Raw genomic sequence first — 55,900 nt, forward strand, 5'->3', positions numbered from 1 at the left:
TGGCCCGAGGGCTCGCCTGGGTTCTTCTCGTCGATCATGGTCATGATTCTTACCGTTCCTCTCGGTACGGCTTACACAGACCATCTGACACGCCCGCCTAGTCATCGCCTCGGACGCTGTAAGCCCCACCCCGTACACTCGCGTCGTGATCACCGGAACTCTCAAAAACCAGGTTGACCGCGTCTGGGACGCCTTCGCCACGGGTGGCATCAGCAACCCTCTTGAGGTGATCGAGCAGATCACCTACCTGCTGTTCCTGCGTCGCCTGGATGAGGCACAGACGCAAGCCGAGGCCAAGGCGCGCCGCACGAACCAACCGGTGGAGACGACGATCTTCGACGCCGACCACCAGCACCTCCGCTGGCACCAGCTGAAGAACGTCGCCTCGGACGAACTCTTCGCCCGCATGGACCGCGAGGTCTTCCCGTTCCTGCGCCGTCTCGGCCAGCAGATTGGAGGGGAGGACTCCACTTACGCGCACCACATGCGAGACGCCCGCTTCACCATCCCCAACGCGCGCATGCTCGCCACCGCCGTGGATCTGATCGACAAGCTTCCCCTCACAAACCGGGACACCACCGGTGACCTGTACGAATACCTCCTCTCCAAGCTCTCCACCGCGGGACGGAACGGCCAGTTCCGCACGCCGCGGCACATCATCGACCTCATGGTGCGGATGACGGCGCCCACCCCGGAGGACGTGATCGTGGACCCGGCATGTGGCACGGCAGGGTTCCTCGTCGGCGCGTCGGAGTATCTGCGGGAGGAACACCCGGAACTTTTCTTTGACATGAACCAGCGGCTGCACTTCAACCGGCGCATGTTCCACGGATATGACTTCGACAGCACCATGCTGCGCATCGCCAGCATGAACATGCTCATGCACGGGGTGGAGTCCCCGGACATCGCGTACCGGGACTCCCTGGCCCAGGGTGCTAGCGACGGCGACGCTGGCAAATACAGCTTGATCCTCGCCAATCCGCCGTTCGCCGGGTCCCTCGACGCCGAGGGCGTCAGCTCTGACCTGCAGCGCGTGGTGAAGACGAAGAAGACGGAGTTGCTCTTCCTGGCCCTGTTCCTGCGGCTGTTGCAGCCGGGCGGTCGTGCGGCGGTGATCGTCCCGGAGGGGGTGCTGTTCGGCTCGTCTAAGGCCCACAAGGACTTGCGCCGGATGCTGGTGGAGGACCATCACCTGCAGGCGGTGGTGAAGTTGCCTGCGGGTGTGTTCAAGCCCTACGCAGGGGTCTCGACGGCGATCCTCTTCTTCCGCAACGACGGTCCCGGCAGCACGGACGACGTCTGGTTCTACGACGTCCGCGCCGATGGGTTCTCGCTGGACGACAAGCGCACGCCGGTGGAGGCCAACGACCTGCCGGACCTCGTTCAGCGGTGGCAGAACCCGGCAGGAGAGAAGGACCGGCCGCGGACCGCGCAGTCCTTCCTGGTGCCCAAGGCGGACATCGTGGAGCAGGGGTACGACCTCTCCCTGAACCGGTACAAGGAGTTGGAGATCGAGGAGGTCGAGCACCGGGACCCGCTGGAGATCCTCGTCGACCTCGAACAGCTCGACGCCGAGATTGCCGCTGGGACTGCGGAGCTCAAGGGGATGCTGCGGTGAAGACGGTGAAGCTGGGTGACATTGTTTCCCTTAAGTACGGGAAAGCGCTGAAACAGGGTGATCGCCGAGGGGGGCCTGTTGCCGTCGTGGGCTCCAGTGGCGTCGTGGGGTTCCATGATCAAGCCCTCAGTTCGGGCCCCGCGATTGTCGTAGGAAGGAAGGGGTCAATCGGGTCGGTCACCTGGGTGCCCGGTGATGTTTGGCCTATAGATACTGCCTACGAGGCGGTGCCTCTCGGGGAGGGCGTCGATCTTCGGTGGCTGTATTGGATCCTTAGCGCTCTCGGTCTCAAGGGAATGAATAAATCAGCGGCAGTGCCAGGATTGAATCGGGATGATGTGTATCGTCTCTCGATTAGGCTTCCTGATCTCAAGGAGCAAAGGCGCATTTCGGCGATTCTGGACCAGGCTGACGAGCAGCGGTCGCGCCGGCGGGCGCAACTCGAGCGACTGGCTGCTCTTGTCCAGGTGGCGTTCGCTGATCGCGTCCGGGAGGCCGGTCCCGGGCAGCCCCTATCGGAGCTTGCGTCTTTCGTACGAGGCGTCACCTTCAAGCCCGAAGATGTGGCTGAGTCAGGTGTCCCCGTGATGCGTACGAAGAATGTGCAGAAGCGCCTGGACAGTTCGGATCTTATTCGCATCCCGGCAGAGCTCATCAAGAACGAGGCAAAGTATCTGCAAGAGGGGGACACCTTAGTGTCCAGTGCGAACAGCTACAACCTCGTAGGAAAATGCTGTTTCGTTGACTCCCTGCCGGAGCCGTCGGCTATCGGCGGATTCGTTTCAGCGCTTCGTCCCGGCCCCGACGTCGACCCGACTTTCCTCTACGCCTGGTTCAACAGTGACAGAGTCCAAGCGACCGTGCGAAGCTTTGGCAATAAGACGACGAATATCAGCAACCTCAACATCAAACGGACGTTGCAGTTGCGTATCCCGGACGTGTCTCTCGATATGCAGAGAGAATTCGCCGCCGTCGTCGAGAAGATCGACGTGCAGCGAGCGCGTGTCGAGCGGGCACTGGCGTTGGAGGACGAGCTGTTCGCGTCGCTCCAACACAGGGCATTCCGCGGGGAGCTGTGAATCCGGCAGGATGACAGTGGGCGGCTCGGTGGTGAGCTGCCGGAGAGGGTGTTGATGGCAGGCAACATGGACTGGGTGGAGCGGGCGCTCCCCGTTGCTCACGAGGACGCTGCGCAGGCCGAGGGCTACATGAGCACCGACCCGCGCGCGGCCGCGTTCTATGCCCGGCGCTGCGTCGAACGGGTCGTCGAGTTCGTCTACGCCACCCATCGCCTCGAGGACCCGTACAAGACCGACCTCTCCGGCCTCATCAACGGGGTAGCCTTCACCGGCCTGGCCGGACGCCCGGTGGTGGACAAGCTCAACTTCCTCCGTAAGGCCGGCAACAACGCCGTTCACAAGGATTCCGTGCTGGATGCCCGCGCCGCCCTCACCATCCTGCGCGAGCTGTTCCACGTGCTCGTCTGGGCCGCGTTCCACCACGGCCCGCACCCGGAGGCCGTGCCCACCGGTGCGCAGTTCGACCACGCACTTGCCCCGCAGAAGGCCGCCATGAGCGTGGAGCAGCTCGACGCCGTGATTGCCCGGCTCAAGAAGCAGGACGAGGACAACGCCCGTCTCCGCGAGCAGAACGAGCAGCAGGCCGCCGCGTACGAGGCCGAGATCCAGGCCCTGCGGGAGCAGATCGCCGCCGCCCAGGCCGCCGCCACCACCAGCGAACTCCCCGACCTTCACGACTACGACTACGCAGAGGCGGAGACCCGCTCTCTCTTCATCGACCTCCTCCTCGCCGAGTCCGGGTGGCCCCTCGACCAGGCTCGCGACCGCGAGTACCCCGTCACCGGGTTGCCCACCCCCGGCGGCACCGGGCGTGTGGACTACGTTCTCTGGGGAGCCGATGGTCTGCCCCTGGCCGTGGTGGAGGCCAAGCGCACCACCAAGAGCGCGCTCGAAGGCCAGGAACAGGCCCGCCGATACGCTGACGCCCTTGAAGCGCAGTTCGCTCGCCGCCCGCTGATCTTCTACACCAACGGCTATGACCACTGGTTCTGGGACGATGCGGCCTTCGGCGAGGCCGGCGGCTACCCGCCCCGTGAGATTGAAGGGTTCTTCACCGCCGACGAGCTCGAGCGCCTCATCCAGCGGCGTACCGTCCGCCAGGACCTTACGGACGTGCCGGTCAACGTGGACATCGCGGGACGGCCATACCAGCTGGAGGCGATCTCCGCCGTCGGGCAGGCCCTCGCCGCCCGCCAGCGCGATGCCCTGCTGGTCATGGCCACCGGCACCGGCAAGACCCGGACCGCCATCGCCCTCGTGGACCAGCTGATTCGGGGGAACTGGGTCAAGCGGGTCCTGTTCCTCGCGGACCGGACGGCCCTGGTACGGCAGGCCAAACGGGCGTTTGCCGCGAACCTGCCGGACACCGCCGTCGTGAACCTGCAGGACGAGAAGCGCGGGGAGGGGCGGGTCTACACCGCGACCTACCCGACCATGCTCAATCTGCTGGAGCACGACGGGCAGGACGGTGGGACGCGGAGGTTCGGCGCCGGGTACTTCGACCTCGTGATCATCGACGAGGCCCACCGCTCCGTCTATCAGAAGTACGGCGCGATCTTCGACTGGTTCGACTCCCTGCTGGTGGGCCTCACCGCTACACCCAAGGACGAGGTGGACCACAACACCTACCGGCTGTTCCACCTCGAGGACGGGGTGCCCACCTTCGCCTTCGACCTTGAGGAGGCCGTGGAGCAGGGGTACCTGGTGCCGCCGCTGGGGGTGTCCGCGGGGACGGAGTTCCTGCGCCAGGGGATCCGTTACGCCGACCTCTCCGACGAGGAGAAGGCCGAGTGGGACGCGCTGGATTGGGGCGAGGACGGCCCCCCGGACAGCGTGGACTCCGAGCAGGTCAACAGGTTCCTCTTCAACGAAGACACCGTGGACAAGGTCCTGGAGCTGCTCATGGAGCGCGGTCAGAAGGTGGCCGGCGGTGACCGGCTCGGCAAGACCATCGTGTTCGCGAAGAACCAGAATCATGCCGACTTCATCGAGCGTCGATTCAACGCGCGGTTCCCCGAGCTGGGCGGGACGTTCGCACGGGTGATCACCAGCAAGACCGCGTTCAACGACGCACTGCTGGATGACTTCTCCGACTCGGACAAGGCCCCACATATCGCCATCAGCGTGGATATGCTGGACACCGGGGTGGACATCCCTGAGGTGGTGAACCTGGTGCTGTTCAAGGTGGTCCACTCCAAGACCAAGTTCTGGCAGATGATCGGCCGCGGCACCCGCCTGTGTCCCGATCTGTTCGGGCCCGGGCAGGACAAGAAGAACTTCACCGTCTTCGACTTCGGAGAGAACCTGCCTTACTTCAACCAGGATCTCCCCGAGCCGGGGTCCTCCGTGCAGAAGTCCCTTACCCAGCGGTTGTTCGAGGCACGGGCCGGGATTGTGGCGGCCCTGGATGCGCGCGAGGGCGATGGGGAGGCGGGCTCGGCCAGCGTCGTACGCCAGGCCCACGCCACCTGGCTGCACTCCTACGTGGAGGGCATGCCGATGCAGAACCTGCTGGTGCGCAAGCACCGGCGCCACGTGGAGCGCTGGTCCGAGCCCGATGCGTGGGCCGCGGTGACCGCCGAGGATGTCGACGAACTCGCCGACCATGTGGCCGGACTGCCCTCCACGCTGCGTGACCCGGACGAAGCAGCGAAGCGCTTCGACCTCGTGACCCTGCGCTGGCAGTTGGCCACCCTGGACGGTGATGCCGCCCTGGCGGAGCGTTGCCGCAGATCCGTCCAGGAGGTCGCGGGTGCGTTGCTGAGTCAGCTGGCTATCCCAGCCGTCAAGGTGGAAGAGTCCCTGCTGCGCTCCGTTGCGGAAGACCTGTGGTGGGAAGGCGCTGGCGTCGTTGACGTGGAGGCGCTGCGGGAGAGCCTGCGCGGACTGGTGGTGTTCCTGCCGAGGCTGAGCTCCTCACCGGTGTACACGGACTTCGTGGACACCCTGGGGGAGATCGACGAGGTGGTCGTGGTGCCGGCACGGCCGGGCATGAATTGGGAGCGCTACCGCGAGAAGGCCATGGCCTTCCTGCGCGCCGAGGAGGACACCCTGGCGTTGCGGAAGCTCCGCGGCAACCAGCCGCTGACGGCCACGGATCTCGAGGAGCTCGGTCGCATGCTGGTGGCGGCGGGCGGATCTGACCGGCCGGAGCTGGATTGGGTGCGTGAGCACGCCGGCGCCGAGCTGGGCGTCTTCGTGCGCAGTCTTGTGGGGTTGGAGCGGCGGGCCGCGGAAGAGGCGCTGGCCGCGTTCCTGGACGAGGGCAGGTGGACCACGCGCCAGATCCGCTTCACCCGCATGCTCGTGGACGACCTGGTGCGCAACGGCGTGGTGGACCCGGGTCGGCTCTACGAGGACCCGTATCTCGCACTGGGTGGCGTCGATGCCGTGTATCCGCAGGATGCTGCGGACGCCGTGGTGGCCGTACTGGCCGAGGTGCGGGCGCGGGCCGAGGTGGAAGCGGGGAAGGTGGCCTGAGGACGGACTACTTGCGGACGGCGCGCTGAGCGACCTGGGGCAACATCTGACCAATCTGTCTGAGCCCATCCGGACCAGTGATGGCGGCGACTGCGATGATGCCTGCTGTGCCAATGGGCTAGGCCCGTGGTGCTCAGGACCGCACGCATTTGCTCGTGGGCCAGACCGGCGAGGAAACGTTGGTTCTCGAGGTCTTTTTTTCGTTGGCCCGGTCAATGAGTTCATCCACCATCCTGGCCATCCGCCACACCTACAAGGAGTCGGGGCTGCCATCGCGGGCGGCGGCCACGCCGGAGCGGGTGCTCGCCTACACACGGGAGCAGCACCACGTGGGGAAGTTCCCGAAGGAGCCCGCCCGCCACTGGCTGATCTTCATGGGGGAGGGAGGACGTCGTTCTCGCCTCACCGCCGTGTACGAGAACCGCGGGGAGGTCGTGGCTGAGCGCACGGAGCGGTACCGGTACTACGACGTTGCGCCGGTGCCGCTGCTGGCCTCCCTCGAGGAGCGCCTGGTGGTGGAGTGGTCCGCAGACCCCGTGAACTGGGCCAAGCGCGGCCCCCTGGCGGCGCGCTTCCCCGTCCTCGAGATCGCCGACCCCACCACCGAGGCGTTCCCCGGCTTCGACCATGTGCTGCTCAGCTACGGGGACCTGCAGTCAATGGTGACCGAGACTCGCTACGCAGGCTGGCGCACCGCCCTGGAGGCCGTACGCGGGATCTACCTGATCGCCGACGAGACCGCGGGCCGGTGCCACGTCGGCAAGGCCGACGGTGAGCGTGGTGTGCTCGGACGGTGGGAGGCCTACGCCCGTGACGGGCATGGTGGGAACGTCGCCCTCCGGGATGCCCTGGAGCTCGACCCCGACCAGCCGGAGCCGTACACGTTCAGCCTGTTGCGCGTGTTCGGCTCCAATACCCCGCAGGCCCAGATCGACGCCGCGGAGAAGCACTACAAGGACGCTCTGATGACGCGCCGGTTCGGGCTGAACCGGAACTGAACGGACGTCGTTGTCCGGGGGGAGAGAGCGAAGGGCAGACGGGAGGGGGGATGGATTGCCCCCGCCGAGCCTCGGGGAGGAGGGCAAGTGCGCCATCCAGGCACAGCAGTCACCGCTGAATTCCTCGAATATGACTGCCCGCGAGCACACGGGGCATCTGCAAGCCGCCCGCATTGATGTCATCGCGCGGGCCGAGGTCGTCGAGGCGGGCGGGCCAGGTCTGATGGGTGTGAACGGCCCACCCGGGACCGGCAAGACGACGATGCTCAGGGACATCCTGGCGTCCAACGTCGTCGAACGAGCACGCCGATTGTCGGCGTGTGAGAACCCATTCGACGCCCTCACCGAACGCACCCATGAGTGGACCGGCCAGGGCAGGATGCGACGACGGGCGCGCGAACTCCGGCCCGAGGTGGCCGGCCTCGAAAAGGTGGTGGCTTCGGCAAACAACGCGGACGAGGAGAACCTCTCCGAGGAGATTCCACATCGGAGCGCCATCAAGGACAGCCGGAACGTGGATGCGGACTACTTCGCCTGCCTGTCCACCGCCGCCTTGGGCGGAAGCGGCGGGGGAAGAGGACGCCCTGGGTGAGGACAGCTTGACGTCGGAGCAGCCGGGCGCCTCGGGCCTGGCCACTGCGCCGATGGCAGCGGCACCGACTCCGCCCCGCTCCGCGCGCAGGCGGCCGACGAGGGGGTAGTGCTGCACGGGGTCCTTCCGGAGGGGCCGGACCGGCCCGGACCGGCCCGGGGCGCACGGAGCCGGCCGGACCGGCCTACGGACCGGACGGTCAGCCCTGGGCCGACTCGACGTCCTCGTCGACCCAGTCGCGGGAGCGTTCCACGGCCTTCTTCCACAGCCGCAGGGCGCGCTCAACCTCCTCCTCGTCCGTGGTGGGCTCCCAGCGCTTGTCCTCTTCCCAGTTGGCCACGAGCTCGTCCTGGGACGCCCAGAACCCCACCGCCAGGCCTGCGGCGTAGGCGGCGCCGAGAGCGGTGGTCTCGATGACCTTGGGGCGCACGACGGGCACGCGCAGCAGGTCCGCCTGGAACTGCATGAGCAGCTCGTTGGCGACCATGCCACCGTCGACCTTCAGTTCGGTCAGGTCCACGCCGGAGTCCGCGTTCATGGCGTCCAGGACCTCGCGGCTCTGGAAGGCGGTGGCCTCGAGCGCCGCGCGGGCGATGTGCCCCTTGTTGACGTAACGGGTCATGCCCACCATGACGCCGCGGGCCGCGGCGTCCCAGTGCGGGGCGAAGAGGCCGGAGAACGCGGGGACGAAGTACACGCCGCCGTTGTCCTCCACGCCGGCGGCCAGGGTCTCGACCTCCGGGGCGCTGCCGATCATCCCGAGGTTGTCCCGCAGCCACTGGATCAGCGAGCCGGTGACGGCGATCGAGCCCTCCAGCGCGTACACCGGCTTCTGGTCGCCAATGCGGTACGCCACCGTGGTGAGCAGGCCGTTGTCCGAGTGCACCGGCTCCTCGCCGGTGTTGATCAGCATGAAGTTGCCGGTGCCGTACGTGTTCTTGGCCTGGCCGACCTCGAAGCACGCCTGGCCGAAGGTCGCCGCGTGCTGGTCGCCCAGGATGCCGGTGATCGGCGTCTCGCGCAGCAGCTGCTGGCCGGATACGGTGCCCACCTCGGCGGAGGAGCTGACGATCTCCGGAAGCATGGACATCGGGATGCCCATGTCCGCGCAGATCTCCTCGTTCCAGTCGAGGGTGTCCAGGTTCATCAGCATGGTGCGGGAGGCGTTGGTGACGTCGGTGACGTGCCGGCCGCCCTCGCCGCCGCCGGTGAGATTCCACACGAGCCACGAGTCCGTGGTGCCGAAGATGAGGTCGCCGTTCTCGGCGGCCTCCCGGGCACCGTCCACGTTCTCCAGAATCCAGGCCACCTTGGGGCCGGAGAAGTACGTGGCCAGGGGCAGCCCGACGCGCTCCTTGTAGCGGTCCGCGCCGACGTCGCCGGCCAGGCGCTCGCAGAGGTGGTCGGTGCGGGTGTCCTGCCACACGATGGCGTTGTACACCGGCTTGCCGGTGTTGCGGTCCCACACCACGGTGGTCTCACGCTGGTTCGTGATGCCCACGGCGGCGACGTCGTGTCGGGTCACCTCGGCGCGGGCCAGGGCCTCGCCGATGACCTCGCGGGTGTTCGTCCAGATCTCCACCGGGTCGTGCTCCACCCAGCCGGCGCGCGGGAAGATCTGCTCGTGTTCGCGCTGACCAGTGGACACGATGGCCCCACTGTGGTCGAAGAGGATCGCGCGCGTGGACGTGGTGCCCTGGTCGATGGCCATCACGTAGCGGGGGGTGGTCATGTCCTACTCCTTCGGAGGTGGTCACGGGGGTGTGGGGGTGGCGGGCACGTTCCCGACGGGGAACGTGCCCGCCGGGGTTGGACGGGCAGACCGCTCAGACGAACAGAGGCGCGGCGAGGCCGGCCAGGACGGCGCCGACGAGCGGGCCGACGATCGGCACCCAGGCGTAACCCCAGTCCGAGCCGCCCTTGTGCCGGATCGGCGCGACAGCGTGGAACAGGCGGGGGCCCAGGTCGCGCGCCGGGTTGATGGCGTACCCCGTGGGGCCGCCCAGGCTCGCGCCGATCGCGACGACGAGCAGGGCCACCGCGAGCGGGCCGAGCCCGGAGGGGGTGGAGCCGAAGAGCAGGATCACGAACACCAGGACGAACGTGGCGATCACCTCGGTGACCATGTTCCACAGCGGGTTGCGGATCTCGGGACCTGTGGCGAACGTGCCCAGGATCGCGCCCTGGTCCGTCTCCGCCTGGTAGTGGTCGCGGTAGGCCAGCCAGGCCAGGGCCGCGCCGAGGAAGGCGCCGATCAGCTGCGCCGCGAAGTACGCGAGCGTGGTGCCGAGGGTCACGGCGATGCCGGGGGCGTACTCCTCGGCGCCGCTGACGAGCAGGCCGACGGTCACGGCGGGGTTCAGGTGCGCACCGGTCGCGGCAGCGACGTAGACGCCCGCGAAGACGCCCAGCCCCCAGCCGAAGCTGATGAGCAGCCAGCCTCCGCCGTTGCCCTTGGTCTTCGTCAGGACGACGTTGGCGACGACGCCGACGCCGAGCAGGAGGAGGATGGCCGTGCCGGCGATCTCATGCAGGAAGATCGTGCCCATGGACGGGCTCCTTTCCGTGGACGGGGGCGGCGTCGGCAGCTGCGAGCGCGGCGGCGGCGGTGACGTCGTCGTGGGCGGTCTCGCCGCGGAGGCGGGCGGCGACGAGGTCCTTGTACGCCCGGATCTCACCGGCGATGCGCTCTTCATCCCAGCCCAGCTCGGGGGCCACGAGGGACGCGATCTCCGCGGCCGCCGCGACGCCGCGGTCACGGACCTCGGTGGACAGGCGCGTGCGGCGCTCGATGACGTCGTCCAGGTGGACGACGCCCTCGGCCCGGGCGGCGTGGACGATCTCGGCGCGCAGGTAGCGCGGCGCCTCGGCGAGAGGGACGCTCAGGGACGGGTCGGCGTCGATCAGGTCGAGCACGTGGCGCAGCACGGTGCCGTAGCGGAACAGGAGCCGGTCCACGCGGGCCTCGTCCAGGCCGTAGTCGGCGGCGATGCGGTCCGCCTCCGCCTCGATCTCCGAGTAGCCGAGGCCGCCGAGCACGGGGATGTGCTCGGTGAGGCTGGGACGGGTCGGGTGGGTCTCGCGCACCACGAAGTCCACGACGTCCTCGGCCATGGCCCGGTACGTGGTCCACTTGCCGCCGGCCACGGCGGTGAGGCCGGGGGCCACCTCGGTGACGGTGTGCTCACGGGAGATCTTGGTGGAGCCGCCGTCGGATCCGGTGACCGGCTGCAGGAGCGGGCGCAGGCCGGCGTACGTGGCGATCACGTCGTCTCGCGTGAGGTCCTCCTTCAGCACCGCGTTGGCGTGCTCGAGGATGTAGTCGATGTCGTCCGCGGTGGTGGCCGGATGGGCCACGTCCTCCGCCCACGGGGTGTCCGTGGTGCCGATCACCCAGTACTCGTCCCACGGGATGAGGAACAGCACGGACTTCTCCGTCTTGGTGATCACGCCGGTGGCGGCGTCGGCGCGGATGCGGTCGCGCGGGACGGTGATGTGGGCGCCCTTGGAGGCGAGCACCTCGAGGCCGCCGTCGGCCCCGGCCAGCTCCTGCTGCTCCTGGGTCCACACGCCCCCGGCCAGGATGACGGCGCGCGCGTGCACGTCGAACTCCTCGCCGGAGGTCTCCTCGCGGACACGCACGCCCTGCACACGGCCGTCGTCGCCGCGCAGGTAGCCGGTGACGGCGGTGTAGTTGGCGGCCACGGCGCCGTGGTCCACGGCGGATCGCACGAGCATCATGGCCAGGCGGGCGTCGTCGAACTGGGCGTCGGCGTACTCCACCGCGCCGACGATCTTCTCGTCGTCGAGGGAGGGGAAGGTCGCGGCCATGGAGCGGCGGCTGAGATGGCGGTGCGCGCCCATCGCGCGGCGGCGGCCGAGCGACTGCATGGCGTCGTACATGGTGACGCCGGCGCCGATGAAGCCGCGGTCGATCACCTTGTGGAAGAACGGGAAGACGAAGCGCAGGGGGCGCACCAGGTGGGGCGCGGTCTGGGTGAGCAGCAGGTCGCGCTCCCGCAGCGCCTCATACACCAGCTTGACGTCCAGCATCTCGAGGTAGCGCAGGCCACCGTGCATGAGGCGGGAGGAGCGGGACGACGTCCCGGAGGCCCAGTCGCGGGCCTCGACGATGCCCACGTCGAGGCCGCGGGTGGCCGCGTCGAACGCGGCGCCCACGCCGGTGGAGCCGCCGCCCACGATCAGGATGTCGAGGGGGGCCTCCGGGCTGGTGGCCCGGAGGCGGGCGAGGTGATCCTCCCGCGTGGCGGCGGAGAGGGAGACGGTTCGCAGGGTCGGCATGGGGGGTTGCTCCTTTATCAGTGGAGACACAGTGTAGTGGCGTGGCTCACGATACCCGGTGTCACGTCACGAGATCCGGTATCAGCACGAGCCGAGGTCCATGATGTCACTCCCGGGCCGCGGGTATGCACGCGTCGGGTACGGTCTCGCGGAACCCGAGCGGCTCGTACAGGGCCACGTCGGTGCGCGTGGAGGTGGCCCGTCTCGCACGGTCCCCGGGCTGTGGCACCTCACCCTGTTCCGCTGGAACGAGGGCGGAGCGCCCCGGGTGACGCGTGCCCACGGGTGAGGCCCCGCCCCTACACTCCGACCATGGACATCACCGTCGGCGCCGTCGGCCGCGCCTCGCTCTCGGACTGGGAGCAGGAATGCTGCGGTGACTCGATCGCCGTGGGGGAAGTCCACGAGCTGATCCTGCTGCCCTCCCGGGGAGTGAGTCAGGCTGGGCCCCTGGCCTCTGCAGGCTGGGTCGTCACCCATCACGACGACGGCAGCCCCGCCGGGTCGATCCCGTTGCGTCGTGTGCGGGCCGTGGTGAGGGCGGTACACGAGGTGTGGCCCTCGGGGCGGCTCGCCGAGATCGACCGCGTCCCCGGCCACGCTGACCTGACGATCCTGGAGCCGGAGGAGGCCACCGGCCTCGGCTTGGGGGAGGTCGTCTACGTCGGCGCCTACGAGCCGGTGCTCCCCGAGACTCCCCGCCCTGACGAGTGGCTTCTCGACCTGGAGATCCTCGAGGATCTCGGTCCGCGCACCTGGTGAGCCTCACGAGTCCATCCCCTCACGGTCTCGAGCTGCATGGGGTGAGCGTAGAAGTCCGTTCGGCGGCACGGATTGCCCCCGACACGCCGACCTCGGTGCGCATGGATGCGAACGGTCACATCACCGCATCCCCCACGCCTCTCCACGATGCGCACGTGGGGGATTTCTCTTTCGCCACGGGGTCCTAGGTGTAGGAGGGCATGACGTTGTTGACTCGGGTCGGTGCCAGTGAGGCCGGAGGAGCGTCTCCGCAGGAGGTATGAGGCCGATGATAGTTGTAGTGGTTCACCCACACCGCCAGGGCCTCACGCCGAGCTTGCTCTGAGGAGTACGGGCGGGCGTAGAGGACCTCGTCCACCATCAGCCGGTTGTAGCGTTCGACCTTCCCGTTGTGACGCGGGGTGTAGGGGCGGATCCGGTGATGCCGGCCCCCGAGCGAGACCACCTTCCGGGTGAAGTCCACGGCCCGGTAGTTGTTGCCGTTGTCCGTGACCACCCGGTCCACGGTGATGCCGTGAGCGGCGAAGAACGCCCTCGCCCGGCAGAAGAACCCGATCGTGGTCACCGCCCGCTCATCCTCCAACGCCTCCGTGTACGCCAGGCGGGTGAACCCGTCGATCGCCGAGTGCAGGTAGGTGTAGCCGACCCGTCGGCCAGGCCCGCGTTTGGCCGCTCGCGCGTTCTCGGAGTCCCGGCCGTGAGCACGCCAGCCGCCCCCCTCGGGGATGCGCCCGATTTTCTTCACGTCCAGGTGCACCATGTGCCCCGGGCCGCGGGCGGTGATCTTCTGTGGTCGTTGGCGCAGGTCCTCACCCGTGGGCGCGAGGTCTGGCAACCGGGAGATGCCCAGCCGGTGCATCCACCTGCCCACGGTGCGCAGGCACAGCTGGTGGCCTTCGGAGGCGAGGTGGTGATGGATGCGCCGTGCGGACCACTTGCGCTCCCGCCGCAGGGCGTGGATCTGGGCGACCAGGACCGGATCGAGCTGGGCAGGTGAACGGTGCGGCCGGCTGGGCAGGTCCTGAAGGCCGGCTTCTCCCTGGGCGCGGTAGCGGGCGACCCAGGTGGCCACCGTGGGCCGGCTCACCCGGAACTCGGCGGCCACGTGTGCCTGCGGGATCCCGTCGTGCAGGTGGCGGTGGACCATCCTGAGTCGGCCGGTGGGGGTCAGGGGTGCGTTAGCGTGAGTCATGAGCGGGTCTTTTCGGGCAGGTCGGTGGTGTAGGAACTTCCATCCTGCGGGAGAGGCCCGCTCGTCTCATCTCAGCCCGTACCCCGTGGCAAGAACCTCATGACCCACAACACCTAGGCGGTTCTTCCGGAGCTGACGTTGTCTTCGCCGTCATAGATGGCCCCCCACCTCCCCGGTCGCTCGCGAGCATCGCGTAGACGAGGGTGTCCGTCCACTCGCCCTTGCTCCACAGGTCCTGCCGGTGGTGTGCCTCTCGACGCATCCCGAGCGTCTCGGCCAGTCGGGCGGACGCCGTGTTGCGGGCATCCATCTGTGCCACCACCCGGTGCAGGCCAGACGTCTCGAACCCCAGGTCCAGCAGCGCAGCCGCGGCCTCCCGGGCGAAGCCTTGACCGGCATGCCGCGGATCCAGTGCCCAGCCGATCTCCGCGACACCGCGCTCGCGGTCCGTCAGCCACAGGATCACGTCACCCACGGGGACGCCCGCGTGCTCCACCACCAGGGACACCGCCCCGGATGGGCCGCCGAGGTCGTCCCACGTGATCCGCTTGGCCAGCTTCGCTCGCGCGGTCGCCTCGTCCCAGGGCTCGTCCAGCAGGTGGCGCACCACCTCGGGCTGCATGTACATCTCCTGCAACCAGCCGAGGTCGTCCTCCCGGTGCGGCCGCAGCGTCAGCCGCGCGGTGGGCAACGGCCAGTCAGGGGCGCGGCCGCCCGCAGCCGCGCCCTCCTTGCGCCCCGCCGGAGGCGGGGCGTCGACGTCGGCGGGGACCGGCGTCGTCGTGCCGGACGCCCAGTCCTGGCGCAACATTGCGTAGGCCACGGACGCGAGCGGCTCGCCGCCGTCCACGGGCCAGCCGCGCCGGTAGTGCGCCTCCTTGACCCAGCCGGCCCGGCGGAAGGCGCGCAGCATGGGGACGTTGTCCTCGCGGGTCTGGCCCTCGAAGCGGTCCACCGCAGGCATCGTCTCGAAGACGTGCCGGGTGATCGCGGTGAGGATCTGCGCGCCGAGCCCGCGCCCGCGGAACCGCTCCGCCACGCGCAGGTCGAACAAGGGGGTGGGGTCCGTGAGGTCCTCCAGGCGCACCACGCCGACGCGGCCGTGCTCGGCGTGGTCGATCCAGAAGGTGCGGTGGTCCTCATCCTCCCAGGCGCCGCCATCGACGGCCTTCTCCGCCTCCGGCCGGGTGACGCGCGGGCGCGTGTGGAACGGCCACGGGTTCTCGGTGAGCAGGGCGACGAGCGCGTCCCGGTCGGCGCTTGCCGGGTCGAGCGGAGTGAAGGTGACGTCCATGGGGCCGAGAGTAGGGGAGGGGACGTCACCGCCGCCCGCTGCCGTGACCCCATGGCCACGCCCCTCCTCGACCTCGCGGCGCGCCGCGGCGTCATCTTCCCGCTGCGCACCGAGCGCCTGACGCTCACCCCGTTCGCCGCCGACGACGCCCCTGCCGTCTTCGACTTCTGCTGCCTCCAGGAGGTCTGGACGTGGACGTCGGGGCGGGCTGGGTCCGCCGCCGAGCTTCGGGAGAGCTACCTCGCCGCCGGCGGCCGACTGACGGTCCGCGCGGGCGAGGCGATCATGGGCGTGGGGAAGCTGGCCGTGCAGGACGCGTGGAGCCAGGGCGGCCCTCGCGAGGAGGCCCGCGACGCACAGGCGGAGATCGGCTGGACCATCCACCCGGCCCATGCCGGCCAGGGCTACGCCACCGAGCTCGCCGGCGCCCTGCTGAAGCTGGCCTTCACAGGCCTGGGCGTGCACCGCGTGGAGGCGGAGGCCTTCGCGGACAATGCGCCCAGCCTGCGCGTCATGGAGAAGGTCGGCCTGCGACACGAGGGCACCTTCCGGGAGGAGTCGCTGCACCTCACGCGCGGCTGGGTCGACGGCGTCACCTACGCGATGCTCGCCTCCGAGTTCCTCGCGCGAGTCTGAGCTGCCTTACCCGCCCCACCCCATAAACGCCCATGTCAGAGCGGGGGCAACGCAGCGTAGCCGGTGTGCGCCGGCAGGTAGCGCCCCCTTCCGTCCCGCCGCATACCCCTGGGTGGACAACCCGATGCAGACTGTGACCGTCTCCTCCAGGAAAGGACAGGGCCATGGCACTCACCCAGCGCATCAAGGAGCTCCGCACCCGCAACGGGCTCTCCCAGGCCGCGCTTGCGGACCGGCTGCACGTCTCCCGGCAGGCAGTGACGAAGTGGGAGGCGGGACGCGGCATCCCCGACGTGGACAACCTGCGGGCGATGGCAGCCCTGTTCGGCGTCAGCGTGGACCATCTGCTGGACGGCACCGGGGACGGCGCGGCGCCCGCCGTGCTTCGGCATCCCGTGGACGTCGCCTCCCTTGAGCCGTACAAGCCGGCCGGTCGACCCCTGGGCGCGAAGAGTCACCGGGCCGTGCGCGAGGCCTTCCCTGACGCGGCCATCTACCCCCTCGCGCGGATGCGGTCCAATAACCGGGTGCAGGAGTTCCTCGAGTGGGGGCTGATGCTCGCCTTCGACACCCCCTACGGACTCTTCGGTCTCAGCGACAGCCTCAGCAACCGGGACGCCTACTACCTGGTGGAGGAGAAGAACCGCCATGTGCTCGCTCGCGTCACGCCCCAGGCCGTCGAGGGCAAGGAGCTGCCGGAACCCGTCGAGGGTCGCACGTTCACCGTCGGGGCGGACCGGTTCCGTCGAACGAGCCGCCCCCTCTGACCAGACCGCGGCCGGCCAACTGCTCCTCCGGTCGCTGCCTCGGTCCTGGGTGAGGAGGTCGTTGTGCCCTCGGCCCCGGGCGCTCACCTCCGTGCCGCGGGGCAGGGCGCCGACGTCTAGCGAGTTCCTCGCGCATGCAGCCCGCGTGCAGTCTGGTCCCGTTGACCTGACCGGGGGGGCGTACCACTGCATCTGCCAGCCCGATGTCGCAGCCCGTGGCGACCGTTCAACCTCACGCCGGAGGCCGCTGCCCGCAGGAGCCGGGCCACGTCGTCGCGGCCGCGCCCGACACGGACGGGTCTCGGCCTCGGCGGAGTCGCTGTGAGGCGCGGCCTGCTCTCACTGGTGCGGCAGCAGCGGTCTGCGAAGATCGACGCGCTGAGTATGCAAGGTGAGAGCGAGGAAGGAGTGGCGATGAGCGCATGGGTGGTCCGCGCGGGACAGCGGGGGGAGAACGAGCACTGGAACATCGAGCACGGGCGCATGAGCGTGGGCTGGCCCGAGATCGGTGACCTCTCACCCGCCACATCCCGGGAGGACGTCCGCCGTCGCGTGGAGGAGGCCTACCCCGGCGACGGCGCCGCCCGCTGGGCCAACTACACCGGCCAGCTCTGGGCGTTCCGGGACTCCATCCGCCCGGGTGACCTCGTCATCCTGCCGCTGAAGACCAAGCCCGGCTACGTGCAGTTCGGACGCGTCACCGGCGCATACGCCCACGACGCGGCCGAGGCTGGCTTGCACCGCAGCCACTCCCTGCCGGTGGACTGGCTGGGGGAGCCGGTCTCCAAGACCGTGGTGGGCCAGGACCTCGTCCACACCCTCAATGGCAGCCTCACCGTGTTCCAGCCGAGCCGGAACGACGCCGAACGCCGACTCGAGGCCATCGCTCGAGGAAAGCCCGACCCCGGGTTCACAGAGGGGCTGCCCCGTCCGGTGGCGACCCCCGCCGACCACACCACCACCGAGGTGACGGACCCCGAGACGGCACCGACCGTCGTCGCCATCCGAGACCGTATCCGCGCCCATGTGGCCGGGGAGTTCCGCGAGCACGAGCTGACCCACCTGGTCGCGGAGATCCTCACGGTGCTCGGCTTTAGGTGTGAAGTCTCGCCACCCGGGCCCGACGGCGGCGTGGACATCATCGCGGGCACCGGACCCTTGGGGCTGGACGCGCCGACGCTGATCGTGGAGGTGAAGTCCGAGCCGACCCCGATCGGTTCCCGGGTGCTGCGGGGGCTGCACTCTGCGATGACACAGCACCGGGCGGATCAGGCGCTCCTCGTGGCCTGGGGTGGGGTGACTCGACCCGCAGAGCTGGAGTTCAAACGCGACCGTACGACTATGCGCATCTGGGACGCCGACGCGCTGCTCGATCAGCTCTTCCTCACCTACGACCGGCTGCCGGCCTCCACGCGGGCGCGGATCCCGCTGCAGCAGGTGTGGGTGCTGGAGGACGAGGGGTGACGGCGCCCGAGGTGCTGGTGGCCGAGGCGCGGGAGGCGCTGCTGAACGGGCCGGTGTTCCGAGTGGAGCGGGCTGAGACCGCGCCTGGTGGCGTCAAGGCCGTCACAGCGGACGGTGTGGAGTTTCCGAAGGGGCGCGGTCTGTACGCGATCTCCGAGGTGACACCGTCGTGTGTGGAGGCCGGGACGCTGGACGCGCCGGTCGGCCCCGGCGGCCTGCTCTACGTCGGCAAGGCGGAGAAGAGCCTGGCCCAGCGGGACGTGCGGCAGCACTTCGGGACCGGGAAGACCGGGTGGTCCACGGTGCGGAGATCGTTCGCCGCGCTGCTGCGGGACGAGTTGGGACTGGTGCCCGTCCCACGGGCGACGGCATCGGCGACCTCGACGGCGCCGGCCACGTTCGCATTGACGGGGGAGTCGGACCTGCGGCTGACCACGTGGATGACCGAGCACCTGGCACTGCGCGTCTGGAGGCCGCCGTCGAACGTGGTGCTGGCCGTCGTAGAACGAGAGGTGATCGCGGAGCTGAACCCGCCGCTGAACCTGACCCACGCCGGCCCGCGGCCGCTGCTGAAGGCGGCGCGGAAAGTAATGGTGGGCTTGGCCATGACCCATACTGGCTGACAGAGTGGACCCCTGACAGATTCAGATCCCACGTCTAGCCTGACGAAATGGACACCCATCAGGTTGATGCCCTCGAGGCAGCGGTACGCAGTGAGATCGGCGAGGATGCCACCGACTGGTACGAGCCGGACGGGTACGAGAGTGTCGCGTTGGCTGTGCTCGATTCCATTTATTCGACCGGGAATCACTACACCGGTGTCATCAACCTGGTGAACAAGTACCGGGCGGCCCGGACCGCAGAAGGCGGCTCCCCAGACACCGATACCGCCACGGACCTCGTCGAGGCTGTCGGACGGTGGGGTGGTATCGACGGACTCGTCGACAACACCAATCAGTGGAAGACGTCGTCGGCTGACGGTGCTCCGCCTAAGGCGGTTGCCGCATATGGCGCCGCCCAGATCCTCCAGCGGCATGGTCTTGAGACTGTCGTCCAGGTGCGAGATCAGTTGATGGATCGGGAGGACCGGCTGTCGTCGCCCGCGTGCACTGAATGGCTAGCCCTGCCAGGACAGAGTTCTGGCCTCACCTGGGGCTACTTCCTCATGCTCTGCGGTGTACCGGGAGTCAAGGCCGACCGCATGATTCTGCGGTATGTGCGGCGCGTCGTCGGTGACCATGTCAATGCCGAACAGGCTTCGGAGCTGGTGGAGAACGTCGCGGGTCGACTGGGCACCGGCTTCACCGCCCTGGACCACGCGATTTGGCGCATGGAGTCCGGTCGTCCTGTGCGTCGCAAGGACGAGACCGACGATTGAGAAGCACAGAACCCGGCCTACAGCCGGTCCGTCTCCCCGGCAGGGTGACCTCATGACCCCCTCGCCCTTCACCGCGGTCGCTGGCACGTTCTACCGCGCCGTGGAGGCCCGGTTCGTCGATAGCGCCCTTCGCGGCTCCCGCTCCGCCGGTCGGTACTCGCCGCCGGACGCACCCACGCTCTACCTCAGCTCCTCACCGGAGGGAGTGGACGCGGCCATGGTTGCTCACACGGACGCGACCACCCCGCCGCGCGAGCTGCTGACCTTCGACGTCCACGCCGAACGGATCGTGGATCTGCGCGACGCCGAGGCGCTCGCGGCTCTCGGCGTCGACCTCGCCGCCGCCATGGCCCCGTGGAAGCCGGCCGTGGAAGTGGGGGAGGAGCCGTCGTCGTGGGCGGTCCGCCGCCGCCTGGAGGAGGCCGGTGCGCACGGGCTGATCGACCCGTCCCGCACGGCCCCCGGGCTGTGGCACCTGACCCTGTTCCGGTGGAACGAGGATGGCACACCCCGGGTGACGCGCACGTTGTGACGCGAACGGCTCCCCTCGGACGTTCAATCCCCGCGGCTACTCTGGCCCCATGTCCGCCATCTTCGACCACCTGCGTTCCGACGACGGCGAGCACGTCGGCTACATCGAGATGGTCGGTGACCTCTTCGTGCCGCACGACCTCCTCCACCGACGCCGAAGCGAGCCCATGGAACTGCACGAGGCTGAGGCTGTCCTCGACACGATCGGCTTGCGTGCGCTCGCTGAGGACTGGCTGCTCGACCCGGCCGACGGCATCGGCGAACCCGTGCGGGTGCGCATCCAGGAGGTCACGCGCACGCAGGTGACCATCGCACCCACGGTGGACGGCGCCGTCGGGGAGGTCGCCAAGAGCATCGACCCCGCCGCGAGCATCACTCTGACCCTGCCCGCGGAGCGGCTGCGCCCGGCGGGGTGAAAGGGGGCGCGAGAGGAGCTACGGGGCGTTTCGCGCACCAAAGATGCTCAAAGTTATGGCAAGCATGAGCGAACGATGGTCCATCACTTCATAACTATGGATACTTATGGCATGGATCTTGGACCTCTCCTCGCCGCGGGCGAGACCCTGGACGTCGAGTTCAAGCGACGGCTGGGGAAGGACGACCTCTACCAGGCCGTCGTCTGCATGGCGAACGGAACCGGGGGCCTGATCCTCGTCGGTGTTGATGACGACGGCACCGTCGTCGGGGCGACGGGGGACCACGGCGGCCCTGTGGACGCAGACCTCTTGGCTGGACGCATCCAGAACGGCATCGAGCCACCGTTGAGCGTGGACGTCGAGGTGGTCCCCTGGGAGGGCAAAGACGTGGCGGTCATCACCGTCCCCCAGGCGAAGTCCTCGTTCGTCGGTACGCGCAAGGGGCTGTTCGTCAAGCGCCTCGTGGGGCCGGACGGTCGCCCCGCGTGCATGCCGATGACACCGATGGACGTCCTGCGGGCCGGGTTCGACGGGATCGGGCTGGACTATGCCCGGGCGGAAGCGCGCGGAGCAGAGTGGGCACACCTCGATCCAGGCGAGTTCGATCGGTTCCGGCGGCTCGCCGCCCAGTCCGCCGGCGACAAAGGGCTGGCGGAGCTCGCCGATGCGGAGCTGCTGCGGGCGTTGGACCTCCTCACCCCCGACGGCGGCATCAGCCTCGGCGCGATTCTTGTCTTCGGCATGTCAGAGGCCCTGCGCCGGTGGGCGCCCACCGCAGAAGTCCTCTTCCAGGACTCCCGGCCCCATGGTCTAGAGGCAAACGAAGACCTGCTGCTTCCCCTGTTGAGTGCATTCGAGGAGATCGAGGCGCGCTTGGCACTGCGGAACTCCGTCACACCCGTAGAGGTGGGTCTCGTCCGTGTGGATGTCCCCCTGTTGTCAGAGAGTGTGCGACGCGAGTCGATCGCCAATGCACTGGTACACCGCGACTACGCCGAAGTGGGGCCGATTCAGGTGACCCTCACCGGGTCCACGTTCTCCGTCGCAAGCCCTGGCGGGTTCCCCCGTGACGTCTCACCGGCCAACATCCTGAACCGCTCGGCTCCCCGCAGCCCTGCCCTGGCGAATGTGTTCAAGCGCGCCGGGCTCGTCGAGCGCAGGGGAAAGGGCGTGCAGGACATGTTCGCCTCGCAGCTCCGAGCCGGCCGTGGCGCACCGGACTACGGCCGCTCCACGCAGCGGTCCGTGATCGTCGACGTCCCCTTGGGTGACGAGGACAGGGAGTTGCTGATCTTCCTTGCCCGCAGGCAGAACGAGGGCCAGCGCGCACTGACACTGACAGAGCTGCGAATGGTCCACGGGATCAAGCACGGAGGGCCTGCCAGCTCGGCGGATGTGGCGGAGTGGCTTCGACTGCCCGTGGCGGACGTGCGCGGAGCGGCTACCGCGCTCGTCGAGGCCGGCGTCCTGGAAGCGCGTGGGAACGGCCGGGCGCAGCGGTACATGCTGACGGCGAGGTTCTACGAGCTGGCTGAAGACAGGGCCGCCTACATGCGACTTCGCCCTGTTGACAGGTTCCAGCAGCGCCGGCTGATCGCTGACTACGTCCGCGAGTTCGGGTCCATTACCCGAAGCAAGGCCGCTGAACTGTGCCAGATCGCGCCCACGGCAGCGAGAGCGGTGCTCAAGAGCATGACGGAAGAAGGCCTCCTCGAATTGCGTGGGGAGCGGCGCGCAGCGCACTACGTGCTCCCGGGCTCGTAGTGCGCTGCGCGCCGAGGCGATCGCGCGGCTCAGCAGTGTCCGTGCACAATGATGGCTCTTACGCAACGATCGATCCATATCGTTGCGTAGGATGCCCGTATGGGTACGGATCGGACTACCAGTACGGCCATCGGCTCGGAGGAGCGCCCCTGGACCGCGGACCCCGACGACGCCGGCATCCTCACCCGGCACGCTCGCGTGCGCGCCTCGGGCCCGTATCGAGCCGCGCTCCCGGCCCGCATCGCCCGACTCGGGCTCGACCTGCCCTCTGATCTGGCGACCGAGGTCGAGGAGGCGACGGCCGCCGTCGTGCGCTTCGATGCTGAGATCAGCCACGCCCTCCCGGGGCTCACTGGAGAGATCGCCCCGATCGACGCGGTGCTCCTGCGCACTGAGTCCGCGTCCTCCTCGCAGATCGAGCACATCACCGCGGGCGCGCGGGCCCTGGCTCTGGCGACTCTCGGCGAACGCACCCGCCCGAACGCAGCGCTCGTGGCGGCGAACGTGAGGGCCATGGGCGCTGCTTCCCGGCTGGCCGCCGACCTGGATGAGCCTGCCCTGCTGGCCGCCCATCGTGCCCTCATGGACGGTCAGGAGCATGCCCGGCCGGGCGCCTACCGCGATGCGCAGGGGTGGATCGGGGGCGGGGCGCCCACGCCGCACACGGCGCAGTTCGTCCCGCCCCACCCGGAGCGCCTGCGTGCCGGGATGGACGATCTCTTCGCCTATCTGCGACGCACGGACGTACCCGCCCTCGTGCAGGCCGCCATCGCGCACGCCCAGTTCGAGACCATCCACCCGTTCGCGGACGGCAACGGCCGCACCGGGCGCGTCCTCGTGCACGCCGTGTTGCACCGGGCCGGCGCGATCACCCGTATGGGGGTGCCCCTCTCATCGGGACTCCTCACGGACACGGCCGGATACTTCGACGCCCTCACCGCCTACCGCGACGGCGACCCCGCGCCCATCGTGCGCCGCTTCGCGCAGGCCGCCCTGGCCGCCGTCGGCAACGGCCGAGAGCTCGTCGCGGACCTGGACGAGGCCCTGACCGGCTGGCGCGAGCGGCTCACCGCCCGGCGGGACGCGGCGGTCTGGCGGGCGCTCGCGGTGATCATCGCGCAACCCGCCGTGACCGTGGACCATCTGGCCCAGGCGCTGGGTGTCTCGCGCCCGGCCGCCCAGCGGGCCGTGGACCAGCTTGTCGAGGCCGGCGCTCTGCAGGCCGCGTCCGCTCAGCGTCGGAACCGGGTGTGGCTGGCCACCGAGGTGCTCGCCTGTCTGGACGAGTTCGCCGCGCGTGCGGGCCGGCGGGGTTGACGGGGGTGGTCTACCGGGCGGACCAGCCTCAGTGCCGTATGTAGTGCCCCGGCCATGGTCAGGCGAACACACGAGGTGAGGCCCGCGGGATGACTCGCGGTCCGTCAGCCACAGGATCACGTCCCCACGGGCATGCCCACGTTCCCCACCACCAGAGACACCGATCCGGCAGGGCCAGCCAAGGTCGTCCTCCCGGGGTGGGCGCAGCGTCAGGCGCGCGGTGCGCAACGGCCAGTCAGGGGCGGGGCCGCCCGCAATCGCGCCCTCCCCGCGCTCCACCCGGGACGTCGACGCCGGCTGGGTGCCACGCTTCGACGTCGACGTGCTGGAGGCCGCCCTGCGGCCCGTCCACGAGCGGCCCCGGTGGGAGGAATGGGGGCAGATCGCCGCGCCAACCCTGCTGATCACCGGGGAGAACGGGTACGTGCCCGCCGGAGAGCTGGACGAGATGCGGCGTCGGCGCCCGGATGTGCGGCACGTGCAAGTGCCCGGCGCGGGGCACGACGTGCACCTGGACGCGCCGGAGCGGGTGGCGGAGCTCGTGCGGGGGTTCGCGGCCTGATTGCTCTGGGGCAGGATCACCTCATGGACCACAAGCAGATCCTCCACGACGGGCTGCGCCGCCAGCGTGCGGCCCTCCTCCAGAAGCTCGAGGGCCTCAGCGAGCGCGACGCCCGCCTGCCGCGCACTCCCACCGGCACCAACCTGCTGGGACTGGTCAAGCACGCCGCCGTCATCGAGCTGGAGTACTTCGGCGAGACGTTCGGCCGCCCCGCCGAGGTGCAGCTGCCCTGGGCGGCGGCGGGGCAGCCGGAGGAGGACAACGTGGACATGTTCGCCGCCGAGGGTGAGTCCCTCGAGGACGTCCTCGAGTTCGCCCGCCGCTGCTTCGCCCACGCGGACGCGACCATCACGGCCCTCGGCGCCGACGCCCCCGGGCGGGTGGCGTGGTGGCCCGACGACAAGGCGGAGGTCACGCTCGCGCAGATCATCGCGCACGTCGCCCTGGACGAGGCCCGGCACGCCGGCCACGCGGACATCCTGCGGGAGCAGATCGACGGGCAGGCCGGCCTGCGCTCCCCGGGGAACAACCTGCCCCCGTGGGACGCCGACCGCTGGGCCGCCCACGTGGGCCGTCTGACCGCCATCGCGGAGGGGAGCGGTGGGCCGGGCCTTAACTGAAGGCACATGCCTCCCGTGCTGGTCCAGGGCCTACGGTGTGGCCATGACGAGTACTCCCGCTGCCGCCCTACCACCTGCCCTCCAGCGCTCATTCGATGCCTGGGCTGCCGCTGGCAGGCCCGCCGACGAGCCGACGCGCTGGTCCTTCGATCACTGGACGGCCCACGTGCCCGACCTGCCCGCCTGCCTCGAGTGCGAGCCGCTGACCCGCGCCGTCGTCACCGGCTACGCCGCGAAGGTGACCGCCGAGGACCTCGCCGTGCAGCGGGACGCCTTCATCGCCGCGATGGTGTGGGGGTACGGACGGGTCGGCTACGGCCCCTCCCGGGTGGAGCGCATCATGGCGCAGCCCGGGTTCGAGGAGCAGCTCGCCGACGTCACCCGCATCACCCTCGAGCAGGGCGGGCCCGCGGCCTTCGAGCACATCCGGCAGCAGCGCAAGAGCGGGGTTGGCTGCCTCAAGCACCTCGGCGCGGCCTTCGGCACCAAGTACCTCTACTTCCTCACCAAGGCCCACCGGGAGTCCGACATCGCCCCCGTCCTCGACTCCGTGGTGCGCGCCTGGTTCGCCGAGCATGTGAAGGACGTCGACGTCCGGATCGGCGGCGGTTGGACCTGCCCCCGCAAGTACGCCACGTACGTGGAGACCATGCAGGCGTGGGGTGAGGAACTCAAGATCCCGGCCGACGACGTCGAGCGGCTCATCTTCCTCCAGCAGCAGGACTCCACCCAGGAGCCCTGGCGGGAGAGCTGGAGTTCCGCCGCCGCGGACCCGGAGGCCGGCGAGCTGCTCGAGGCCCTCCGCCTCGCGCTGGCCGACCTGGGCGCCGGGGACGACGCCGAACCCCACCTGCAGGCGCTGGAGGATGTCATCGCCGACGCGGAGGACCGGGCGCCCGACGAGGCGTGAAGCCCCGCCCGCCTGTGCGCGGTTGGCGTCGAGATGAACGTGTCCGCTGAGCAGCTGATCGGCGACGAGTCCGGCGTGCACCGCGGCCTGTACCGGCGCGTCGTGGACCACGTCCCGTGGCTACGCGGCTTCGTCTGCGACGACCTCCACAATTTCGGCCCAGAGGACCGGTGGATCTTGGCGCGGTGAGGGCTCAGCGATCCATCGCAAGGGCGCCTACCGTGTCCAGGGCCCTCCGTAGGCTCGAGGCGTAGCCGGGGTAGATGTCCCGGACGAAGAGAGGACATTGGCATGACCACCAAGGCGGGGCTCATCGTGGCCGCTTCCCATGCTCTGCAGAACAGTCCCCAGCTGTTCGCACGCGTCGAGGACGGCGGTGTGGTCATCGGTGGGCGTGGCGGCGAGGTCGTGCCGGATTCGACCGGGCTATACGCGGTTGTCGCGCAGGATCCTGACGCGGCGCGAGCCGAGCTGCGATTGGACACGTCTGTCAGTCGAAGCGATGTGCTTTACATCGGCAAGGCCGAGGGCAGCCTGCGGGCCCGCCTGGAACGCAAGCATTTCGCGGACGGCGGCACCGCGCACTCCACTCTGCGCCGCACCCTGGCCGCACTCCTGGTGGATCGGCTGGACCTGGAGCCGGTCGCCGTCGCCTCCGCGGGTCGATTCACCCTCACCCCGGAGAGCGGCGAGCAGCTGACCACCTGGATGCTGCGTCACCTCGCCGTCCGCGTGTGGCAGGCACCCGCCGGGTTCGCGGAAGTGACACCGCTCGGAGACATTGAGAAGCCTGTGATCGACACGCACACCCCGCCGTTGAACCTCATCTACGGCGGCACCAGCCCCGAAGCACAGCTGCTCCGCCAGCGCATCCGGAAGGCCCGCACGGCCATGGCGGAGCAGGCGAAGCGTGGTGTGGACGTGGTGGGGGCCGATTCGTCGGCGCGCGCGACCGTCGGCGACTTGTTCCGCCGCCGCCCCCGCCAGTACGGGCTGCGGGGAAGCGTGGGTCTCTGGGAGGAGCTCGCTGAACGGCTCGACGACACCCCCATGCCCGCCAGTGAGTATGAACTCGGCCGGCTCCTGCGCGATGCGCTCAATCGCTCCCTTGAGGGGGCCGAGCCTTACGACGAGGACAAGGTCAACGTGGAGCGGTTCAACCGCGGAGGCATGAGTCAGGGCCTCGTCCACCTGCCCTGGTGGGAGGACCAGGCCATCCCCCTCCTCCTCGACCGCTGGGGAGCCTGGGCGGACACCCGGGGTCTCCTCGGCCCGGAGGACTACATCGGGAGCTGGTGACCCAGCATCGTGGGGTGCCCGCCGCCGTCCTCGACGGCCTCCTTCGCCACCGGCCGGGTGATGTGGGGGCGCACAGGGAAGGGCCACGCGCTGCCGGTGAGCAGCGCAATGAGCTCCGCGCGGTCCGCGCCGGCGGGGTCGAGACAGGTGATGGCGACGGTCATGGGGCGAGGGTGGGCGCCGGCATCTTGGGCCCCTCCCCACCTGGACCCCTTCGGAGTCCGACACAATGCATACATCCATGCATGCATCCGATTATTCTGGCCCGCATGACTCCACTCTCCGACCCCTTATGGGGCAGTCGTGCCACGGCTGCCGGCCGCCTGGCCCACGACGTCGCCTGGCGCATCGTCCGCGGTGAGATCACCGCGGGGGAGATGCTCACCGAGGTCCAGCTCTCCACGGAGGCCGGCATCTCCCGGACGCCGGCCCGGGAGGCCCTCCTCCAGCTCGAGCGCTGGGGCCTGGTGCGGCTCCTCCCCAAGAAGGGCGCGGCCGTGCAGGCCCTCACGCCGCAGAGCGTGGCCGACCTCACGGCCCTGCGCGGCCTCCTCGAGTCCACCGCCCTCGCCACGGTCGCCGCGCGGCCCGACGCCGTCGGGCCCCTCGTCGCCACGCTCACCGCCAACCTGGAGCAGCAGCGCGCCGCCCTGGACGCCGGCGACCTCGCGGCGTTCTCCGCGCTGGACGTGCGGTTCCACCGGGACGTGATCGCCACGTGCGGCAACGCCGCCTTCGACGAGGTCGTGCGCACCTTCGCCCCCCGCCTGGCCCGCCTCATCCACGCCGCCACCGGCGGATCCGTCGACGCCGCCCGCCGCCTCCTTGATGGGCACGCCGAGATCTGCGCTCAGCTGGCCGCCGGGCGCGCCGCAGACGCCCAGCGCGCCCTGCAGGCGCACCTCGACGCCGCGGGGAGCGGCGTCGTCCCCGGCCTGCCGCCCGTGGGCCCGTCCGAGGCAGGTGAACCCCGATGATCGAGGGCCTGCTGATCCTGCTGCTCTGCCAGCTGGCGGGCACGCTCGTGGCCGACACGCTGCACCTGCCGATCCCCGGGGCCGTGCTGGGCATGCTCCTGCTGCTCGGCCTGCTCGCGTGGCGCCGGCCGGCCGAGGACGCGCCGGTGATGACGGCGAGCCATCACCTGCTCCAGCACCTGCCGCTGCTGTTCGTCCCGGCGGGCGTCGGCGTCGTCGCGGTGCTGGGCCTCATCGGGGAACACCGGGCGCTGATGCTGGTCGGCTTCGTGGTGCCCTGGCTGCTGGGGCTGGTGGTCACCGCCGGCGTCGCCGCCCCGCTCGCCCGCCGCCTCACGGACAAGGAGGACGCACAGTGAACGCCGCCGAGCTCACCGACTCCCTCGCCGAGTCCTGGGACGCGCTCCTGCACACACCGCTGTTCGGCATCGCGCTGACCCTCGCCGTTGCCGTGCTCGCCCGCCGCCTGTGGCTCGCCGCCCGGCAGACCGCCCTGCTCACGCCCGTTCTCGTGACGATCGTGCTGGTGGCCGCGTTCCTGGCCCTGACCGGCATCGACTACGAGACCTACATGATCGGCGGCAGCTACCTCACCTTCCTGCTGGGCCCCGCCACCGTGGCGCTCGCCGTCCCCCTGTACCGGGCCGGCCCTGACATCCGGAAGCTGCTGCTGCCGGTCGCCGTCGGGGTCACCGTCGGCTCGCTGACCGCCATGGTGAGCGCCGTGCTGATCGTGCGGGCAATGGGCGGGGACGCCGCGCTGGCCGCCACGTTCGCCCCCAAGTCCGCGACGACGCCGATCGCCATGGCGGTGGCCGACGCCGGCGGCGGGATCGTCTCCCTCGCCGCCGTGCTCCCCGTGCTCACCGGCGTGCTCGGCGCCGTGTTCGCCCCCTGGGTGCTCGACCGGCTGCGCGTGCGCGACCCCCGCGTGCGTGGCCTGGCCATCGGCGTGAGCTCCCACGGCATCGGCACCGCCCGCGCCCTCGCCGAGGGGCCGAAGACCGGCGCGTTCTCCGCCCTCGCCATGGCCTGCTCCGGCGTGCTCACCGCCCTGCTGGCCCCGCTGGTGCTGGCGATGACGGGGTGAGGGGCCGGGCGGCTGCCCCCGGCCGGGCAGCCGCCTCGACCCGCTCCGGCCGCGGCGGCCTCCTTACCGTGTCCGCCCCGCCTGCCACCCTGGTCCTCTTCCTTCCCCGCGGGCCGCCCGCCGGCCCTCGCAGGCGCGGTGACGCGGCCCGGTCCTGTGAACGAGAGGACCCCACCCATGATGGGCCCGTCCCACGCGGCCACCGGCGCCGCGGCCTGGCTGGCGCTCACGCACTGGCAGTCGCCGATCGCCGTGCTGCACCTGCCCGCCGAACTCCAGCTGCTCGGCGCCGTGACCACCGCCGGCGCGGCCATGATCAGCGACTGGGACCACCCCCGCGCCACCGTCGTCCACGCCCTGCCGCCCCTGACCGAGTGGATGAGCCGCGGCATCCGCCACGTGGCCGGCGGGCATCGGCGCGGCACACACTCGCTGGTGGGGGTCGCGGCGTTCACCGCCATCGCGACGGCGGCCGCCTCCATCCAGGTGCCGATCGCGGGGCACGTCTACACGCCGGGGCAGGGGGTCATCGCCGCGTTCCTGGCGGCCGTGGCCGCCAAGGCCCTCCGACTGCTCCCGAACCGGGGATGGAGGGCCGCGTGGGCGCTCGGCATCCTGGTCGCGGTGTCGGCGACCGTCCTCAGCGACGGGCTGTGGTGGATCCCCGCCTCCGTGGCCGTCGGCGTGAGCGTGCACATCCTCGGCGACGCCCTCACCAACAACGGGGTGGCCCTGCTCTGGCCGCTCAGCCCGGAGCCCCCCGCGCGCCTGTGGTGGTGGCAGTCCTCCGGACGGTTCCGGCTCCCCCTGCTCGGCCGGACCGGGTCCTGGCGGGAGTGGGTGCTCGTCTCGGTGGTCACCGCGTTCACCGTGGTGCGGGCCGTGCGACTCGTCCCGCTCGCCGCTCGCGGGGTGGCGGCACTGTTCTGAGCGGCAGCACCCGGCCACCGCCGCCCCCTCACGCCTCCGGGAACCACCCCGCCCGCACGGTCGCCTCGGTCCCACGCGGCAGCCTCGGACGGCCGCCGGCGGCCAGGTCCCGGCACGCGTCCGTGAGCGCCTCGAACGACCACCCCGGGACCCGGGCCTGCCCCTCGGCCGTGCCGTCTGCTCGCACGACCGCCTGGTCCACGGCCTCGAGCAGCTCGTCCGACCCGGGGTCGCATGCGTCGCATCCGCAGTCCGGGAGCAGCGCGTGCACCTGCCCCGGGGCGCCGACCGCCACCCGGAGCACCGGAAGGACACCGCCGTCGTCGTCCTGGGGCACGTCCGTCTCCCGCAGCCACCAGGGGGAGGCGCCGTCGACGCCGGCCGGCGGCGCCACCCGCAGCGCCCGGCCCACGGGGACCGCCAGGTCTGCGCGCCCGGCCTCGTCGAACGGGATGCCACGCACCGGGTCCGGGGCGACCGCGGCGCCCGCCTCCGCGAGCACCTCGGCCCACACGCGGGCCCGGGCGGTCATCCCGGGCTCACTCCGTCGGCGTCAGTTCCCGCTTGAGGATCTTGCCGGTGGCGGTCTTGGGCAGCCCGTCCCGCACGGTCACGGTGCGCGGGTACTTGTAGGGCGCCACCTGGGACTTCACGTGCTGGATCAGCTCCTCCTCCGTGGCGTGCGCGCCGGGGGCGAGCACCACGTGCGCGGCGACCTCCTGGCCGAGCTCCGGGTGGGGCACCCCCACCACGGCGGCCTCCGCGACGGCCGGGTGCTCGTAGAGCACCTCCTCGATCTCGCGCGGGTACACGTTGAGCCCGCCGCGCAGGATCATGTCCTTCGTGCGGTCCACGATGTAGTAGTTGCCCGCGGCATCGCGCCGGGCGAGGTCGCCGGAGCGGAACCAGCCGTCCTCGGTGATGGCCTGGGCGGTGGCCTCCGGCTTGCCCCAGTAGCCCTTCATCACGTTCTCCCCGCGGATCCACACCTCGCCCAGGGTCTCCTCATCGCCCTCGGGCACGACGGCCCCGTCCGGCGTCACCAGCTGCAGTTCGCACCCGCGGACGGCGCGTCCGATCGAGCCCGGCTGATGCGCCTCACCCGGATGGTTGAAGCACGCGACCGGGGAGGTCTCGGACAGGCCGTAGCCCTCGAGGATCTCGCAGTCGAAGGTGGCCTCGAAGCGGCGCAGCAGCTCCACGGGCAGGGCGGATCCGCCGGAGACGCCCAGGCGCAGGCTGGCCAGGTCCTCCGGATGGTCCTTGGCCGCGGCCAGCACGGCCCCGTACATGGTGGGCACGCCGATGAACACGTCCACCGCGCGCTCCCGGACGGTCTGCGCGGCCACGGCGGGATCGAAGCGGGGGATCAACGCCAGGCTGGCGCCCGTCGTCACGGGCGCCATGAGCGCGCACGTGAGGCCGAAGACGTGGAACAGCGGCAGGCAGCCGAGCACGGTCTCCCCGTGCTGGAGCTGGATCAGCGTCTCCGCCGCGGTGTCCGCGTTGGTGCCCATGTTCCGGTGGGTCAGCTGGGCGCCCTTGGGGCGGCCGGTGGTGCCGGAGGTGTAGAGGATGACGGCGTCGTCCTCGAGGTCCCGCTCGACGGTCTCGGTCACCGGGCCGGGGCTCGCCGCGAGGTGCGGGGCGAGGCCGTCCTCGCCGAGGGTGCGCAGCGGCACACCGCGCTCGCGGGCGCCCTCCACGGCTTCCTCGGACGGCACGGACCACAGCATCGACGCGCCCGAGTCCTCCAGGTAGTACTCGATCTCGCGGCGCTTGAACAGCGGGTTCATCGGGACGACGACGGCGCCCAGCTGCAGGGCCGCGAAGAACACCACCGGGAACGCCGGGATGTTCGGCACCATGAGCGCCACGCGGTCCCCGGGGCCGATGCCCTCCTGCCGCATGAGCCCGGCCAGACGCTGGGACTGGTCCTGCAGCTCGGCGTATGTCATGCGGTTCTCGCCGAGGATCAGGGCGGTGGAGTTCGGGTGCTCGGCGGCGGTGCGCTCGAGGCGGGCGGGCAGGGTGAGGGTCACGACGGGCCTCCGAGGGGAGTCGGATGTGATGGGAACCACAGCGTAACGCCCGGCGGTGCTCGTTCGCTGTGAGCCGAGCGGGGTGTGTCGGCGGACCTCACGCCAGCGACATCACCGCGGTTCTGCCCGGCGGTGATGTCGCTGGCGCGCGGTCATCCACCGGCCCCGCCTGCGACGTCGATGTGTCGTCTCCACGGCTCAGGGGCGCAAGACTGGTCCCCGCACACCGCCGCCCGGACCGCCGGGCCAGACCGGAGGACAGACCATGACCGCACAGACCCCCGCCACCCCTGCCATCCCCGAGACGATGAAGGCCGTCGTCATGCGCGCGCCGGGCGACGTCGTCGTGGAGGAGGTGGACACTCCGCGCGTCGCCCAGCCCACGGACGTGGTCCTGAAGCTGGCCGCCGCGTGCGTGTGCGGCTCGGACCTGTGGCCCTACCGCGGCCACAACGACGTCGACAACCGGCGCATGGGCCACGAGTACGTCGGCACGATCGTGGAGAAGGGCGAGGACGTCGCCACCCTCGAGGTCGGCGACTTCGTGATCGGCTCGTTCATGCTCTCGGACAACACGTGCGAGATCTGCCAGGCCGGCTACCAGTCCCGCTGCGTCAACGCCGGCGAGTACACGGGCAGCCAGGCGCAGTACATGCGTGTCGAGCTCGCGGACGGCTCCCTCGTGAAGGTGCCCGGGGGTGAGCCCTCGGACCCGGACCGCCTGGCCGACTACCTCGCCGCCTCGGATGTGCTCGGCACCGGCTGGTACGCCGCCGTCGCCGCGCAGGCCGGCCCCGGCAAGACCATCGCCGTGGTCGGCGACGGCGCCGTCGGCCTGTGCGCCGTCCTGGGCGCCAAGACCCTCGGCGCGGAGCAGGTCATCGTGTTCTCCCGCCATGAGGATCGGGCCGCGCTCGCCCGTGAGTTCGGCGCGGACGTCGTGATCGCCGAGCGCGGCGAGGAGGGCGCCGCCCAGGTGCGCGAGCTCACCGGCGGCTACGGCGCGCACGGGGTGTGCGAGGCCGTCGGCACGCAGGGCTCCATGGACCAGGCCCTGGCCTCGGTGCGCCCCGGCGGGTACGTCGGGTTCGTGGGCGTCTCCCACGACCAGACCCTCGACGGCTCCGACCTCTTCGGCCGTGAGATCCACCTCGAGGGCGGGCCCGCGCCCGTCCGTCGCTTCCTGCCCGAGCTGATCGAGCGCATCCAGTCCGGCGAGATCCAGCCCGGCCGCGTGTTCACCGCGCGCATGCCGCTCGACGACGCCGCCGAGGCGTACCGGGCCATGGACGAGCGCCGCGAGATCAAGGTGCTGCTGGAGGTCTGAGGCACCCGCGCGCTGAGCGTGCCCGCCTCTGCTAGGAAGGTGGGCGGCCACGTCCGCACCACGCCCCGCGCGCCGGCCATCGGCCTCGGGTCACTGCGGCCCGAGGAGCTCCTGGACCTGCGCCTCTGTCAGCGGGCGGGTGGGGCGCCCCTCCAGCAGGAAGGCGAGCTGCGCCGACACCTCCAGCTCCTCCGCGGCGTTGACCGCGCTCTCCAACGTGGCACCGGCGACGATCGAGCCGTGGTTGGCCAGCACCACGCCGGGGGACCGGCGCCCGGCCCCGAGGATGTCGTCCAGCATCTCCGCCGAACCGGGTCGGTGGTAGGGGACGGTCGGCACGTCCCGGCCCAGCCGCATCACGAAGTACGGGGTGAGGGGCGGGATGCCCCCGTCCTCGGCCAGGCAGCTGTACGCCGTCACGTAGGTCGAGTGCAGGTGCACGATCGCCTGTGCCTCCGGGCGGGCCTCGTACATGGCCCGATGCATCACCACCTCCTTGGACGGCCGGGGACCAGCCTGGTGCCTCCAGTGTTCATCCAGCACGGAGAGCGCCTCGGGGTCCAGCCGGCCGAGGGAGGAGTTGGTGGGCGTCATGAGATACCCGCCCTCGATCCGGACGCTGATGTTGCCGGCGCTGCCCACGGAGAATCCACGGGAGAACAGGCTTGCACCGAACTCGGCGATCTGACGGCGCAGCAAGGACTCGTCGGTCACGGGGCTCCTCTCAGACGAGTGCGTTGGCGATGAGCAGGGCGACCAGGGTGGTCGCCCAGGCGATCGTGGTGGGGATGGACCACGCGAGGATCTGATGCTTGGCGTTCTTGATGCCCAGCATCCGGTTCACCACCCAGAAGAAGCTGTCGTTGAAGTAACCGAAGAACAGCGAGCCGAGGGCGGCGGCCTGCGCGGCCAACACCATGTTCACATCCGGCATGGCCGCGAGGATGGGTGCGGAGATCGAGGCGGAGGTGATGATGGCCACCGTACCGGACCCCTGGATGAGGCGGACGATGGTCGCGATGACGAACGGGATCAGGATGGTCGGCAGGGGGAGGCCGGCCACTGCCTGGCCGATGGACTCCGCCGTCCCGGACTCGCGCAGAACGCCGCCGAGGGCTCCGCCGGCGCCGGTGACCAACAGGATGATGCCCGCCGACTGTACGCCGAACTCCATGTTGTCCAGAGTCTCCTGGCGCGACTGGTTGCGGGCGAGGCCGTAAATCGCCACGAGGACGCCGAGCAGCAGGGCGATGACGGGGTTGCCGATGAAGGCGAGCGTGGAGACCAGCCCGGCAGGCAGGGCACCTTCGTTGTTCTCCACCATGGTGGCGGAGAAGGTGTTCAGGAAGATCAGGACGATCGGCAGCAGGATCGGCAGGATCGAGATGAACAGCCCGGGCAGCTCGCGTTCCCGGACGGCGGCACGCTCCTGGAACTCCCCGAAGGCCTCCGCGGGGGAGAGGCGTTCGCCCGTGTCCCGTTCGATCATGGCCTCGATCTTCGGACCCATGACCTTCGCGTACAGGGTCACCGCGATCATGGCGGGGAAGCTGAGGATGAGGCCCCAGAGGATCATCTCGCCGACGTTCACGTCGAAGATGCCGGCGGCGCCGAGCGGGCCCGGCGTCGGGGGGACGGCGTGGTGGGTGACGACCAGGCCGCCGGCGAGGGCGATGCCCAGGGTGAGGATGGACCGCCCGGAGGTCCGGGCCAGCGACCGCACGAGCGGCTGCAGGATCACGAAGGCGGAGTCCACGAAGATCGGGATGGAGATGACGAAGCCCGCGCCGGCGAGCGCCCACTCCTCCTTCCCCTTACCTAGCACGCGGATGAGGGAGTAGGCCAGCTTTTCCGCGGCCCCCGAGACCTCGAGGATGCGCCCCATCATCACGCCCATGCCGATGACGAGGCCGATGGTCCCGAGGGTCGAGCCGAAGCTGGTGGTGATGGCCTGGATAACGGCGTCCGGGGCCATCCCGGCCGCCAGACCCGCGATGGAGGCGGCGATGACCAAGGCCAGGACGGCGTGGATCTTGGTCCGGATGACGAAGAAGATGAGCAGGGCGACGGCTGCCGTGAGGCCGACCAGCGCACCGATCTCGGAGGCTTCGAGCCCGTTCATGGTGGTTCTCCTAGTGGTGTGGATCCGAGGGGTGAGGCCGACTCAGGCGACGAACTCGCGGTGGAACTGACGGACGGCGGCCTCGAAGCTGCTGTCTGGGCGGAAGCCGAGGGACAGGGTTCGCTCGACGTCGAACTCGCCGGGCCACGAGCACACGATGTCCATGACCCGCTGATCCGGGCGTGGGACGACCCGTGCCCGTGCCTCGGGCCCCCCGACGGCCTCGAGGGCGTCGAGCATCTCCGCCACGGTCACGGAGACGCCCGGGATGTTCAGCACCCGCCAGCCCCCTAGCCGCTCGGACTCCACGATGAAGGCGTGCACGAGGTTCTGCACCGCCGTGTCGGGGGAGGACAGCCACATCCGGGTGTCCTCCGGCACCGGCAGCTCAGCCTGCAGACCCTGGAGGGGCTCGCGGATGATGCCGCTGGCGAACGAGGACGCGGCCGAGTTCGGCTTCCCGGGTCGCACCGAGATGGTGGGTAGCCGGCAGACCCGGCCGTCCACGTACCCCTTGCGCGAGTACTCGTTGACCAGCAGTTCGCCGATGGCCTTCGTCGCCCCGTAGGTGGACTCGGGCTGGGTGGCCAGGTCTTCGGGGACCACCGTCGGCACGGCGCTGCCGAACACGGCCAGGGAGCTGGTGAAGACGAACCGGGGCCGGGCCCCGGTGCCACGGGCGGCCTCCAGCAGCCGCTCCGTGGCGTCCACGTTCACGCGCAGCGCGAGGTTGAAGTCCTGCTCGGCGCCGCCGGAGAGCACGGCGGCGAGGTGGAAGATCCCTGCCGTGTCTGCGGTGATGGCCTCGGCCAGGACCGCGGGGTCGGCCATGTCGCCGACCCGGGAGCTCACCCGGGGGTCCTCCACAGGGCAGGGCGCCAGGTCGAGCGAGACGACGGAGTCCACCGGCACGGGCAGGCGGCCGGCGTCCTGGGCCTGGAGGAGGGAGCGGATCACGCGGCTGCCGAGGAAGCCGGCGCCGCCGGTGACGACGATGTTCATGGGTGTTCTCCTACGTGGGAAGGGTCGGGAGGGGGGTCAATAGGAGGTCCACACCGACCGCGGTCGCCCGATCGCGGACGGCGTCGGGCAACGCGGGGTCGGTGACGATCGCGTCGAAGGCCCGGAGGGGGAGGGCCTTGAAGGTGGACACGCGCCCGTACTTCGAGGAGTCCGCGACGAGCACGCAGCGGTCCGCGTGCTCGGCGATGCTTCGCTTCACGATCGCCTTGCCTTCGGTGGGCACCGAGAGTCCGCGGAGGTCGAACGAGGACGCCGAGATGAACGCCAGGTCGATGTTGAAACCCGCCAGCTCCGCGGCGGCAGTGGGCCCGTCCGTGGACAGGTTCCCGGCGTCCAGGCGGCCGCCGAGCACGTGGATCTGGGCTCCCGGGTGCTCGCCGACGGCCGCCGCCACGGCCAGGTCGTTGGTGACCACGTCGACCCGTTCCGCGGCGGGGCGGGCCGCAAGCAGTCGGGCCAGGGCGAGCATGGTGGTCCCGGCGTCCAGATAAAGGAGGTCCCCCGGGCGGATCAGCTCTGCGGCTCGGCGGGCGATGGCCGCCTTCTCCCGGGGCCGGATCCCAAGCTTCACCCGATGCGTCGCGTCCAGGGACAGGCGCGCCGGCTTGGCGACGCCGCCAGCCACGGAGACGAGGCGGCCCTCCTCCTCGAGCCGCTTCACATCCCGGCGCACGGTCATGGAGGACACGCCCAGCTCATCCGCCAGCGCGGTCACGGAGGCAGAGCCGCGCTCCACCACGAGGTTGACCAGACGCCGCCGCCGCTCGTCCGCGATCATGCCCGTTCTCCGGGGCGCTGGGACCCGCGGTGTGCCGCGAACCAGCCGAGGCCGTCCTCGGTGCGCCCGGCGGGGCGGTACTCGCAGCCCACCCAGCCCGTGTAGCCGGCCTTGTCCAGGTGCGCGAACAGGTGCTCGTAGGCGACCTCTCCGGTGTCCGGCTCATGACGGTCCGGGACGCCGGCGATCTGCACGTGGCGGGTGAGGTCCACAGACGCGTCCACCAGTCGGGTGAGGTCCCCCTCGGTGATCTGGGCATGATAGAGGTCCAGCTGCAATCCGACGTTGGGGCGGTCAACCTCCTCCAGCAGCTCCCGGGCCTGCGGGACGCGGGACAGGAAGTACCCCGGCATGTCCACCGCATTGATGGGCTCCAGCAGGACCTCCACGCCGTGCTGCGCCGCGGCGTCGCAGGCGCGGCGGATCCGCTCCACGTAGCGGCGTCGGGCGTCGGCGTCGTCGGGATCCGCGATGCCGGCCATCACGTGCACCCGCGGGCACGCGAGGGCACGCGCGTACTCCAGGGCGGTGGCGATGCCGCGTTCGAACTCCGCGTCGCGGCCGGGCAGGGACGCGAGCCCCCGCTCCCCCGCGTCCCAGTCACCGGCTGGGGCGTTGAACAGCGCCTGGGTCAGCCCGGCCGAGCGCAGGGCCGCCGCGACCTCTGCGGCGGGGTACTCGTACGGGAAGAGGTACTCGACACCGGTGAAGCCCGCCTCCGCGGCGGCGGCGAAGCGCTCCAGGAAGGGACGCTCGGTGAACATCATGCTGAGATTCGCGGCGAACTGCGGCATCGGTGGATCCTCGGTGTCGGGCGGGCGATGGTCGGTGGAGGGTCAGGCCCGGGGGTCGGTGAGGCGCTGAGCGGCGGAGAAGAAGTCCTCGTCCCCGAAGTTCCCGGACTTCAGCGCGAGGTCCACCGCACCGTCCAGGCTCGCCGTCCACGGGACGCCGGGGGCGATCTGGGGACCAACGCGCAGCCCGGTGACGCCGAGCGCCTGCGTCACCGCACCGGAGGTCTCGCCCCCGGCAACGACGAACCGGCTCACCCCGCGTTCGCGCAGCGCGGCCGCCAGGGTGCCGAAGAGGCGCTCGATGGCCGTGGACACGCGCTGCCTTCCGTGGACCTCCTGCAGGCGACGGACCTCGTCGGGTCCGGCCGTCGCGTACACGAGGGGGGCGGGGCCGCCGTCCTGGGCGAGGACGAAGGCGAGGATCTCGTCTCGGAGGGCCGTGGCGTCCTCCAGCGTGCGGACGACGTCGACGGCCAGGGACGGGGCGATCTTGCGATAGCGATCGACCTGTCGATTCGTCATCTCGGACGCCGAGCCGGACAGCACCACGGTGCGCCCCGGGGTGAACCGCCAGGCGTCGGCCGCGGTCGTGGCGGCGCCGGTGATCGCGCGGCCGGTGAGCGAACGGGCCAGTCCGGAGCCGAGGCCGGAGCCGCCCGTGGTCAGGCGTAGGCCGGACACTGCCGCGCCGATGGTGTCGAGGTGGGTGTCGTCCAGGGTGTCCAGCACGGCATACCGGACCCCTTCGGAGCGGAGGCGGTCTAGCTCGCCGCGCAGCACCTCGGACCCACCGCCCACCACCGTCGAGGGGACGGACGCGGCCCGTCCGCTGCTCTGCCGTTCCATGAGCCGGACCAGGTCCGAGTCCCGCATGGGCGTCACGGGATGGTCCTTCATGCCCGACTCCTGGAGGAGCCGGTCGTGCACGAACAGGTGTCCCTGGTAGACGGTGCGGCCGTTGACCGGGAGGGCCGGGGCCACGACGGTGAAGTCCTCGCCGAGGTGCTCCAGCAGAGCGTCCGTCACGGGGCCGATGTTGCCCTCGGCGGTGGAGTCGAAGGTGGAGCAGTACTTGAAGACGATCCGCTCCGCACCGAGGCGTTCGAGGGCGCGGCAGGCCTCGAGGCTCTGGGCGGCGGCGTCCCCGGGCGGGATCGAGCGGGTCTTGAGGCTGATGACCACCGCGTCCGCGTCCACGTGATCGGGGACGTGTGCGGCACCCGAGAACTGCACGGTGCGGAGCCCACCGTCCACAAGGGCCCCGGCGATGTCCGTGGCTCCGGTGAAGTCGTCGGCGATCACTCCTGCTCGCAACGGCATGGTGCACCTTTCTGATCGGGCGGGGTCGCCCGATTTGTTCGACTCTGTGAACATGGGACGGAATTTCACATAAGCTAACATCGAAGGGCCAGATTGTGAACCGCACCACGGAAGGCGCCGCCGTATGACTTCTCAGGCACAGAACGTCACCTTCGTCGGCATCGGCGCCATCGGCTTGCCGATGGCCCTCTCGGTGGCGGCGGCGGGGTTCGACGTCACGGGGGTTGACTTCTCCGAACGCCAGCGAGTGGCGGCGCTGGAGCAGGGGCTGCCGGCCGCGGCCGACGCTGCCTCGGCGGCCGAGGCGGACGCCGTGATCGTGATGGTGGCAACCCCCGACCAGCTGTCCTCCGCAGCCCTGGGCCAGGACGGGCTCGTCGCCCGCATGCGGCCCGGGAGCACGCTGATCGTGATGAGCACCGTGGGCCCGGAGGCGGTGCGCTCGCTCGTCGCGCCGGCCGCCGAACGGGGCATCGGACTGGTGGACGCCCCCGTCACCGGCGGCATCGCGCGTGCGGCACGCGGAGAGCTGCGCATGTTCGTCTCCGGTGACCCGGCGGCCATCGACGCGGGACGCGCCGTCCTGGACGCCATGGGCGCCGTGGTGGACTGCGGGGCGGAGCCGGGGCGCGGCCAGTCGTTCAAGGTGGTCAACCAACTGCTGTGCGCGGTGCACATCGTCGCCGGAGCCGAGGCCCTGGCCCTGGCCGAGCGTCTGGGGCTGGACCCCGCCGAGGTGCTCGACGCCGTGGCGGACGGCGCCGCCGGGTCGTTCATGCTCTCCGACCGGGGGCCCCGGATGCTCGAGGGCCTGGACGCACAGGTCGCCAGCGCGATCGGGATCTTCGTGAAGGACTCCGCCCTGGTGAGCGCCACCGCCGCCGAGGCCGGGATCGCGGTGCCCGTGCTGGAGGCCGCCAAGCAGAAGTACCTGGACGCCGCCGAGGCCGGTCTGACCCTGAAGGACGATTCGCAGGTCATCCAGACTTACCGGTCCTGACCTCGCTCTGAACCGGACCCGTGTGATGGCGGCGGCGGCACGCTCCGCCCCGCCTTCGCCCTCGTGTTGCACCACCGCACGGTGCACCCGACGTCGTGATCGCCGAGCGTGGCGAGGAGGGTGCCGCCCAGGTGCGTGAGCTCACCGGCGGCCACGGTGCGCACGGGGTGTGCGAGGCCGTCGGCACGCAGGGCTCTATGGACCGGGCCATGGACGAGCGCCGCGAGATCAAGGTGCTGCTGGAGGTCTGAGACACCCGCGGCGGGTGGGCCGGCCGCGGGGTTCCTCTGCCCCTCAGCCCTTCTTCACGGTGATCGTCCACTCCGCGGCGCCGCGCTTCACGAAGTCGGTGACCTCGTGGCCGTTCTCCGCGGCCCAACGGGGCAGGGAGTCGGTGGCCTGGGTGCAGTCGAAGTCGATCACGAGCTCATCCCCCGTGGGGATCTGCTCCATCGCCTGGTTGGCCTCCACGAGCGGGAAGGGGCAGACCTGGCCGTCGGTCTCGAGCAGGTGCTTCGCCATGATGTTCTCTCCTTGATGTCGGTGGTCAGAGGTCGTTCGTGGGCGGGTCGGCTCAGCCGATCGGCGTGAGCTTCACGGGGCGGGCCGCCCCGGCGTCCGCCGCCGCGCCCTCGGCCGAGGTGAGGCCGGAGGCGGAGGTGGGGGACGGCGTCGCGCCCTTCCCACGGTGGTTGAGGATGAAGAGCTTGGCCGCCAGGCCGGTGCCGAGCACCATGAACACGAGCGCGGTCCAGCCCTGGAAGCTGAAGGTCGCGGTGTTCACCATCGCGTTGCCGATGGTGCAGCCGCCGGCCCACGCCGCGCCCCAGCCCATGCCGAGGCCGCCGATGATCGAGCGGACGGTGGTCTGCGCGTCGGGCACGCGGACGCGGAACTCGCCGGAGGCCTTCGCGGCGATGAACGAGCCGATCAGCAGGCCCGTCACCATCAGCACGCCCCAGTCCACGAGCTCGAGTTCGCCCGTGCCGAGGAACGCGCCGATGTTCGCGGACGGGCCGGTGATGCCCAGGCCGGACTCGCGGCCGGTCGCCCAGGAGAGCGGCCACGCGAGGATCGCCAGCACGCCGATGATCGCGGCGGTGACGAACGGGTGCCACGCCTTCTCGGTGAGCACGTGCGCGAGGCCGGTCTTGGCGGCGGGCAGGCGGAAGCGGGTCATGGCTGCCTCGCGACGCAGGTGATGACGCACGGCCAGGCCGACGCCGGCCACGAGCAGCGCCACGAACACCCACGGGGACAGTCCCGTGAGCTGCTGGAACGAGCCCGTCTGCGTCTCCACGGAGCGGACGGCCTCGGTGGTGCCGGCCAGCGGTCCCTTGCGGAACGCGGTGGCGCCCACGATGTAGAAGATCAGTGCGAACCACGAGCCCACGAGGCCCTCGCCCGCGCGGTAGTACGTGCCGGTGGCGCAGCCGCCCGCGAGCACGATCGAGAAGCCGAAGATCAGGCCGCCGATGATCGTGCCCAGCCACGGGAACGTCTCCGCCTCCAGGGTGATCACGCCCAGGGCGTCGAGGGCGAACACGCCCACCGACTGGACGGCCACGATCACCATGAACGCGGTGAGCCATCGGGTGGACCGGATAGTGAACAGGTCGCGGAAAGCGCCCGTGACGCAGAAGCGTCCGCGCTGGAACACGAAGCCCAGGACGAGGCCGAGGAGGAGTCCGGTGATGATCATGCCTGCCATGAGACAGGGTGCGGCCGGTCCCGCGCGCCGGGCAGGACGTGCGGGGTAACAGTCGCAGGGCTGTGCCGGGGACGACGCGCGGGGGCGCCGTGGGCGACGCTTGACCCTCCCCTTGGGGGAACGCCCACGCTGGGATCACCTGAGAGAAAGGTCGCCCCATGAGCCCCCCGATGACCGTCGGCGAGTTCGCCCTCGCCACCGGACTGAGCGCGAAGGCGCACGCGGCCGAGCTGCGACGCCGCCGCGACCTCGAGGACCGCGCGCTCGCGCTCGCGGCCGCCGGTGTCTACGCGGCCCCGGATCCTGACGACGACGGCGCCCCCGCCCGTCCCGGCCCCGTGGCGGAGCGCACGGTCGGGCCGACGCCGTGGGCCGGCGTCGTGCAGCGGGTGGCCCTGGACGAGGCCGGTGAGGAGGCGACCACCGAGCGCGCGAACAACGCCTTCGCGACGCTGTTCCAGGCGCTCGCGGAGGCGGGGTCGGCACCCGCCGGGCCGCTGTGGACGGCGCTGCGTCCCGTGCCGGGCGCCGCCGACGTCGTGGAGACCGTCCTGGCCGTCCCGCTGAGCGGTCCGGCTCCCGCGGGCCTCAGGGTCGACGGGCACGAGGTGGTGACCGGGACGCTGCCGCGCCGGGTGGAGCGGTACGTGGACGTGCGGGCCGATGCGGGCGACGTCGACCTCCTCGACGACGCCCCCGGCGGCGCGCTGCCCCATCCGGATCTGCTGGGGCTCATGGACGCGTTCGACGTGGAGGACGCCGGCGCCGCGCCGGAGATCCGCCAGATCCTCGCGGACCCGGAGGCCGGACACATCGAGCTGGCGGTGACGGTGCGGGAGGAGGCGGTGACGGTGCAGGAGGAGGCGGGAGCGGGGCAGGGGTGAGCCGGCGCGGGGACGGCACGGCGTGTCTGGCCGGCCGACCCTGCCGGTCCCGCGCAGACCCCCCGGGGGCTCAGGGGTGCCCGAGGTGGCCCGAATGTGATGGAGTGCACGGATCCTGTCCACGACCTGGGAAGTGACCATGGAGCAGTTCGTCACCGCCGCCAACTCGATCATGTGGAGCCTGCCCATGGTCGTCGGGCTCCTCGCCCTGGGCCTGTACTTCACGATCCGCATGGCGGCTCCCCAGGTGCGGCTGCTCAAGGACATGGTGGGCCAGCTGGTCAGGGGAGGATCGTCGTCGGCGGGGATCAGCTCGTTCCAGGCGTTCGCCATGGCCCTGGGTGGGCGCATCGGCGTCGGCAACATCGCGGGCGTCGCGGCCGCGATCTACCTGGGCGGCCCGGGCGCGCTGTTCTGGATGTGGGTGACGGCGATCCTCGGCGCCCCCGTGGCGCTCGTGGAGAGCTCGCTCGCACAGCTCTACAAGCACAAGGTCCGCGGCGAGTACCGCGGCGGGCCCGCGTACTACATCCTCGAGGGGCTCGGCCGGAACTGGCGGTGGCTGGCGGTCGCCTACGCCGCGGCCACCGTGTTCGCCACGGTCTTCACCGGCCCGCAGATCCAGGCCAACGCCGTCACCGCCGCCACGACCGAGGCGTGGGGCTGGGACCCGCTGTGGGTGGGTCTCGGGATGGCCGTGCTGTTCTGCGTGATCGTGTTCGGCGGCATGCACCGCCTCGGCCGCACGGTGGGCCTCGTGGTCCCGTTCATGGCCGGCGCGTACATCCTGGTGGGGCTCGTCGTCGTCGCGGTGATGTGGCAGGAGGTCCCGGCCATGTTCTCCCTGATCTTCACCAGCGCCTTCGCCGCCGACTCCGTCTACGCCGGCATGCTCGGCGCCGCCATCGCGTGGGGCGTGCGCCGCGCCGTGTACTCCACCGAGATCGGCACCGGCTCGGGCGCCCAGGCCTCCGCCGCCGCCCACGTCTCCCACCCGGTGAAGCAGGGCCTGGCCCAGGCGTTCTCCGCCTATGTGGACACCCTGTTCGTGTGCACCATGACCGGCCTGGTGATCCTGTCCACCAACAGCTTCAACGTGCTCGGCACGGGTGAGGGCCCCCCGATCGTGGAGCATCTGCCCGGCGTCGAGGAGGGCCCGGCCTGGGTGCAGATCGGCATCGACGTCGTCCTGCCGTCCTTCGGTCCGTCCTTCGTGGCCGTGGCGGTGTTCCTGTTCGCCTTCACCACGCTGCTGTCCTTCGCGTTCTACGCCGAGACGAACCTCGCGTACCTGATCCCGAACAAGAAGGCGCAGCGCATCTGCATCGCGGCCGCCCGCCTGCTGCTGGCCGCCTCCATGGTCATCGGCTCCGTGCAGACCTCCGCGTTCGTGTGGTCCCTTGCGGACTTCGGTGTGGGCCTGTACACGTGGGTGAACATCCTCGCGCTCGTGCTCCTGAGCCCCGTGGCCATCCGCCTGCTCAAGGACTACGACCGCCAGCGCCGCGCCGGCCAGGACCCCGTCCTGGACCCGGCCGCCATCGGCGTCCGCAACGCCCACCTGTGGGAACAGATCCACGCCGCCTACGAGCGCACCGGGGACGTGGACGAGGCCATGGACCACGTCGCGGACACCGCCCCGGACACCCGGGCCATCACCGTGGTCCCGCGCCGGGAGGGCTGAGGACCGACGACGGCGGCCCGGGGCGCCGGACGTCCGCGACGACGTCGGGCCACGGGCCAGGGCCGTCCGCGCGGCCTGAATCCCGGCAGGCTCACCCCATGGACCACAAGGAGATCCTCCATCAGGGGCTGCGCCGGCAGCGCGACGCCCTCTTCGCGAAGCTGGACGGCCTGCCCGAGCGGGAGGTCCGCCTGCCCCGCACCCCCACCGGCACCAACCTGCTGGGCCTGCTCAAGCACGCGGCCACGTGCGAGCTCGAGTACTTCGGCGAGGTCTTCGGCCGCCCCGCCGGCATCCCCCTGCCCTGGGACGCGCCGGGGGTGGGCGAGGAGGACGGCGCGGACCTGTTCGCCGCCGAGGACGAGACCCTCGAGGACGTCCTCGACTACGCGCGGCGATGCTTCGCGCACGCGGACGCGACCATCGAGGCCCTCGTCCTCGACGCGCGGGGGCGGGTCCCCTGGTGGCCCGCGCACCTGGCCGAGGTGACTCTGGCGCAGATCCTCTCCCACGTGGCCCTCGACGCGGCCCGCCATGCCGGCCACGCCGACATCCTGCGCGAGGGGATCGACGGGCAGGCCGGCCTGCGCGGCCCCGGGGACAACCTGCCCGGCTGGGACGCCGAGCGGTGGGCCGCGCACGTGCGGCGGCTCGAGGGGATCGCCCGGGGTGCGGGCCCGGTGCGCTAGCGTCCGCGGTGATGACTCCCCGCTCGCTCGCCGGTCTGGCCCTCACCGTCGCCGCCCTGATGTCCGCCTTCGTGCTGATGGCGCCGACGGCGCCGGGGCTGTTCGTCGGCGTGCTCACGGTGGGGACCTTCGGGTTCGGCCCGTTCTACGGGGAGCCCTCGCGGCAGCTCGTGGACCGGCCGTGGAGGCGGGACACGCGCTGGCGCGATCTCGCCCGCCGGGTCCGCACTGACTGGCTCTCCCGGCAGCTGGGCGCCGTCGGCTGGAACGCGGCCATCAGCCGCCGCATCACCGGCCGGGCCGACCTGCGGCGCATCCGCACCGCCGCCGTGGGCTCCCTCGTCAGCCACGCCGCCTCCGCGGGTCTGCACGCGGTGGCGGGCGTGGCGCTGGCGGCCGTCGGGCATCCGGTCTGGGGCGTGGTCGCGGTGGCCCTGGGGCTCGTGGTGCACGCCTGGCCGGCCCTGCTGCAGGTCTCCGTGCTCGGGCGCATCGACGGACTCCAGACGCAGATCCGCGGGGACCAGCTGCTCTGGTGACCGGCCGGCACCGGGCGGCCCGGCCGAGCACTTTGTGGGCCGAATCCGACGGATGAGCCCCTGAATCGGGCACGGGAGCGTCGCATTCGGCCCGCAAAGCGGTGGGGAGGGGGCAGCGGGGAGAGGGCGGCGAGGAGAGGGCGGCGGGGAGAGGGCGGCACCGCGCGCTCAGCCCTACGCTCGGACCCATGACCGAGCACACATCCGAGCACACCCCCGAGAACCCCCACGTCGTCCGCCGCGGCTCCGGCGTCCCGCTGATCGCGGTGCACGGCAACAGCGTGGACCACCGGCTGCTGCTGCCGCTCGACGACGCCCTCGCCGAGGCCGGGGAGGTCGAGCGGATCTACGTGGACCTGCCGGGCTTCGGCCGGACCTCGGCCCTCCAGGACGACGGCGGCCTCCCCGAGCTCGCCGCCTGGCTCGTGGACTGGATCCGCGCGGAGGTCGGCGAGCGGCCGTTCGCGGTGCTCGGCAACTCCCTCGGCGGCCTGCTCGCCCGGCACGTGGCGGCCGAGTTCGGCGCGCAGGTGTTGGGGCTGGGGCTGCTCGCGCCCGTCGTCGACCCGGACGAGGACCGGCGCACCCGCACCGACCTGGTGGTGCGCGAGCGCGACGACGCCTTCATGTCTACCCTCGACCCCGACGACGCCGCCCCGTTCCTCGAGATGTCCCCGCGGCTGACGCGGGACACGTGGGAGCGGTTCCGCGAGCACGCGCTGCCGGGCGTCCGCGCCGTGGACGAGGAGGCGCTGAAGCGCCTGTCCGCGCGCTACGTCCTGGACGCCGTGCCGGAGGAGGCCGCGCCGCCGTTCGAGGGGCCCGCCCTGATCCTCACCGGCCGGGAGGACCACCTCGTCGGCTACCGGGACCAGGCCGCGCTCCTGGAGCATTACCCGCGCGCCACCTACGCGGCGCTCGACGCCGCCGGCCACAACGTGCACCTGGACCAGCCGGAGGTCGCCGAGGCGCTCGTCCGCGCGTGGGCGGTGCAGGTGGGCCGCGCGGCGTCGGACTGAGGCGGGGTCAGGGGGAGGGACGGGCCTCCACCCGGGCCTCCGCCTCGGCGCCCGCCCCCACCCCGACGCCGGCCCGCGCCAGCAGGCCGTCGGCCACCCGCAGCAGGGCGGCGACCGCCACGAAGAACACGAGGATCGCCACCACGTAGACGGCGACGCCGTCGTAGCCCAGCCGCGGGACGTCCAGGATCGTGTACGGGTACCAGTCCAGCCACGGCCCGCGCAGCAGCGTGAACGCCAGCCAGGCGAGCGGGATGAGCGTGGACAACCACACCACCCGCCACGTGATCTGCCGCCGCGGCCCGAAGACCGCCCACAGCACCGGGGTGAGGATCGGCGTGACGATGTGCTGCAGGGTGTCGTTGAACCGCTCGACGGCGGTCATCGGGTCGGCGTCCCGCAGCAGCACGTTGAACACCACGCCCGTGATCACGATGCACACCACCCCCGTCACCCGCAGCACCCGGAACAGCGTGCCCGGCCGGTGCAGGCGCAGCGCCAGCAGCAGGGACGTCAGCCCCACCAGGAAGTTCGAGAGGAACGTGAAGTACGTGGGCTGGTTGAGCATGTGCTCCCAGCCGCCCTCGAGCACGCCCGCGTAGCCCGCGTCGGCCGGCAGGTCCGAGGACTTCCACGAGCCGATCCACAGTGAGAGCAGGTTGCCGCCCAGGGACAGGGCCGCGGCGACGGCGAAGGCAGGCCGCGCCGTCGTCGTCCAGCGGCCGGAGGGGGTGGGGAGGGTCATGCGCCCATCCTGCCGGAGCGCGACGCCGCCCCCGGTGCACTGGCCGAGCCGCTCGGGCCGGCGGGCGTGTCCCGGCCGGCGGTCCGGACCCTACGCTCGGCACCATGATCCGGACCCCCTGGACCCGCACCCCCGCCGGCGCGAGGCGCGCGCGCCGCCCCCGACAGTTCCGCCGCGTGACGACGACCGGGCCCGCCGCCGTGGACGTGGCCTGGGCCCGCTACGCCGACCTGCGCCTGTGGCCGCGGTGGGCTCCGCAGATCCGCGCCGTGGAGGCGCCACGGCGCCGGCTGCGGGCCGGGCTTCGCGGCGTGGTCCACGCGCCCCTGGGGCTGCGCGTCCCGTTCGTGGTCGAGGAGGTCGACGACGACGCCCGCACCTGGCGGTGGACGGTGCGGGTGGCCGGGACGGCGGTCTCCATGACGCACGACCTCACCGCCACCCCCCGCGGCACCCGGGCGGGGCTGACGGTCCACGGGCCCGCCGTCGTCGCCCTGGCCTACCGACTGCCGGCCCGCGTGGCGCTGCGGCGGCTGTGCCGGGCGCACCTCTGAGGGCGGACCGCCGGGCCGGGCCTGTGGCCAGGGGCCCCGCCCGCCTCACACCGCCGCGGCGTCGGTCCGCAGCTCGACGCGCGGCCAGTCGGCGAGGTCGGCGAGCATCTGCCGGTCGTGGGTCACCACGACGACGGCCTGCTCCGTGACCTGCAGGGCCTCGGTCATCTCGTCCACGAGCGCGGGGGAGAGGTGGTTCGTCGGCTCGTCCAGCAGCAGCACGTGGGGGCGCTCGATGAGCACCATCGCCAGGTGCAGACGGGCCTGCTGCCCCTGGGACAGGCGTCCGACCGGGGTGTCCGCGGCCTCGGCGGTGAGCAGCCCGAGCGAGGGCAGCGTGGGGGCCGGCAGGGGACGGCCCAGGTCGTCGACGCCGGCCTCGTCCGCGCCGACGCGGCGCACGTGCTCCTCGAACACGGCGGCGGCGGTGCGCTCCTCGTCCCACGCGGGGGTCTCCTGCGCCACGAGGCGCACGCGCACGTCGGCGCCCACGGTCACCAAGCCGCTCGTGGGCTCCAGGTCCCCGGCGAGCACGCGCAGCAGCGTGGACTTCCCGGCCCCGTTCGGGCCCGTCACCAGCACGCGGCCGCCCGGCACGAGGGCCGCGCCCATCGGCTGCTCGAGCCGCCCGGCCACGCGCACGGCGTCCGCGGTGAGCAGGACGTCGTCGCCCGCCGTGCCCGGCCCGCCCGCCGTGCCCGCCGCCGCGTCCGCGCCGTCCCGCGGGTCGCCGTCGGGCATGTCCGCGAACGGCCAGTCCAGGCGCAGGGGCGGCTCGGGCACGGTGATCCGGTGCGCCTCCAGCTCGTCGAAGCGCCGGTTGAACATCTGCACGATCCCCGCCGACCGGCTCGAGCGCTGGTGCTTGCCGGTGCCCTTCGGGGGCCGCCACGAGCCCTGCATCTGCTCCCGCGCGTCCTCCACGGCCAGCTCCAGCCGCTCGCGCTCGGCGTTCTGCTCGGCGTACTCCTGCTCCCAGGCGGCCCGGGCGCGGCGGCGCCCCTTCGCCCAGCCGGCGTACCCGCCGGAGTACCGCCGCGGCCGCCCGTCCTGGCTGGGATCCAGGTCCACGATGTCGGTGCACACGGCGCGCAGCAGGGCGCGGTCGTGGCTGACGACGGCGACCCCGCCCGGGTGCTCCACCAGCCGGCGGGTGAGGAAGTCCAGGGCGACGTCGTCCAGGTGGTTGGTCGGCTCGTCCAGCAGCAGCAGGTCCGGCCGGGAGCCGAGGGTGACGGCCAGGCGCACCCGGTGGCGCTGGCCGACCGAGAGCGATGTGAGGGGGTGCTCGCGGTCCGTGCACGCGTGCAGCCCCTCGAGGTCCATGTCCACGCGCCGGCCGGCGTCCCAGGCGTCGTAGAGGTGGGCCCGCTCCAGCGCGGTGGAGTACCGGTGTCCGGCGCCGGCGTCGTCGGGGGCCTCGGCCAGGGCGGCCGCGGCGGCGTCCAGGGCCTCGAGTGCGGCGTGCGGGCCCGTGAGGGCGTCGCGGACCAGGTCGCCCACCGTGCGGGAGCGCCCGTCGGCCCGCGCCCGCAGCGCCTGCGGGACGAACGCGAGCGTGCCCGCCCGCGTCACGCGGCCGACGTCGGGCGTGATCCGGCCCGTGAGCACGTGGAGCAGCGTGGTCTTGCCGCGCCCGTTCTCACCCACGATCCCGAGCCGCGAGCCGGCGTTGATCCGCACCGTGGCGTCCGTGAGCACGCGGTGCCCGCCGAGCGAGACGGTCAGGTGCTCGCCGCGCAGGTGGGCGGCGGGCCCGGCGGGCAGGGCGGGGGAGGGAGGGCCGGAGGTCATGTCCGCCAGTCTAGGGAGGGGGCGCGCTGCCGCGTCCGGGGTCGGGACTACGCTCGGGGCCATGTCCGCCGCCCCGCCGCCGCCCGCCTTCGGCACCGTCCTGCACCACCGCGCCCACGGGATGGCCCCGGGGGAGTCCATCTCCCCGCCGCTGGTCCACGCGAGCGCGTTCCACCTGCCCGGCGCGGACCCGGACGGCGCCCCCACCGCCCCCGGCGCGGACGTGCCTTTCCAGTACGCGCGCTGGGCCACGCCCACCTGGTCCGCGCTCGAGGCCGCCCTGGGCGCGCTGGAGGACGCCGACGTCGCCGTGGTCCCCTCCGGCATGGCCGCGATCGCCGCCGTCCTGCTGCCCCTGCTGCACCCGGGGGACCGCGCCCTCCTGCCCGCGGACGGCTACGGGCCCACCCGCGCCCTCGCCGCCGAGCACCTCACGCCCCGAGGCGTGCACGTGGACCTGGTCGCCACCCAGGGGCTCGCCCATGCGGACCTGAGCGGCTACGACCTGGTGCTCGTGGAGACCCCCTCCAACCCGGGGCTGCGCGTCGCGGACCTGGCGGACGTCGCCGCCCGCGCCCACGCGAACGGCCGCCGGGACGGCGCGGGGGCCCTCGTGGTGGTGGACAACACGCTGCTGACCCCCCTGGGGCAGCGCCCGCTGGAGCTGGGGGCGGACGTGGTCGTGGCCTCGGACACGAAGGCCGTCAACGGGCACACGGACGCCCTCGGCGGGCACGTGGCCAGCCGGGACCCGCAGGTGATGGCGCGGGTGCGCGGCTGGCGGACCCTGGCCGGCGGGATCCTGGGCACCCACGAGGCCTGGCTCATCCACCGCGGTCTCGAGACCCTCGAGGTCCGCTTCGCCCGGATGTGCGCCTCGGCGCAGGCGGTCGCGGAGCTGGCCGCGGGCCACCCGGCGGTGCGCGCCGTGGTCTACCCGGGGCTGGCGGACCACCCGGACGCGGAGGTCGTGGCGCGTCAGATGACGGCGGCGGGCGGCCTCGTCGGGCTGCGGTTCGCGGACGCGGCGGCGGCCGAGCGGTTCATCGCCGCGGCGCAGTACGTGGTGCCGCAGACCAGCTTCGGCGGCACGCACACGGCGGCCGAGCGCCGCGCCCGCTGGGGCGACGACGTCCCGGACGGTTTCGTGCGTCTGTCCGTGGGCGTGGAGCCCACCGCCGAGCTGCTGGCCGACCTGGAACGCGCGATGACCGCCGCGGGCGGCGGGCCGACCGCCTGACCCGCGCCCTCCGCACTTTGTGGGCCGAATACGACTCTCCCGGGGGCTCTGGGGCCCGGGAGAGTCGTATTCGGCCCTGAAAGTGAGCGCCGCCGAGACCTCACCCTGACCCGCGTCCCGGCTACGCTCGCGGACGAGGCCGCCCACCCGCGCCTCGCCCGCCCGCCCCGCCCCAGGAGACCCGCCCCATGCAGCTCGACCTGATCGTGGAGAACGCCCGCCTCATCACCGGCGACCCCGCCCGCCCGTCGGCCTCGCGGCTGGGGGTGTGGCGGGGCGTCGTCGTCGGGGTGGACGAGGAGCTGGACGGCCTCGCGGCACGCGAACGCCTCGATGCGCGGGGGCGCACCGTCCTCGCCGGGTTCAACGACGCCCACGCGCACAGTGTCTGGTTCGGCCAGTCCCGGCTGGACGTGGACCTCGAGGGTGCGCGCACGGCGGAGGAGGTCCACCGCCGGGTCCGCGCCCGCGCCGCCGAGCTCGACCCCGGCGCCTGGGTAACGTGCACCGGCTTCGACCCCGGCCACCTGACCGGCCCCCAGCCGGACCGGGACGGCCTCGACGCCGCCGCCTCCGGGCGCCCCGTGCTCATCCGCCACAACACGGGCCACGCCGTCACGGTGTCCGGGGCGGTGCTGGTCCTGGCCGGCGTGGGGGAGCAGGTGCTGCAGCAGCCCGAGGGCGGGCGGATCCTCACGGACGCCGAGGGTCGACCCACCGGTCTGTTGGAGGAGACCGCCATGAGCCTGGTGACCCGGCTGCTGCAGTCGGAGTCCCACGAGCACATCGGCGCGTGCCTGGCGCGGGCGTCGCAGGGGTACGCGGCCGAGGGCATCACCTCGGTGACGGATGCGGGGGTGGCCGGCGGGTGGATCGGGCACAGCCCGCTCGAGTTCGGCGCGTATCAGCGCGCCCGGGACGCGGGGCTGCTGCGCACCCGCTTCCAGACGATGGTCACCCTGGACGCGCTGCACTCGGTGGACGGCCATCCCGACGACGGCACGCACCTCACCCTCGACGCCGGCGTGCGCACGGGCGTGGGCGACGAGTGGCTGCAGATCGGGCCGGCGAAGGTGTTCACGGACGGGTCGATGCTCGGGCAGACCGCCGCGATGACCGAGGACTACTGCGGCCACGGTCATGGCCGCGGTTACCTGCAGCAGGACGCGGGGGAGATGCGCCGGGCGTGCCTCGGTGCGGCGGCCGCCGGCTGGGCGCTGGCCCTGCACGCGATCGGCGACGCCGCCCTCGACTTCGCCCTCGACGTGATCGCCGAGGCGCGGGGCCGGTTCGGGCGGCCCGTGATGCCGCACCGCGTGGAGCACGGCGGGGTGGTCCGCGACGATCAGGTGGCCCGTATGGCCGAGCTGGAGGTCGTGATGGCCACCCAGCCGAACTTCATCAGCGCGTTCGGCGGGTCGGTGCGGGAGCGGATCGGGCCGGAGCGGGCCGCGCTGTCGTACCCGGCCGGGCGGCTGCTGCGCGCGGGCCTGGTGCTGCCGGGCAGCTCGGACCGTCCCGTGGCCGGCGGCCGCCCGCTGGAGGTCATCCAGGACTTCGTGCTGCGCCGCACCGAGACCGGCGAGCAGTACGGCCCGGACGCGGAGCGGCTCACGGTGGCCGAGGCCCTGCACGCCTACACGGTCGGCTCCGCGGAGGCGACCGGCTGGGGCGGCCGCAAGGGGCGGCTCGTCGCAGGCCAGCTCGCGGACTTCACGGTGCTCAGCGAGGACCCGCGCGTGGTGCCGAGCGACCAGATCGCGGCGATCGACGTCGTCGCCACAGCCGTGGGCGGGGAGTTCGTGCACGGCGGGCTGTGACGCCCGGTCCCGGCACCGGCCCCGACTCCTCGCGACGAGCCCTGCGATATGGCCCTTACCCGCCTGGTTTAGGGGCCATATCGCAGGGCTCGTCATCCAGGGGAGCGGGTGGGGCACGTCCGGTGACCCGGCGGTCAGCCGTGGCTCTGCTGGGGGGCTGCTCCCTACGCTCGGAGGACGGCGCGCAGACCGCGCGTCGCCCCGAGACCGTGAGGAGCACCCCGTGGCGCACGACGACGCGAACACCACCACCACCGACCAGCTCACCCTGCAGGACCCCACGAAGCGCTACCCCGTGATCAGCCCGCCGGAGCAGTCGCTGCCCGGCACCGGCCTGGACGCGGAGATGACGCCGAAGGCCGATCTGGGTGAGAAGTCCTACCGCGGCACCGGCCGTCTCGAGGGCCGCAAGGCGCTCATCACCGGCGGCGACTCCGGCATCGGCGCGGCCACCGCGATCGCGTTCGCTCGCGAGGGCGCCGACGTCGTGATCACCTACCTGCCGGAGGAGGAGAAGGACGCCCAGCACGTCCTCGAGGTCCTGCAGGCGGAGGGGCGCACCGCCGTCGGGATCCCCGGTGACCTGCGCGACAAGACGTTCTGCGTCGACCTCGTGGCCCAGGCGGTCGAGAAGCTCGGCGGGCTGGACGTGCTGGTGAACAACGGCGGCAAGCAGGTGGCGCAGGACTCGATCGAGGACATCGACGACGAGCAGCTCGAGGCCACCTTCGACATCAACATCCTGGCCCAGTTCCGCCTGGTCAAGGCCGCCCTGCCGCACCTGAAGCCGGGCTCCACGATCATCAACACCACCTCCGTGGTCGCCTACATGGCCCCGGAGCAGCTGGTGGACTACTCCGCCACCAAGGCCGCCATCAACACCTTCACGAAGGCCCTGGGCCAGCAGCTGGCCCCGAAGGGCATCCGCGTGAACGCCGTGGCGCCCGGGCCGATCTGGACCCCGCTGCAGCCCTCCGGCGGCCAGAAGCCGGAGGCCCTGCCGGAGTTCGGCCAGTCCACTCCGCTGGGCCGCGCCGGGCAGCCCACCGAGCTCGCCCCGGCGTACGTGTTCCTGGCCTCGCCGGAGTCCTCCTACGTGGTGGGCGCGACCATCCCGGTCACCGGCGGCATGCCGACGCCGTGAGGTGAGGCCTGTCAGGCGGGGCGTGTACCCCGCGATAGACAAGGTGACGGTCGTGGTCGCCTCCGGACACCGGAAGCGACCACGACCGTCACCTTGTCTGTGGGGTGGGGCTGCAGGCTCCACAGCCTTGTGCGGAATCACCTGATGGAGCCCGGCGGTGTCGCGCGGAGCCGGCTCAGCGAAGACGCGGAGATCCCGCGTGGTGTGCGTCTGGGCGCAGTTCTCAGGCACAGACCTAGCCTCAACGAAGGGGGTGGGTGACTCCGCGCGACGAAGACGACCCTACGTGAGGACGCGCGTGCTGGGGAGGCGCCCCCATGGCGCGCGGGGCAGGCGGGCCAGGGGATGTACCCCTACTAGCTGATAGTAAGTATGTGAGTGAGAACTTGCTAAGAGGGTTCCATTATTGACCCTGTGCGCCCGCTCTGTCAGCATCTGTGTCATGCCTCACCGAGGCTTCCGACCACTCGATCTTCGCGCGGGAGGCGGACACGTTAAGCGGGGGCAGCGCCCGAGCGAATGGGGCGGCCCCGAGACCAGGACGAAAGGCCGCGTCATGTCTGACTTCGACACCCTGTCCCTCGAGGACCTCCTCGCCGCGTGTGCTCCCGGGGGGAGCACCTCACTCTTGTCGGAGACCCCGCTCCGGCCCGCCGGCGGCCCCGGGGCGGTGATCGCGCCGGCCAAGGTGATCGAGGGCCGGGGTGAGCCCACCTACGCCTACGAGCGTCGGATGGAACTCGACGAGGCCGGTCAGCCGCGACCGGTGTGGACCGTCGTCGTGGACAGCAAGCAGTCGGTCTCCAACCGGGACGAGGACGCCATCATCTCCGCTCGGCGGGATCAGGGGACACCGGAGGGAGAGGCGCTGCGCAAGGTGCCGACCATCGAGGTGCGTTACGGAGAGGCTGTCGAGTCGGATCTCTCCCTGCCTCATCGTGCGTTCGACGGACACATCCGGGCGGCCACCCTTGACGGTGCTCCCGTGACGCAGACCGAGGCCTACCGTGCACTGCGAGACGCCACGAAGCTCGACGCCCGGGCTCTGCTGGACGCCGCACCGACGGCCTTGGTCCTCGGCGCATGGGACTCCACTCGGAAGTCGCATCAGGGCCGCTACCAGTCCTGCATGACGGGTGAGATCATCGGCGTTCTGGCCGACCAGGACCAGGAGGGCGGGGCGCCGCGGACCAATCGGCGCGCAGCTGGCCGTGTGGACCCCGTCGCGGCGAGCGTCAAGCCATCGGCCAAGGACGTCGAGGCACTGGTCAAGGCGCAGGCGGGTGAACTGAGCGCCAAACTGCAGGACAAGGTGCTCGCCGAGGCCAAGAAGAAGGGGGAGACCGGATCGTCCATGTCCACGCTCGGCCTGGGCCACATCCCGCCGGTCCTCGGCGAACTGGGCGGTGTCGCGTGCCGTTCCATCATGCGACGACGCCTCCTGTCCTTTTCCGCGCTCCGTCAGCTCCGCTTCGGCGGCACGACGGAGCAGGACGTGGCGTGCCGCGCCCTGCTCGCGGCCTACGCCCTGCTCGGCATGGCCCTCTCGGACCGCGAGCTGCATCTGCGTGCGAACTGCCATCTGGTCGAATCCGATGAGCCGACCGTGACCCTCGACCTCCGGTACGGCAAGTCCCGGGCGCTCGCCCCCATCACGGACGAGGTGGCCGTCCAGGTGTTCGAAGCGGCGCTG

55 protein-coding genes (1 of these 55 cut by a window edge) are annotated in these 55,900 nt (G+C 71.4%); 37 read left to right on the plus strand and 18 right to left on the minus strand.

From position 1 onward, the window contains the following. Positions 1-145 precede the first annotated feature (145 nt). The 5 genes from DE149_RS09285 (at position 146) to DE149_RS09305 (ending at position 7,767) form a co-directional block, all read left to right on the plus strand. On the plus strand, positions 146-1,618 hold the full coding sequence (locus tag DE149_RS09285; protein WP_002857768.1) for a class I SAM-dependent DNA methyltransferase: 1,473 nt from the start codon (positions 146-148) through the stop codon (positions 1,616-1,618). Beyond that, positions 1,615-2,697: a restriction endonuclease subunit S gene (locus DE149_RS09290; RefSeq protein ID WP_080981675.1), complete on the plus strand. Its 1,083-nt coding sequence runs from the start codon at positions 1,615-1,617 to the stop codon at positions 2,695-2,697. Before DE149_RS09285 ends, DE149_RS09290 begins: the two co-directional genes overlap by 4 nt. Before the next feature lie 54 nt (positions 2,698-2,751). Continuing rightward, a complete protein-coding gene (locus DE149_RS09295) occupies positions 2,752-6,177 on the plus strand; it encodes a DEAD/DEAH box helicase family protein (RefSeq protein WP_228070676.1) in 3,426 nt (1,141 codons plus the stop codon). A 215-nt stretch (positions 6,178-6,392) separates the two neighbouring features. Then, positions 6,393-7,175: a GIY-YIG nuclease family protein gene (locus DE149_RS09300; RefSeq protein WP_049145083.1), complete on the plus strand. Its 783-nt coding sequence runs from the start codon at positions 6,393-6,395 to the stop codon at positions 7,173-7,175. Between the two features lie 130 nt (positions 7,176-7,305). Further along, on the plus strand, positions 7,306-7,767 hold the full coding sequence (locus tag DE149_RS09305) for a hypothetical protein (protein ID WP_233490733.1): 462 nt from the start codon (positions 7,306-7,308) through the stop codon (positions 7,765-7,767). Positions 7,768-7,966: 199 nt separating this feature from the next. Here DE149_RS09305 and glpK read toward each other — a convergent pair whose 3' ends face one another. From glpK to DE149_RS09320, 3 genes are all read right to left on the minus strand, one after another. Then, positions 7,967-9,499, minus strand: coding sequence for a glycerol kinase GlpK (glpK, locus tag DE149_RS09310; protein ID WP_049145088.1), 1,533 nt, complete (start codon positions 9,497-9,499; stop codon positions 7,967-7,969). A 94-nt stretch (positions 9,500-9,593) separates the two neighbouring features. Next, entirely contained in the window at positions 9,594-10,316 is a 723-nt protein-coding gene (locus DE149_RS09315) for an MIP/aquaporin family protein (protein WP_010079813.1), read from the minus strand. Continuing rightward, positions 10,294-12,069: a glycerol-3-phosphate dehydrogenase/oxidase gene (locus tag DE149_RS09320; protein ID WP_049145090.1), complete on the minus strand. Its 1,776-nt coding sequence runs from the start codon at positions 12,067-12,069 to the stop codon at positions 10,294-10,296. Before DE149_RS09320 ends, DE149_RS09315 begins: the two co-directional genes overlap by 23 nt. 312 nt (positions 12,070-12,381) lie before the next feature. On the opposite strand from DE149_RS09320, the gene DE149_RS09325 reads away from it, so the two are divergent. After that, the gene (locus DE149_RS09325) at positions 12,382-12,831 is read left to right on the plus strand and encodes a hypothetical protein (RefSeq protein WP_041104837.1); all 450 of its coding nucleotides are present in this window, start codon (positions 12,382-12,384) and stop codon (positions 12,829-12,831) included. Between the two features lie 184 nt (positions 12,832-13,015). Here DE149_RS09325 and DE149_RS09330 read toward each other — a convergent pair whose 3' ends face one another. Both DE149_RS09330 and DE149_RS09335 read right to left on the minus strand, forming a co-directional pair. Continuing rightward, entirely contained in the window at positions 13,016-14,023 is a 1,008-nt protein-coding gene (locus DE149_RS09330) for an IS481 family transposase (RefSeq protein WP_113914396.1), read from the minus strand. 97 nt (positions 14,024-14,120) lie between these two features. Then, entirely contained in the window at positions 14,121-15,317 is a 1,197-nt protein-coding gene (locus tag DE149_RS09335) for a GNAT family N-acetyltransferase (RefSeq protein ID WP_233490734.1), read from the minus strand. 51 nt (positions 15,318-15,368) lie between these two features. Between DE149_RS09335 and DE149_RS09340 the strand changes: the two genes are divergently transcribed. The 14 genes from DE149_RS09340 (at position 15,369) to DE149_RS09400 (ending at position 26,981) form a co-directional block, all read left to right on the plus strand. Next, the gene (locus DE149_RS09340) at positions 15,369-15,953 is read left to right on the plus strand and encodes a GNAT family N-acetyltransferase (RefSeq protein WP_049147466.1); all 585 of its coding nucleotides are present in this window, start codon (positions 15,369-15,371) and stop codon (positions 15,951-15,953) included. A 164-nt stretch (positions 15,954-16,117) separates the two neighbouring features. Continuing rightward, the gene (locus tag DE149_RS09345) at positions 16,118-16,720 is read left to right on the plus strand and encodes a helix-turn-helix domain-containing protein (RefSeq protein ID WP_049147464.1); all 603 of its coding nucleotides are present in this window, start codon (positions 16,118-16,120) and stop codon (positions 16,718-16,720) included. Between the two features lie 414 nt (positions 16,721-17,134). After that, positions 17,135-18,184 carry a restriction endonuclease gene (locus DE149_RS09350; protein ID WP_041104874.1) on the plus strand — a complete coding sequence of 350 codons (1,050 nt, stop codon included), beginning with the start codon at positions 17,135-17,137 and terminating at the stop codon, positions 18,182-18,184. Further along, a complete protein-coding gene (locus DE149_RS09355; protein ID WP_049147462.1) occupies positions 18,181-18,807 on the plus strand; it encodes a GIY-YIG nuclease family protein in 627 nt (208 codons plus the stop codon). Before DE149_RS09350 ends, DE149_RS09355 begins: the two co-directional genes overlap by 4 nt. Positions 18,808-18,854: 47 nt before the next feature. Further along, a complete protein-coding gene (locus tag DE149_RS09360; RefSeq protein WP_041104841.1) occupies positions 18,855-19,562 on the plus strand; it encodes a hypothetical protein in 708 nt (235 codons plus the stop codon). A gap of 52 nt (positions 19,563-19,614) precedes the next feature. Beyond that, positions 19,615-20,094, plus strand: coding sequence for an RES family NAD+ phosphorylase (locus DE149_RS09365; protein WP_049147460.1), 480 nt, complete (start codon positions 19,615-19,617; stop codon positions 20,092-20,094). A gap of 49 nt (positions 20,095-20,143) precedes the next feature. Next, positions 20,144-20,509: a hypothetical protein gene (locus tag DE149_RS09370; RefSeq protein WP_041104845.1), complete on the plus strand. Its 366-nt coding sequence runs from the start codon at positions 20,144-20,146 to the stop codon at positions 20,507-20,509. A gap of 111 nt (positions 20,510-20,620) precedes the next feature. Beyond that, the gene (locus DE149_RS09375) at positions 20,621-22,273 is read left to right on the plus strand and encodes an RNA-binding domain-containing protein (protein WP_041104878.1); all 1,653 of its coding nucleotides are present in this window, start codon (positions 20,621-20,623) and stop codon (positions 22,271-22,273) included. Between the two features lie 99 nt (positions 22,274-22,372). Continuing rightward, on the plus strand, positions 22,373-23,590 hold the full coding sequence (locus DE149_RS09380; protein ID WP_049147458.1) for a Fic family protein: 1,218 nt from the start codon (positions 22,373-22,375) through the stop codon (positions 23,588-23,590). A gap of 220 nt (positions 23,591-23,810) precedes the next feature. Continuing rightward, the gene (locus DE149_RS09385) at positions 23,811-24,152 is read left to right on the plus strand and encodes an alpha/beta fold hydrolase (protein WP_049147456.1); all 342 of its coding nucleotides are present in this window, start codon (positions 23,811-23,813) and stop codon (positions 24,150-24,152) included. Positions 24,153-24,175: 23 nt separating this feature from the next. Beyond that, positions 24,176-24,772 carry a DinB family protein gene (locus DE149_RS09390; RefSeq protein WP_049147454.1) on the plus strand — a complete coding sequence of 199 codons (597 nt, stop codon included), beginning with the start codon at positions 24,176-24,178 and terminating at the stop codon, positions 24,770-24,772. Positions 24,773-24,815: 43 nt separating this feature from the next. After that, positions 24,816-25,682, plus strand: coding sequence for a hypothetical protein (locus DE149_RS09395; protein ID WP_147084473.1), 867 nt, complete (start codon positions 24,816-24,818; stop codon positions 25,680-25,682). 33 nt (positions 25,683-25,715) lie between these two features. Continuing rightward, on the plus strand, positions 25,716-25,871 hold the full coding sequence (locus tag DE149_RS11635) for a hypothetical protein (RefSeq protein WP_155643142.1): 156 nt from the start codon (positions 25,716-25,718) through the stop codon (positions 25,869-25,871). A 102-nt stretch (positions 25,872-25,973) separates the two neighbouring features. Continuing rightward, positions 25,974-26,981, plus strand: a complete 1,008-nt coding sequence (locus DE149_RS09400; RefSeq protein WP_113914397.1) for a GIY-YIG nuclease family protein — start codon at positions 25,974-25,976, stop codon at positions 26,979-26,981. Here DE149_RS09400 and DE149_RS09405 read toward each other — a convergent pair. Continuing rightward, on the minus strand, positions 26,963-27,145 hold the full coding sequence (locus DE149_RS09405) for a hypothetical protein (protein ID WP_020625930.1): 183 nt from the start codon (positions 27,143-27,145) through the stop codon (positions 26,963-26,965). The genes DE149_RS09400 and DE149_RS09405 overlap by 19 nt on opposite strands. 105 nt (positions 27,146-27,250) lie before the next feature. On the opposite strand from DE149_RS09405, the gene DE149_RS09410 reads away from it, so the two are divergent. From DE149_RS09410 to DE149_RS09425, 4 genes are all read left to right on the plus strand, one after another. Continuing rightward, positions 27,251-27,958 (plus strand): GntR family transcriptional regulator, encoded by a 708-nt coding sequence (locus DE149_RS09410; protein WP_002855543.1) that lies wholly within the window; start codon positions 27,251-27,253, stop codon positions 27,956-27,958. Continuing rightward, positions 27,955-28,317, plus strand: a complete 363-nt coding sequence (locus DE149_RS09415; RefSeq protein ID WP_002855541.1) for a CidA/LrgA family protein — start codon at positions 27,955-27,957, stop codon at positions 28,315-28,317. Before DE149_RS09410 ends, DE149_RS09415 begins: the two co-directional genes overlap by 4 nt. After that, positions 28,314-29,048 carry an LrgB family protein gene (locus tag DE149_RS09420; protein WP_113914398.1) on the plus strand — a complete coding sequence of 245 codons (735 nt, stop codon included), beginning with the start codon at positions 28,314-28,316 and terminating at the stop codon, positions 29,046-29,048. The genes DE149_RS09415 and DE149_RS09420 overlap by 4 nt, the downstream gene beginning before the upstream one ends. 177 nt (positions 29,049-29,225) lie before the next feature. After that, on the plus strand, positions 29,226-29,978 hold the full coding sequence (locus DE149_RS09425) for a metal-dependent hydrolase (protein WP_113914399.1): 753 nt from the start codon (positions 29,226-29,228) through the stop codon (positions 29,976-29,978). Between the two features lie 28 nt (positions 29,979-30,006). On the opposite strand, the gene DE149_RS09430 is transcribed toward DE149_RS09425, so the two are convergent. Both DE149_RS09430 and DE149_RS09435 read right to left on the minus strand, forming a co-directional pair. Further along, positions 30,007-30,510 carry a DUF6226 family protein gene (locus DE149_RS09430; RefSeq protein ID WP_113914400.1) on the minus strand — a complete coding sequence of 168 codons (504 nt, stop codon included), beginning with the start codon at positions 30,508-30,510 and terminating at the stop codon, positions 30,007-30,009. 7 nt (positions 30,511-30,517) lie between these two features. Next, positions 30,518-32,020, minus strand: coding sequence for a long-chain fatty acid--CoA ligase (locus DE149_RS09435; RefSeq protein ID WP_113914401.1), 1,503 nt, complete (start codon positions 32,018-32,020; stop codon positions 30,518-30,520). Positions 32,021-32,285: 265 nt separating this feature from the next. Here DE149_RS09435 and DE149_RS09440 point away from each other — a divergent pair, with 265 nt between their 5' ends. Beyond that, positions 32,286-33,347 carry a zinc-binding dehydrogenase gene (locus DE149_RS09440; RefSeq protein WP_113914402.1) on the plus strand — a complete coding sequence of 354 codons (1,062 nt, stop codon included), beginning with the start codon at positions 32,286-32,288 and terminating at the stop codon, positions 33,345-33,347. A 90-nt stretch (positions 33,348-33,437) separates the two neighbouring features. Here the strand turns inward: DE149_RS09440 and DE149_RS09445 are convergent, their stop codons facing one another. The 6 genes from DE149_RS09445 to otnK are packed head-to-tail and all read right to left on the minus strand — an operon-like array spanning position 33,438 to position 39,384. Continuing rightward, a complete protein-coding gene (locus tag DE149_RS09445) occupies positions 33,438-34,061 on the minus strand; it encodes an aldolase (RefSeq protein ID WP_049147437.1) in 624 nt (207 codons plus the stop codon). A 10-nt stretch (positions 34,062-34,071) separates the two neighbouring features. Continuing rightward, positions 34,072-35,469 carry a GntP family permease gene (locus DE149_RS09450; protein ID WP_113914403.1) on the minus strand — a complete coding sequence of 466 codons (1,398 nt, stop codon included), beginning with the start codon at positions 35,467-35,469 and terminating at the stop codon, positions 34,072-34,074. A gap of 42 nt (positions 35,470-35,511) precedes the next feature. Further along, positions 35,512-36,471 carry a D-erythronate dehydrogenase gene (denD, locus tag DE149_RS09455; protein WP_002855531.1) on the minus strand — a complete coding sequence of 320 codons (960 nt, stop codon included), beginning with the start codon at positions 36,469-36,471 and terminating at the stop codon, positions 35,512-35,514. A 10-nt stretch (positions 36,472-36,481) separates the two neighbouring features. Continuing rightward, a complete protein-coding gene (locus tag DE149_RS09460) occupies positions 36,482-37,270 on the minus strand; it encodes a DeoR/GlpR family DNA-binding transcription regulator (RefSeq protein ID WP_002855529.1) in 789 nt (262 codons plus the stop codon). Beyond that, complete coding sequence (gene otnI / locus DE149_RS09465) at positions 37,267-38,064, minus strand: 2-oxo-tetronate isomerase (RefSeq protein WP_113914404.1); 798 nt, start codon at positions 38,062-38,064, stop codon at positions 37,267-37,269. Before otnI ends, DE149_RS09460 begins: the two co-directional genes overlap by 4 nt. A gap of 42 nt (positions 38,065-38,106) precedes the next feature. Beyond that, entirely contained in the window at positions 38,107-39,384 is a 1,278-nt protein-coding gene (gene otnK / locus DE149_RS09470; RefSeq protein WP_082836641.1) for a 3-oxo-tetronate kinase, read from the minus strand. Positions 39,385-39,508: 124 nt separating this feature from the next. Between otnK and DE149_RS09475 the strand changes: the two genes are divergently transcribed. After that, positions 39,509-40,384: an NAD(P)-dependent oxidoreductase gene (locus tag DE149_RS09475; RefSeq protein WP_002855523.1), complete on the plus strand. Its 876-nt coding sequence runs from the start codon at positions 39,509-39,511 to the stop codon at positions 40,382-40,384. A gap of 95 nt (positions 40,385-40,479) precedes the next feature. Continuing rightward, complete coding sequence (locus tag DE149_RS09480; RefSeq protein WP_002855522.1) at positions 40,480-40,635, plus strand: hypothetical protein; 156 nt, start codon at positions 40,480-40,482, stop codon at positions 40,633-40,635. A gap of 43 nt (positions 40,636-40,678) precedes the next feature. On the opposite strand, the gene DE149_RS09485 is transcribed toward DE149_RS09480, so the two are convergent. Together DE149_RS09485 and DE149_RS09490 are read right to left on the minus strand one after the other, a co-directional pair. Next, on the minus strand, positions 40,679-40,906 hold the full coding sequence (locus DE149_RS09485) for a sulfurtransferase TusA family protein (protein WP_010079839.1): 228 nt from the start codon (positions 40,904-40,906) through the stop codon (positions 40,679-40,681). Positions 40,907-40,958: 52 nt separating this feature from the next. After that, positions 40,959-42,086: a YeeE/YedE family protein gene (locus tag DE149_RS09490; protein WP_113914405.1), complete on the minus strand. Its 1,128-nt coding sequence runs from the start codon at positions 42,084-42,086 to the stop codon at positions 40,959-40,961. 167 nt (positions 42,087-42,253) lie between these two features. Between DE149_RS09490 and DE149_RS09495 the strand changes: the two genes are divergently transcribed. The 5 genes from DE149_RS09495 to DE149_RS09515 all read left to right on the plus strand — a co-directional run bounded on the left by DE149_RS09495 (position 42,254) and on the right by DE149_RS09515 (position 46,910). After that, a complete protein-coding gene (locus DE149_RS09495) occupies positions 42,254-42,979 on the plus strand; it encodes a transcriptional regulator (RefSeq protein ID WP_113914406.1) in 726 nt (241 codons plus the stop codon). A gap of 139 nt (positions 42,980-43,118) precedes the next feature. After that, positions 43,119-44,663 carry a sodium:alanine symporter family protein gene (locus tag DE149_RS09500; protein ID WP_043281416.1) on the plus strand — a complete coding sequence of 515 codons (1,545 nt, stop codon included), beginning with the start codon at positions 43,119-43,121 and terminating at the stop codon, positions 44,661-44,663. A gap of 98 nt (positions 44,664-44,761) precedes the next feature. After that, complete coding sequence (locus DE149_RS09505) at positions 44,762-45,352, plus strand: DinB family protein (protein ID WP_010079843.1); 591 nt, start codon at positions 44,762-44,764, stop codon at positions 45,350-45,352. An 11-nt stretch (positions 45,353-45,363) separates the two neighbouring features. Then, entirely contained in the window at positions 45,364-45,891 is a 528-nt protein-coding gene (locus DE149_RS09510) for a hypothetical protein (RefSeq protein ID WP_036315583.1), read from the plus strand. Between the two features lie 188 nt (positions 45,892-46,079). Continuing rightward, positions 46,080-46,910 carry an alpha/beta fold hydrolase gene (locus DE149_RS09515; RefSeq protein ID WP_020627045.1) on the plus strand — a complete coding sequence of 277 codons (831 nt, stop codon included), beginning with the start codon at positions 46,080-46,082 and terminating at the stop codon, positions 46,908-46,910. Positions 46,911-46,917: 7 nt separating this feature from the next. On the opposite strand, the gene DE149_RS09520 is transcribed toward DE149_RS09515, so the two are convergent. Then, entirely contained in the window at positions 46,918-47,655 is a 738-nt protein-coding gene (locus tag DE149_RS09520) for a Pr6Pr family membrane protein (RefSeq protein ID WP_020627044.1), read from the minus strand. Positions 47,656-47,759: 104 nt separating this feature from the next. Between DE149_RS09520 and DE149_RS09525 the strand changes: the two genes are divergently transcribed. Beyond that, entirely contained in the window at positions 47,760-48,209 is a 450-nt protein-coding gene (locus tag DE149_RS09525; RefSeq protein ID WP_020627043.1) for an SRPBCC family protein, read from the plus strand. A 45-nt stretch (positions 48,210-48,254) separates the two neighbouring features. Here DE149_RS09525 and DE149_RS09530 read toward each other — a convergent pair whose 3' ends face one another. Further along, the gene (locus DE149_RS09530; RefSeq protein ID WP_020627042.1) at positions 48,255-50,003 is read right to left on the minus strand and encodes an ABC-F family ATP-binding cassette domain-containing protein; all 1,749 of its coding nucleotides are present in this window, start codon (positions 50,001-50,003) and stop codon (positions 48,255-48,257) included. A 61-nt stretch (positions 50,004-50,064) separates the two neighbouring features. On the opposite strand from DE149_RS09530, the gene DE149_RS09535 reads away from it, so the two are divergent. The 4 genes from DE149_RS09535 to cas7u all read left to right on the plus strand — a co-directional run. Beyond that, positions 50,065-51,243 carry a cystathionine gamma-lyase gene (locus tag DE149_RS09535; protein ID WP_020627041.1) on the plus strand — a complete coding sequence of 393 codons (1,179 nt, stop codon included), beginning with the start codon at positions 50,065-50,067 and terminating at the stop codon, positions 51,241-51,243. 188 nt (positions 51,244-51,431) lie between these two features. Beyond that, positions 51,432-53,063 (plus strand): amidohydrolase, encoded by a 1,632-nt coding sequence (locus tag DE149_RS09540; protein WP_041105065.1) that lies wholly within the window; start codon positions 51,432-51,434, stop codon positions 53,061-53,063. Positions 53,064-53,286: 223 nt separating this feature from the next. Further along, positions 53,287-54,207: an SDR family oxidoreductase gene (locus DE149_RS09545; protein WP_113914407.1), complete on the plus strand. Its 921-nt coding sequence runs from the start codon at positions 53,287-53,289 to the stop codon at positions 54,205-54,207. 556 nt (positions 54,208-54,763) lie between these two features. Beyond that, a protein-coding gene (cas7u, locus tag DE149_RS09550; protein WP_078025320.1) for a type I-U CRISPR-associated RAMP protein Csb1/Cas7u crosses the window boundary here: on the plus strand, positions 54,764-55,900 show its 5' portion. Its footprint extends 108 nt past the window's final position; 1,137 of the gene's 1,245 nt are visible here — the first part of the coding sequence; its start codon is at positions 54,764-54,766; its stop codon lies off the right edge, out of view.

Origin of the sequence: Micrococcus sp. KT16, from assembly GCF_003315015.1 — a bacterium.
Classification (GTDB): Bacteria; Actinomycetota; Actinomycetes; order Actinomycetales; family Micrococcaceae; genus Micrococcus; species Micrococcus luteus.

Coding starts and splice junctions, on each gene's coding strand:
- DE149_RS09295 (WP_228070676.1), top strand. CDS start 2,752: ATGGCAGGCAACATGGACTGGGTGGAGCGGGCGCTCCCCGTTGCTCAC.
- DE149_RS09300 (WP_049145083.1), top strand. CDS start 6,393: ATGAGTTCATCCACCATCCTGGCCATCCGCCACACCTACAAGGAGTCG.
- DE149_RS09305 (WP_233490733.1), top strand. CDS start 7,306: ATGACTGCCCGCGAGCACACGGGGCATCTGCAAGCCGCCCGCATTGAT.
- glpK (WP_049145088.1), bottom strand. CDS start 9,499: ATGACCACCCCCCGCTACGTGATGGCCATCGACCAGGGCACCACGTCC.
- DE149_RS09315 (WP_010079813.1), bottom strand. CDS start 10,316: ATGGGCACGATCTTCCTGCATGAGATCGCCGGCACGGCCATCCTCCTC.
- DE149_RS09320 (WP_049145090.1), bottom strand. CDS start 12,069: ATGCCGACCCTGCGAACCGTCTCCCTCTCCGCCGCCACGCGGGAGGAT.
- DE149_RS09325 (WP_041104837.1), top strand. CDS start 12,382: ATGGACATCACCGTCGGCGCCGTCGGCCGCGCCTCGCTCTCGGACTGG.
- DE149_RS09330 (WP_113914396.1), bottom strand. CDS start 14,023: ATGACTCACGCTAACGCACCCCTGACCCCCACCGGCCGACTCAGGATG.
- DE149_RS09335 (WP_233490734.1), bottom strand. CDS start 15,317: ATGGACGTCACCTTCACTCCGCTCGACCCGGCAAGCGCCGACCGGGAC.
- DE149_RS09340 (WP_049147466.1), top strand. CDS start 15,369: ATGGCCACGCCCCTCCTCGACCTCGCGGCGCGCCGCGGCGTCATCTTC.
- DE149_RS09345 (WP_049147464.1), top strand. CDS start 16,118: ATGGCACTCACCCAGCGCATCAAGGAGCTCCGCACCCGCAACGGGCTC.
- DE149_RS09350 (WP_041104874.1), top strand. CDS start 17,135: ATGAGCGCATGGGTGGTCCGCGCGGGACAGCGGGGGGAGAACGAGCAC.
- DE149_RS09360 (WP_041104841.1), top strand. CDS start 18,855: ATGGACACCCATCAGGTTGATGCCCTCGAGGCAGCGGTACGCAGTGAG.
- DE149_RS09365 (WP_049147460.1), top strand. CDS start 19,615: ATGACCCCCTCGCCCTTCACCGCGGTCGCTGGCACGTTCTACCGCGCC.
- DE149_RS09370 (WP_041104845.1), top strand. CDS start 20,144: ATGTCCGCCATCTTCGACCACCTGCGTTCCGACGACGGCGAGCACGTC.
- DE149_RS09375 (WP_041104878.1), top strand. CDS start 20,621: ATGGATCTTGGACCTCTCCTCGCCGCGGGCGAGACCCTGGACGTCGAG.
- DE149_RS09380 (WP_049147458.1), top strand. CDS start 22,373: ATGGGTACGGATCGGACTACCAGTACGGCCATCGGCTCGGAGGAGCGC.
- DE149_RS09390 (WP_049147454.1), top strand. CDS start 24,176: ATGGACCACAAGCAGATCCTCCACGACGGGCTGCGCCGCCAGCGTGCG.
- DE149_RS09395 (WP_147084473.1), top strand. CDS start 24,816: ATGACGAGTACTCCCGCTGCCGCCCTACCACCTGCCCTCCAGCGCTCA.
- DE149_RS11635 (WP_155643142.1), top strand. CDS start 25,716: ATGAACGTGTCCGCTGAGCAGCTGATCGGCGACGAGTCCGGCGTGCAC.
- DE149_RS09400 (WP_113914397.1), top strand. CDS start 25,974: ATGACCACCAAGGCGGGGCTCATCGTGGCCGCTTCCCATGCTCTGCAG.
- DE149_RS09405 (WP_020625930.1), bottom strand. CDS start 27,145: ATGACCGTCGCCATCACCTGTCTCGACCCCGCCGGCGCGGACCGCGCG.
- DE149_RS09410 (WP_002855543.1), top strand. CDS start 27,251: ATGACTCCACTCTCCGACCCCTTATGGGGCAGTCGTGCCACGGCTGCC.
- DE149_RS09415 (WP_002855541.1), top strand. CDS start 27,955: ATGATCGAGGGCCTGCTGATCCTGCTGCTCTGCCAGCTGGCGGGCACG.
- DE149_RS09425 (WP_113914399.1), top strand. CDS start 29,226: ATGATGGGCCCGTCCCACGCGGCCACCGGCGCCGCGGCCTGGCTGGCG.
- DE149_RS09430 (WP_113914400.1), bottom strand. CDS start 30,510: ATGACCGCCCGGGCCCGCGTGTGGGCCGAGGTGCTCGCGGAGGCGGGC.
- DE149_RS09440 (WP_113914402.1), top strand. CDS start 32,286: ATGACCGCACAGACCCCCGCCACCCCTGCCATCCCCGAGACGATGAAG.
- DE149_RS09450 (WP_113914403.1), bottom strand. CDS start 35,469: ATGAACGGGCTCGAAGCCTCCGAGATCGGTGCGCTGGTCGGCCTCACG.
- denD (WP_002855531.1), bottom strand. CDS start 36,471: ATGAACATCGTCGTCACCGGCGGCGCCGGCTTCCTCGGCAGCCGCGTG.
- DE149_RS09460 (WP_002855529.1), bottom strand. CDS start 37,270: ATGATCGCGGACGAGCGGCGGCGGCGTCTGGTCAACCTCGTGGTGGAG.
- otnI (WP_113914404.1), bottom strand. CDS start 38,064: ATGCCGCAGTTCGCCGCGAATCTCAGCATGATGTTCACCGAGCGTCCC.
- otnK (WP_082836641.1), bottom strand. CDS start 39,384: ATGCCGTTGCGAGCAGGAGTGATCGCCGACGACTTCACCGGAGCCACG.
- DE149_RS09475 (WP_002855523.1), top strand. CDS start 39,509: ATGACTTCTCAGGCACAGAACGTCACCTTCGTCGGCATCGGCGCCATC.
- DE149_RS09485 (WP_010079839.1), bottom strand. CDS start 40,906: ATGGCGAAGCACCTGCTCGAGACCGACGGCCAGGTCTGCCCCTTCCCG.
- DE149_RS09490 (WP_113914405.1), bottom strand. CDS start 42,086: ATGATCATCACCGGACTCCTCCTCGGCCTCGTCCTGGGCTTCGTGTTC.
- DE149_RS09495 (WP_113914406.1), top strand. CDS start 42,254: ATGAGCCCCCCGATGACCGTCGGCGAGTTCGCCCTCGCCACCGGACTG.
- DE149_RS09500 (WP_043281416.1), top strand. CDS start 43,119: ATGGAGCAGTTCGTCACCGCCGCCAACTCGATCATGTGGAGCCTGCCC.
- DE149_RS09505 (WP_010079843.1), top strand. CDS start 44,762: ATGGACCACAAGGAGATCCTCCATCAGGGGCTGCGCCGGCAGCGCGAC.
- DE149_RS09510 (WP_036315583.1), top strand. CDS start 45,364: ATGACTCCCCGCTCGCTCGCCGGTCTGGCCCTCACCGTCGCCGCCCTG.
- DE149_RS09515 (WP_020627045.1), top strand. CDS start 46,080: ATGACCGAGCACACATCCGAGCACACCCCCGAGAACCCCCACGTCGTC.
- DE149_RS09520 (WP_020627044.1), bottom strand. CDS start 47,655: ATGACCCTCCCCACCCCCTCCGGCCGCTGGACGACGACGGCGCGGCCT.
- DE149_RS09525 (WP_020627043.1), top strand. CDS start 47,760: ATGATCCGGACCCCCTGGACCCGCACCCCCGCCGGCGCGAGGCGCGCG.
- DE149_RS09530 (WP_020627042.1), bottom strand. CDS start 50,003: ATGACCTCCGGCCCTCCCTCCCCCGCCCTGCCCGCCGGGCCCGCCGCC.
- DE149_RS09535 (WP_020627041.1), top strand. CDS start 50,065: ATGTCCGCCGCCCCGCCGCCGCCCGCCTTCGGCACCGTCCTGCACCAC.
- DE149_RS09540 (WP_041105065.1), top strand. CDS start 51,432: ATGCAGCTCGACCTGATCGTGGAGAACGCCCGCCTCATCACCGGCGAC.